The organism is Bradyrhizobium sp. F1.4.3 (genome assembly GCF_040548375.1).
Classification (GTDB): Bacteria; Pseudomonadota; Alphaproteobacteria; order Rhizobiales; family Xanthobacteraceae; genus Bradyrhizobium.
In genome coordinates this window covers 394,748-450,546 of record NZ_JBEPRN010000003.1, presented here as the reverse complement: position 1 = coordinate 450,546, position 55,799 = coordinate 394,748, and the positions used below count along the sequence as shown (strand labels likewise).

The 55,799-nt window shown below is 64.7% G+C and carries 53 protein-coding genes, 2 tRNA genes and 1 riboswitch (2 of these 56 running past the window's edge); of the genes, 31 read left to right on the top strand and 24 right to left on the bottom strand.

From position 1 onward, the window contains the following. The 5 genes from ABIB73_RS14165 to ABIB73_RS14145 form a co-directional block, all read right to left on the bottom strand. Positions 1-181, bottom strand: partial view of a hypothetical protein gene (locus ABIB73_RS14165; RefSeq protein ID WP_354224942.1) — the 5' portion only. Its footprint begins 185 nt before the window's first position; only the first 181 of its 366 coding nucleotides appear in the window; the start codon lies at positions 179-181; its stop codon lies beyond the left edge, outside the window. A 155-nt stretch (positions 182-336) separates the two neighbouring features. Continuing rightward, positions 337-412, bottom strand: a tRNA-Thr gene (locus tag ABIB73_RS14160). Between the two features lie 99 nt (positions 413-511). Then, positions 512-2,263 (bottom strand): heme biosynthesis HemY N-terminal domain-containing protein, encoded by a 1,752-nt coding sequence (locus ABIB73_RS14155; RefSeq protein ID WP_354224941.1) that lies wholly within the window; start codon positions 2,261-2,263, stop codon positions 512-514. 35 nt (positions 2,264-2,298) lie between these two features. Further along, a complete protein-coding gene (locus tag ABIB73_RS14150; protein ID WP_354224940.1) occupies positions 2,299-3,534 on the bottom strand; it encodes a COG4223 family protein in 1,236 nt (411 codons plus the stop codon). A gap of 92 nt (positions 3,535-3,626) precedes the next feature. Next, entirely contained in the window at positions 3,627-4,373 is a 747-nt protein-coding gene (locus ABIB73_RS14145; RefSeq protein WP_354224939.1) for a uroporphyrinogen-III synthase, read from the bottom strand. Between the two features lie 153 nt (positions 4,374-4,526). Between ABIB73_RS14145 and tsaD the strand changes: the two genes are divergently transcribed. The 4 genes from tsaD (at position 4,527) to ABIB73_RS14125 (ending at position 8,326) form a co-directional block, all read left to right on the top strand. Beyond that, positions 4,527-5,600: a tRNA (adenosine(37)-N6)-threonylcarbamoyltransferase complex transferase subunit TsaD gene (gene tsaD / locus ABIB73_RS14140; RefSeq protein ID WP_354224938.1), complete on the top strand. Its 1,074-nt coding sequence runs from the start codon at positions 4,527-4,529 to the stop codon at positions 5,598-5,600. A gap of 2 nt (positions 5,601-5,602) precedes the next feature. Next, entirely contained in the window at positions 5,603-6,583 is a 981-nt protein-coding gene (locus tag ABIB73_RS14135; RefSeq protein WP_354224937.1) for an NAD(P)H-dependent glycerol-3-phosphate dehydrogenase, read from the top strand. Between the two features lie 116 nt (positions 6,584-6,699). Beyond that, a complete protein-coding gene (locus ABIB73_RS14130) occupies positions 6,700-7,812 on the top strand; it encodes an alpha/beta hydrolase (protein WP_354224936.1) in 1,113 nt (370 codons plus the stop codon). 100 nt (positions 7,813-7,912) lie between these two features. Further along, positions 7,913-8,326, top strand: a complete 414-nt coding sequence (locus ABIB73_RS14125) for an EVE domain-containing protein (RefSeq protein ID WP_354224935.1) — start codon at positions 7,913-7,915, stop codon at positions 8,324-8,326. A gap of 21 nt (positions 8,327-8,347) precedes the next feature. Here the strand turns inward: ABIB73_RS14125 and ABIB73_RS14120 are convergent, their stop codons facing one another. Then, positions 8,348-9,436, bottom strand: coding sequence for an adenylate/guanylate cyclase domain-containing protein (locus ABIB73_RS14120; RefSeq protein WP_354224934.1), 1,089 nt, complete (start codon positions 9,434-9,436; stop codon positions 8,348-8,350). Positions 9,437-9,537: 101 nt separating this feature from the next. On the opposite strand from ABIB73_RS14120, the gene ABIB73_RS14115 reads away from it, so the two are divergent. Next, the gene (locus tag ABIB73_RS14115; protein WP_354224933.1) at positions 9,538-9,996 is read left to right on the top strand and encodes an SRPBCC family protein; all 459 of its coding nucleotides are present in this window, start codon (positions 9,538-9,540) and stop codon (positions 9,994-9,996) included. Positions 9,997-10,011: 15 nt separating this feature from the next. On the opposite strand, the gene ABIB73_RS14110 is transcribed toward ABIB73_RS14115, so the two are convergent. Beyond that, a complete protein-coding gene (locus ABIB73_RS14110) occupies positions 10,012-11,181 on the bottom strand; it encodes a DNA topoisomerase IB (protein WP_354224932.1) in 1,170 nt (389 codons plus the stop codon). Between the two features lie 377 nt (positions 11,182-11,558). Between ABIB73_RS14110 and acs the strand changes: the two genes are divergently transcribed. After that, positions 11,559-13,505, top strand: coding sequence for an acetate--CoA ligase (acs, locus tag ABIB73_RS14105; RefSeq protein WP_354224931.1), 1,947 nt, complete (start codon positions 11,559-11,561; stop codon positions 13,503-13,505). A gap of 436 nt (positions 13,506-13,941) precedes the next feature. Beyond that, on the top strand, positions 13,942-14,460 hold the full coding sequence (locus ABIB73_RS14100) for a L,D-transpeptidase (protein WP_354224930.1): 519 nt from the start codon (positions 13,942-13,944) through the stop codon (positions 14,458-14,460). Between the two features lie 55 nt (positions 14,461-14,515). On the opposite strand, the gene ABIB73_RS14095 is transcribed toward ABIB73_RS14100, so the two are convergent. Together ABIB73_RS14095 and ABIB73_RS14090 are read right to left on the bottom strand one after the other, a co-directional pair. Continuing rightward, positions 14,516-15,106 (bottom strand): thermonuclease family protein, encoded by a 591-nt coding sequence (locus ABIB73_RS14095; protein ID WP_354224929.1) that lies wholly within the window; start codon positions 15,104-15,106, stop codon positions 14,516-14,518. Positions 15,107-15,149: 43 nt separating this feature from the next. Further along, the gene (locus tag ABIB73_RS14090; RefSeq protein ID WP_354224928.1) at positions 15,150-15,347 is read right to left on the bottom strand and encodes a DUF1674 domain-containing protein; all 198 of its coding nucleotides are present in this window, start codon (positions 15,345-15,347) and stop codon (positions 15,150-15,152) included. A 188-nt stretch (positions 15,348-15,535) separates the two neighbouring features. Here ABIB73_RS14090 and ABIB73_RS14085 point away from each other — a divergent pair, with 188 nt between their 5' ends. The 3 genes from ABIB73_RS14085 (at position 15,536) to purH (ending at position 20,513) form a co-directional block, all read left to right on the top strand. After that, complete coding sequence (locus tag ABIB73_RS14085; protein WP_354224927.1) at positions 15,536-16,882, top strand: RsmB/NOP family class I SAM-dependent RNA methyltransferase; 1,347 nt, start codon at positions 15,536-15,538, stop codon at positions 16,880-16,882. 157 nt (positions 16,883-17,039) lie between these two features. Continuing rightward, the gene (locus tag ABIB73_RS14080; RefSeq protein WP_354224982.1) at positions 17,040-18,758 is read left to right on the top strand and encodes a heparinase II/III family protein; all 1,719 of its coding nucleotides are present in this window, start codon (positions 17,040-17,042) and stop codon (positions 18,756-18,758) included. A 55-nt stretch (positions 18,759-18,813) separates the two neighbouring features. Next, positions 18,814-18,895: riboswitch (ZMP/ZTP riboswitch) on the top strand. Between the two features lie 25 nt (positions 18,896-18,920). Beyond that, complete coding sequence (gene purH, locus ABIB73_RS14075; RefSeq protein WP_354224926.1) at positions 18,921-20,513, top strand: bifunctional phosphoribosylaminoimidazolecarboxamide formyltransferase/IMP cyclohydrolase; 1,593 nt, start codon at positions 18,921-18,923, stop codon at positions 20,511-20,513. A gap of 61 nt (positions 20,514-20,574) precedes the next feature. Here the strand turns inward: purH and ABIB73_RS14070 are convergent, their stop codons facing one another. After that, positions 20,575-21,963 (bottom strand): MFS transporter, encoded by a 1,389-nt coding sequence (locus ABIB73_RS14070; RefSeq protein ID WP_354224981.1) that lies wholly within the window; start codon positions 21,961-21,963, stop codon positions 20,575-20,577. A 100-nt stretch (positions 21,964-22,063) separates the two neighbouring features. Between ABIB73_RS14070 and ggt the strand changes: the two genes are divergently transcribed. Continuing rightward, positions 22,064-23,815, top strand: a complete 1,752-nt coding sequence (gene ggt / locus ABIB73_RS14065) for a gamma-glutamyltransferase (RefSeq protein WP_354224925.1) — start codon at positions 22,064-22,066, stop codon at positions 23,813-23,815. A gap of 106 nt (positions 23,816-23,921) precedes the next feature. After that, complete coding sequence (locus tag ABIB73_RS14060; RefSeq protein ID WP_354224924.1) at positions 23,922-25,208, top strand: MFS transporter; 1,287 nt, start codon at positions 23,922-23,924, stop codon at positions 25,206-25,208. Positions 25,209-25,240: 32 nt separating this feature from the next. On the opposite strand, the gene ABIB73_RS14055 is transcribed toward ABIB73_RS14060, so the two are convergent. Then, on the bottom strand, positions 25,241-25,906 hold the full coding sequence (locus ABIB73_RS14055; RefSeq protein ID WP_354224923.1) for a glutathione S-transferase family protein: 666 nt from the start codon (positions 25,904-25,906) through the stop codon (positions 25,241-25,243). A gap of 164 nt (positions 25,907-26,070) precedes the next feature. On the opposite strand from ABIB73_RS14055, the gene ABIB73_RS14050 reads away from it, so the two are divergent. The 3 genes from ABIB73_RS14050 to panE all read left to right on the top strand — a co-directional run bounded on the left by ABIB73_RS14050 (position 26,071) and on the right by panE (position 28,442). Beyond that, positions 26,071-26,652: a DUF2239 family protein gene (locus ABIB73_RS14050; protein ID WP_502918430.1), complete on the top strand. Its 582-nt coding sequence runs from the start codon at positions 26,071-26,073 to the stop codon at positions 26,650-26,652. Positions 26,653-26,797: 145 nt separating this feature from the next. Then, positions 26,798-27,406 carry a 2-hydroxychromene-2-carboxylate isomerase gene (locus ABIB73_RS14045; protein WP_354224921.1) on the top strand — a complete coding sequence of 203 codons (609 nt, stop codon included), beginning with the start codon at positions 26,798-26,800 and terminating at the stop codon, positions 27,404-27,406. A 112-nt stretch (positions 27,407-27,518) separates the two neighbouring features. Next, positions 27,519-28,442, top strand: a complete 924-nt coding sequence (panE, locus tag ABIB73_RS14040; RefSeq protein ID WP_354224920.1) for a 2-dehydropantoate 2-reductase — start codon at positions 27,519-27,521, stop codon at positions 28,440-28,442. A gap of 195 nt (positions 28,443-28,637) precedes the next feature. Here the strand turns inward: panE and ABIB73_RS14035 are convergent, their stop codons facing one another. From ABIB73_RS14035 to ABIB73_RS14020, 4 genes are all read right to left on the bottom strand, one after another. Next, positions 28,638-29,225: a c-type cytochrome gene (locus ABIB73_RS14035; protein WP_354224919.1), complete on the bottom strand. Its 588-nt coding sequence runs from the start codon at positions 29,223-29,225 to the stop codon at positions 28,638-28,640. A gap of 241 nt (positions 29,226-29,466) precedes the next feature. Further along, on the bottom strand, positions 29,467-30,750 hold the full coding sequence (locus ABIB73_RS14030) for a PQQ-dependent sugar dehydrogenase (protein WP_354224918.1): 1,284 nt from the start codon (positions 30,748-30,750) through the stop codon (positions 29,467-29,469). A gap of 381 nt (positions 30,751-31,131) precedes the next feature. Then, positions 31,132-32,118 (bottom strand): NAD-dependent epimerase/dehydratase family protein, encoded by a 987-nt coding sequence (locus ABIB73_RS14025; RefSeq protein WP_354224980.1) that lies wholly within the window; start codon positions 32,116-32,118, stop codon positions 31,132-31,134. Positions 32,119-32,194: 76 nt separating this feature from the next. Further along, positions 32,195-32,269 (bottom strand) — tRNA-Gly (locus ABIB73_RS14020). A gap of 274 nt (positions 32,270-32,543) precedes the next feature. Between ABIB73_RS14020 and trxA the strand changes: the two genes are divergently transcribed. Both trxA and ABIB73_RS14010 read left to right on the top strand, forming a co-directional pair. Continuing rightward, the gene (gene trxA / locus ABIB73_RS14015; RefSeq protein ID WP_354224917.1) at positions 32,544-33,467 is read left to right on the top strand and encodes a thioredoxin; all 924 of its coding nucleotides are present in this window, start codon (positions 32,544-32,546) and stop codon (positions 33,465-33,467) included. A 111-nt stretch (positions 33,468-33,578) separates the two neighbouring features. Continuing rightward, complete coding sequence (locus ABIB73_RS14010; RefSeq protein WP_354224916.1) at positions 33,579-34,256, top strand: LON peptidase substrate-binding domain-containing protein; 678 nt, start codon at positions 33,579-33,581, stop codon at positions 34,254-34,256. A gap of 26 nt (positions 34,257-34,282) precedes the next feature. Here ABIB73_RS14010 and ABIB73_RS14005 read toward each other — a convergent pair whose 3' ends face one another. From ABIB73_RS14005 to ABIB73_RS13975, 7 genes are all read right to left on the bottom strand, one after another. Further along, complete coding sequence (locus tag ABIB73_RS14005; RefSeq protein ID WP_354224915.1) at positions 34,283-36,784, bottom strand: EAL domain-containing protein; 2,502 nt, start codon at positions 36,782-36,784, stop codon at positions 34,283-34,285. A gap of 228 nt (positions 36,785-37,012) precedes the next feature. Continuing rightward, positions 37,013-37,597, bottom strand: a complete 585-nt coding sequence (locus ABIB73_RS14000; RefSeq protein WP_502918429.1) for a cytochrome b/b6 domain-containing protein — start codon at positions 37,595-37,597, stop codon at positions 37,013-37,015. A gap of 22 nt (positions 37,598-37,619) precedes the next feature. Then, positions 37,620-37,898, bottom strand: coding sequence for a PepSY domain-containing protein (locus ABIB73_RS13995; protein ID WP_354224914.1), 279 nt, complete (start codon positions 37,896-37,898; stop codon positions 37,620-37,622). Between the two features lie 223 nt (positions 37,899-38,121). Beyond that, positions 38,122-38,934, bottom strand: coding sequence for an SDR family oxidoreductase (locus ABIB73_RS13990; protein ID WP_354224913.1), 813 nt, complete (start codon positions 38,932-38,934; stop codon positions 38,122-38,124). A gap of 3 nt (positions 38,935-38,937) precedes the next feature. Beyond that, positions 38,938-39,375 (bottom strand): PaaI family thioesterase, encoded by a 438-nt coding sequence (locus ABIB73_RS13985; protein ID WP_354224912.1) that lies wholly within the window; start codon positions 39,373-39,375, stop codon positions 38,938-38,940. Beyond that, positions 39,372-40,175, bottom strand: a complete 804-nt coding sequence (locus tag ABIB73_RS13980) for a crotonase/enoyl-CoA hydratase family protein (protein WP_354224911.1) — start codon at positions 40,173-40,175, stop codon at positions 39,372-39,374. Before ABIB73_RS13980 ends, ABIB73_RS13985 begins: the two co-directional genes overlap by 4 nt. Before the next feature lie 41 nt (positions 40,176-40,216). After that, positions 40,217-40,567 carry a hypothetical protein gene (locus ABIB73_RS13975; RefSeq protein WP_354224910.1) on the bottom strand — a complete coding sequence of 117 codons (351 nt, stop codon included), beginning with the start codon at positions 40,565-40,567 and terminating at the stop codon, positions 40,217-40,219. Positions 40,568-40,673: 106 nt separating this feature from the next. On the opposite strand from ABIB73_RS13975, the gene ABIB73_RS13970 reads away from it, so the two are divergent. Both ABIB73_RS13970 and ABIB73_RS13965 read left to right on the top strand, forming a co-directional pair. Beyond that, on the top strand, positions 40,674-41,204 hold the full coding sequence (locus ABIB73_RS13970) for a TetR/AcrR family transcriptional regulator (protein ID WP_354224909.1): 531 nt from the start codon (positions 40,674-40,676) through the stop codon (positions 41,202-41,204). A gap of 61 nt (positions 41,205-41,265) precedes the next feature. Continuing rightward, the gene (locus tag ABIB73_RS13965; RefSeq protein ID WP_092232493.1) at positions 41,266-41,463 is read left to right on the top strand and encodes a Trm112 family protein; all 198 of its coding nucleotides are present in this window, start codon (positions 41,266-41,268) and stop codon (positions 41,461-41,463) included. Positions 41,464-41,530: 67 nt separating this feature from the next. On the opposite strand, the gene ABIB73_RS13960 is transcribed toward ABIB73_RS13965, so the two are convergent. Further along, on the bottom strand, positions 41,531-42,751 hold the full coding sequence (locus ABIB73_RS13960; RefSeq protein WP_354224908.1) for a ubiquinone biosynthesis hydroxylase: 1,221 nt from the start codon (positions 42,749-42,751) through the stop codon (positions 41,531-41,533). Between the two features lie 174 nt (positions 42,752-42,925). On the opposite strand from ABIB73_RS13960, the gene tesB reads away from it, so the two are divergent. Next, on the top strand, positions 42,926-43,786 hold the full coding sequence (gene tesB / locus ABIB73_RS13955) for an acyl-CoA thioesterase II (RefSeq protein ID WP_354224907.1): 861 nt from the start codon (positions 42,926-42,928) through the stop codon (positions 43,784-43,786). A gap of 4 nt (positions 43,787-43,790) precedes the next feature. Here tesB and ABIB73_RS13950 read toward each other — a convergent pair whose 3' ends face one another. Further along, positions 43,791-44,672, bottom strand: a complete 882-nt coding sequence (locus ABIB73_RS13950; protein WP_354224906.1) for a DUF4339 domain-containing protein — start codon at positions 44,670-44,672, stop codon at positions 43,791-43,793. Positions 44,673-44,907: 235 nt separating this feature from the next. Between ABIB73_RS13950 and ABIB73_RS13945 the strand changes: the two genes are divergently transcribed. The 11 genes from ABIB73_RS13945 to ABIB73_RS13895 all read left to right on the top strand — a co-directional run. Beyond that, positions 44,908-45,246: a P-II family nitrogen regulator gene (locus ABIB73_RS13945; RefSeq protein WP_027535359.1), complete on the top strand. Its 339-nt coding sequence runs from the start codon at positions 44,908-44,910 to the stop codon at positions 45,244-45,246. 134 nt (positions 45,247-45,380) lie between these two features. After that, on the top strand, positions 45,381-46,682 hold the full coding sequence (locus ABIB73_RS13940; protein WP_354224905.1) for an ammonium transporter: 1,302 nt from the start codon (positions 45,381-45,383) through the stop codon (positions 46,680-46,682). A gap of 85 nt (positions 46,683-46,767) precedes the next feature. After that, the gene (locus ABIB73_RS13935; RefSeq protein WP_354224904.1) at positions 46,768-47,082 is read left to right on the top strand and encodes an ArsR/SmtB family transcription factor; all 315 of its coding nucleotides are present in this window, start codon (positions 46,768-46,770) and stop codon (positions 47,080-47,082) included. 28 nt (positions 47,083-47,110) lie between these two features. After that, the gene (locus ABIB73_RS13930) at positions 47,111-47,485 is read left to right on the top strand and encodes an SRPBCC family protein (protein WP_354224903.1); all 375 of its coding nucleotides are present in this window, start codon (positions 47,111-47,113) and stop codon (positions 47,483-47,485) included. 41 nt (positions 47,486-47,526) lie between these two features. Then, positions 47,527-48,129 carry an ATP-dependent Clp protease proteolytic subunit gene (locus ABIB73_RS13925; protein WP_354224978.1) on the top strand — a complete coding sequence of 201 codons (603 nt, stop codon included), beginning with the start codon at positions 47,527-47,529 and terminating at the stop codon, positions 48,127-48,129. Between the two features lie 436 nt (positions 48,130-48,565). Next, positions 48,566-48,904 carry a P-II family nitrogen regulator gene (locus tag ABIB73_RS13920; RefSeq protein ID WP_027525082.1) on the top strand — a complete coding sequence of 113 codons (339 nt, stop codon included), beginning with the start codon at positions 48,566-48,568 and terminating at the stop codon, positions 48,902-48,904. 38 nt (positions 48,905-48,942) lie between these two features. After that, positions 48,943-50,391 carry an ammonium transporter gene (locus ABIB73_RS13915; protein WP_354224902.1) on the top strand — a complete coding sequence of 483 codons (1,449 nt, stop codon included), beginning with the start codon at positions 48,943-48,945 and terminating at the stop codon, positions 50,389-50,391. A gap of 210 nt (positions 50,392-50,601) precedes the next feature. Then, positions 50,602-52,200 (top strand): caspase family protein, encoded by a 1,599-nt coding sequence (locus tag ABIB73_RS13910; RefSeq protein ID WP_354224901.1) that lies wholly within the window; start codon positions 50,602-50,604, stop codon positions 52,198-52,200. Between the two features lie 123 nt (positions 52,201-52,323). After that, a complete protein-coding gene (locus ABIB73_RS13905) occupies positions 52,324-52,728 on the top strand; it encodes a GFA family protein (protein WP_354224900.1) in 405 nt (134 codons plus the stop codon). A 242-nt stretch (positions 52,729-52,970) separates the two neighbouring features. Then, complete coding sequence (locus ABIB73_RS13900) at positions 52,971-54,185, top strand: aminotransferase class I/II-fold pyridoxal phosphate-dependent enzyme (RefSeq protein WP_354224899.1); 1,215 nt, start codon at positions 52,971-52,973, stop codon at positions 54,183-54,185. Positions 54,186-54,194: 9 nt separating this feature from the next. After that, on the top strand, positions 54,195-55,799 hold the 5' portion of the coding sequence (locus tag ABIB73_RS13895) for a DNA translocase FtsK (RefSeq protein ID WP_354224898.1). Its footprint extends 873 nt past the window's final position; the window shows 1,605 of its 2,478 coding nt (coding positions 1-1,605); its start codon is at positions 54,195-54,197; its stop codon lies beyond the right edge, outside the window.

Genomic DNA, 55,799 nt, shown 5'->3' with positions numbered 1-55,799 from the left:
ATTTCGGAGCGTCGGTGGCTGGCGCTGCTTCGCTCAGCTGCGTCGTCGCATTGGTCGTTGCCGTCGTCGTCTGCGGAGCGGAGGCCTGCTCGTTGACCGTGGCGAGCGACAGGCTGCGGTCGCCTGCAAAGGCAGATGCGGAAGCCAGGACCATGGCGGCAACCAGAATGATCTTGCGCATGTGAAATCTCCCCGTGTTTGCGTGACCGGGACACTAGGGGAGACGCGTCCCGCGTTATGTGATGGAGATCACGCGCCCTGCCGTGGCGGGACCAGTCGCAAGCAGAAAAGCGCAGGCCAAATGTCGGATGATGATGATCGGATGAATCAAGGCGCTGGTGCCGCAAGAGGGACTCGAACCCCCGACCCCGTCATTACGAATGACGTGCTCTACCAGCTGAGCTATTGCGGCGGACCCTGGCGGGACCGGCGAAGCCGGGCCCCGATACGCGCGCTCCTGATATCGGGCATGGCCCGAATTGGCAAGGACAAGCCGGGTCTGAAATGTGCCTCACGCGCCCCAGCGCGACCAGAATCCGCGCCAGCCGCTGGCCTGGGCCTTTGCTTGGTCTCTGGGCGTGCCGATTTGTTCCGTAAATTCATCGCTTGGACCGTCCTCATCGATGCCGGGATCATCAGGGGCGCGGACGATCGGGATGACGGCGGGGATCGGGGCAGGAATCGGGGCAGGTGCGGGCTTGCCGAGGTCGGCGCGGGTCCGGAACACCGGTGTTGCCGCAGGTAGCGATGATTCGGCCGGCTCCGGGGCCGGTTTGACCGCCTCATCGGGCGTGACCGCCAGCTCGTCCTTGGCCGCCGGGGGTGCGTTGTCCTGTGCGGCCGGCGTCGGCGCCGCCACGCTCGGTTCCACCGGACTCTCGGAGACCACCGTCACCCGCTTCGGCGGCGGGGCCGCCAACATGGCTTCCTCGAAGGCGGAGGACTCGATCGTGGTGCCCCTGTCCGAGGGCAGGCTCGCGACCGGCGTCTGCCACTGGAAGGCGTCGAGGCGGCCGGTGACCGGGGAGACCGGGCGCCAGCGATCGCTGACATAACCGTCCGCGGTCCAGGCCGGATCGTGCCGGGCGCGCACCGCGCGCAAGGTCCAGGCACGGGCACGGCCGCCGTCGCCATGCTCGGTGCGCTCGATCTCGGCCATCAGCAGCGCCACGCGCTGGGTCGGATCATTGACGTAAGGCGCGAGCACCTCGCGCGCGCGGGCGAATTCCGAGGCATCGATCGCGGCGCGCGCGATCGCGAGCTGGCCTTCAACGTAGCCGGGCTTGTCGGCAGAGACCTTGGCTGCGAGCGTCTCGACCCGCTGCAAGCGCTGCCGCGCGGCATCGCCGAGCTTCACATGCGCATAGGCGTCCGCAAGATCGGGATGCGGATTGGCGAGCCAGGCAGCCTCGACCAACTTCATGGCGCGGCGCACCTGATGCGCCTCGCTCTCGAATTTCGCGGCGAGCACGGCGGCAGGCACCAGCGCCGGCGCGAGCTTGATAGCCTCCATCACGCTCTCACGCGCGACGTCGCGGTCCATGGTCTCCAATTCCAGCGCGCGCGCCGTCAGCAGCACGCCGCGCTGCCGGCGGTAGGCCGCCTTGTCGATCAGGCCCGCGGACAAATTCGAATCGAGAATTGCGACCGCGCCGCTCCAGTCGCCGCGCGCGCAGCGGAAGCCGAGCACCGCGTGCGAGGCCCAGGTCGAGGACGGCGACAGCTTGATCGCTTCCTCGGCGATCATCACGGCGCCAACCGCATCGTCGGCCCGCTGCGCCTCGATGAAGAGACCGCGCAGGCCAAGCAACCGCGTGTCCTCACGCTCGGCCATGGCGCGGAAGGCGCGCTGCGCTTCGTCGCGATTGCCTTCGAGCTGCGCCGACTGCGCGTGCAGCAGCAGCGCGAGCGGATCGTTCGGCGCATACCGCCGCGCCGCTTCGGCGTGACGGCGGGCAAGCGCGGTATCGCCATGGCCGATCGCGAGCAGGCCGTGGGTGATGGCGTGGCGACCGCGCGCGTGGCGCTTTTCGTGACGGCGGCGGCGCATCCGCCCCGGCGTGCGCCAGATCGTCGTCAAAATGCTCCAGGCCAACACGACCACCGCCGCAAAAAGGCCGAGCCCAAGCACGAACCTGGGAAACGTGGTTGTGGCGCGGAAGACGCCCCAAGTCAGGACGAAATCGCCGGGCTGGTCGGCAACCCAGGCCGCGCCGGCCGCCGCGAGCGCGATCAGAACGAGAAAGAGCACGATGCGAAGCATGGCGATCCCTATACGCGCAGATTGTTGCGCGAATCTTATTGAGCAGGCTTGGCGAGATCCGCCATCGCATCATCGGCGAATTTCCGGGACGCGGCCAGCGCGGCATCGCGGGCATCGGCCTTGTCGAGCCAGGCCTGTGCCGGCGCGCGATCGGCCTCGGGCAGCGTCTTCAGCTCGCGCCGCGCCTCGACGAAATCGTTGCGTAGCGCCGCCGACGTAACCCGCGCGACGATGGCGCCGCGATCGTTGCCGATCCCGTCGGTGCGCTCGATGCGGACGAGTTTTGACGCGCCCGCCTGGAGCCGTTCGACGATGCCGGCGCCGCTGCTCGGGGCTTCCGCCGGCGGCGACAGCTTCGGCACGATGTTGAGAAGCTCGCGGCTCAACGCGACCGGCGTCGGGATGCCCGCGGACGCGAACAGATCAAGCGGCTTCAGCATATCGGGCTTGGCCGCAAGCGCCCGAGCCGCGGAAAGCTGCGCCTGATAGGGATCGTTATGGCGAACGGCAACGTCGAGCAGGGAGGCGACAACCATATAACGCAACGGCCTGTCGTCCATCACCTTTGCATCTGCGATCTTCTCGCCCTGCTGCGCGAGTTCGGCGCGCGCATTCGTGCTGGCGCGCTCGAGTTGGGAGATGCGGTCGTTGAGGGCAGAGAGATCGGACGAGGCCGCCGCATCGCGCGGCGCTGATTTCGCATCATTCAATGCGCTCGCGGTCTTGTCGGACTGCGTGCGCAGATTGGCGATATCGCTGCGCAAGGTACCCACGGATTTTTCCAGCGCGTCGAGCCGCGCGACAATCGCCGGATCGGCCGCGGGCTTGGCCGCCCTGGCTTCGACCGCGGCAACGCGTCCGCTCAGCGCATCGATCGTCGCACTCGTCACCTGCGGCGCGGCCGGCGGCGCCTGCACCGCGGGCCAGCCCAGCATCCAGCCGACTGCGATCACGACTGCCGCTGCGACAGCGCCGGAGAACGGCGCAATGACCCAGGGCGACACCGGTGCGGACGCAACGGCGGCCCGCGCCTCGGCGCGCTGCGGCTCAGCCTGAGCCTCTGCGATCCTGGCCTCCTCGATCTTGGCTTCCTCGACGCTGGCCTGCTCGGACTTTGCCTGCTCGGGCGTCGGCTGAGCCTCCGGCTCGCCCGCCAAGTCCTGCGGCTGGGTGGAGACTTCGGTCGCATCGAGGTCGATGGTGGGCGGGGTGCGCTTGGCACGGCCGGACTCGGGAGCCAATCCTGCGTCTTCAGGCTTGTCGTCGGCCATCGTGACGGTTCCTCACACTTGCGTACCTTGCGCAGATCCCTTGGCGCAGATCCCTTGGACCGACCCGATCTCGTCGGATTCGGCCCGTCCTCTTACGCCAAACGGGTCCGCAAAGCACGCTCCAAGGTCTCAAATAGGGCATTTTCGTCCGGCGTGGCGGCAACCGCGACCTGCGCGGCACCGGCTTCGCGCAGCACGCCAGCAACCGTCTCAGACAGGCAGCATTGCGGGATCGCCAGTGCCGAAATCTCGACGCCTTCATCTCGCGCCGCCTCCAGAAAGGCCCGCGCACTGCGCCGGGAGTAATGCAGCACCGCTTGAATGCCATGGGCGGCAAAACCCTCGCAGACCTCGCGGGGCAGGTGCTTCACCGGCGCCATGCGATAGGTCGTCTGCGTCACCACGTTGAATCCTTGCGCACCGAGCTCGCCACCGAGGTCGCGGGACAGGTCCGCACCCGCAAGATAGAGCAGCGTGCTTTTCTTCTTCACGCGCTTGGCGCGCGCGCCCTGCATCACCTTGTCGCGCAAGGCCGCGGCATCGCCGCCGGCGACAATCACCTCGGCAAAGCCGGCGTCGCGGGCGGCAGTCGCAGTATGCTCGCCGACCGCAAACAGCGGCAGCTTCAACAGATCGAGGTCCGGCAACAGCGGCGCGACGGCGCGAATCGCATTGGCCGATGTGACGATGATGGCGCCGTAGCTGGCCTCGCTTTCGTCATGAAAGGCGACCGGCTCGAACTTGAGCAGCGGCGCCAACAGCACCACATGACCCCTTGCGCGCAACCCTTCCGCCGTCGCCTCATTGTCGGGATGCGGCCGTGTGACAAGAATGGTCATCGCTTGTGTTCCCAGGGCCGCACAGCGGCGACGCTTTCACGAGGACGACCTGCGCGCGGCAATTGCGCAAGGCGACCCCGGAATGCTACCGGACGTACCAGAACTCGGCTTTGTGGATGAGCGCAAGGGCGCAAATTGGATAACAATTCGCCAATGCTGGTACTGGGCATCGAAACCACCTGCGACGAGACCGCCGCGGCCGTGATCGAGCGCGCGCCTGACGGCAGCGGCAAGATCCTGTCCAATATCGTGCGGTCCCAGGTCGAGGAACATGCCCGTTTCGGCGGCGTCGTACCCGAGATCGCCGCGCGAGCCCATGTCGACCTGCTCGACGGCATCATCGACCGCGCCATGCACGAGGCCGGCATCGACTACGCCCAGCTCGACGGCGTCGCGGCCGCTGCGGGGCCGGGCCTGATCGGCGGCGTCATCGTCGGGCTTACCACCGCGAAGGCGATCGCGATGGTGCATGACACGCCGCTGGTCGCGGTGAACCATCTCGAAGCGCATGCGCTGACGCCGCGGCTGACCGACCAGCTCGAATTTCCCTATTGCCTGTTCCTCGCCTCCGGCGGCCACACCCAAATCGTCGCGGTTACCGGCGTCGGCCAGTATGTGCGGCTCGGCACCACCGTCGACGACGCGATCGGCGAGGCCTTCGACAAGGTCGCGAAGATGCTGGGCCTGCCCTATCCCGGCGGCCCGCAGGTGGAGCTCGCGGCGAAGAGAGGCGACGCCACGCGGTTTGCCTTCCCGCGGCCGATGCAGGGACGGCCCGATGCCAATTTCTCGCTGTCGGGATTGAAGACGGCGGTGCGCAACGAAGCCAGCCGGATCACGGAGATCACGCCGCAGGACATCAACGATCTCTGCGCGAGTTTCCAGGCCGCCGTGCTGGACTCGACGGCCGATCGGCTGAGCGTAGGCCTCAAGCTTTTCCGCGAGCAGTTTGGCGCGCCGCGTGCTCTGGTGGCGGCCGGCGGCGTCGCCGCCAATCAGGCGATCCGCGGCGCCCTGTATGACGTTGCCAAGCAGGCACAGACGCAACTGATCATGCCGCCACCGTCGCTCTGCACCGACAACGGAGCGATGATCGCATGGGCCGGCGCCGAACGCCTCGCGCTCGGCATGACGGATACGATGGAAGCCCAGCCCCGCGCGCGCTGGCTGCTCGATGCCGATGCGACGGCGCCTGTGGGCTACCGCAACACCCGCGCGGGGTTTTGACGATGACTGCATTGCAGTCCGTAGCGGTGATCGGCGCCGGTGCCTGGGGCACGGCGCTGGCGACTGTGGCGGCGCGCGCCGGGCGGAACGTGACGCTGTGGGCGCGCAACGCCGAGCACGCGACGCGGATCGCATCGACCCGCGTCAATCCGCGGCTGCCCGGCGTGCGCTTGGCGCCGGAGATCGTGGTGACGAGCGATCTCGCCCTGGCGTCGCGCGCGGAGATGCTGCTGATCGCAACGCCCGCGCAGCATCTGCGCGGCGCGGTCAACATGCTGGCCTCGCACATTGTAAAGCCGACGCCGGTCGTCGCCTGCGCTAAGGGCATCGAGCACGGCACCCGTAAATTCATGACCGACGTGATCGCCGAGGCCGCGCCCCACGCGCAGCCTGCGATCCTGTCGGGCCCGAGCTTTGCCGACGACGTTGCGCGCGGCTTGCCGACCGCGGTGACGCTGGCGGCGAAGGACGAGGCGCTGGCAAGCAGCCTGGTGCAGGCGCTGGGCTCGCCGACATTCCGCCCCTATCACTCCACCGATGTCCGCGGCGTCGAGATCGGCGGCGCAGCCAAGAACGTGCTGGCGATCGCCGCCGGTATCGTGGTTGGCCGCAACCTCGGTGCCTCAGCGCTCGCCGCGCTGACCACGCGCGGCTTCAGCGAGCTGGCACGGTTCGGCCGCGCCTGCGGCGCGCGCACGGAAACGCTCTCGGGTCTCTCCGGCCTTGGTGACCTGCTCCTGAGCTGTTCGACCGCGCAATCGCGTAATTTCGCGCTCGGCGTTGCGCTCGGTCGTGGGGAGGCAGCGCCGGCGGGCAAGCTTGCGGAAGGCGCATTCACTGCGCCGGTGCTGGTCGAGCTCGCGGCCGCACGGAACGTCGACATGCCGGTCTCGCAAGCGGTCGCTGCCATCCTCGACAACAGGTTGACGATTGAGGCCGCGATCGAAGGGCTCCTGACACGGCCGTTCAAGGCTGAGGAATAACGGTGGCCGTTGTGCCATAGGCGGCACTTCACGACCTTTGCACGCTGGTCTAGCGTAGCGGCGAACCGCAGGATCCCGGTCCAATAATCAAGAAACGGATCCCGAAGGAACCGCGCATGCGCAAACCGCATCACGCCATCTTTTCGATCGGAATCATCGCCCTCGCCGCCACACTACCTGCCGCGGCCCATGCCCAGGCCGCCGCATCATATGACGAGCTCGCTAAAAACGAGGCGGCCGCCAACGCCGAGAACGGCAAGCGGGTCGCACCCGTCAAGTCGATGGCCAGTCCCGCCAATGACGTCAGCTCAGATATGCAGGCCGTAATCGGCGCGTCCTATCCGCCGCATTTCAATGCCGACCCCAAGTCCCCTGCGGAATGGAAGGAGCTGATCGATCGCCGCGCCAAGCTGTCGATCGCGGGCATTCCGGCGATGAAGGAGAAGCTCGGCGTCAAGGTCGAGGAGACGAAGATCGCGGGCGTGCATTGCTTCATCGTCACGCCAAGCAAGACCCCGCCCGAGAACCGGCGACGCCTTCTGGTCCATGTCCATGGCGGTGGCTACGTGTTCGGGCCCGGAGAAGCCGCTTTGCCTGAAGCAATCATGATGGCGGGTTTTGGCGGCTTCAAGGTGATCTCGGTCGACTACCGCATGCCGCCCGATTTCCCCTACCCCGCCGCGATGGACGATGCGATGGCGGTCTGGAAGGAGACCGTGAAGACGCACGACGCACGCAGGATGGCGATCTTCGGCACCTCGACGGGGGGCGCCATGACGCTTGCGATGGTGCTGCGCGCGAAGGACGAGAAGCTGCCGAAGCCGGCGGCGATCGCACCGGGCACGCCATGGTCCGATATCGACAAGATCGGCGACACCTACGCCAGCAATGAGTGGGTCGACAACGTGCTCGTGACCTGGGACGGCTGGCTCGGCCGCGCCGCAAAGCTCTACGCCAACGGGACGGACCTGAAGAATCCCTACATCTCGCCGATCTACGGCGACTTCAAAGGCTTCCCGCCAACCATCCTGACATCGGGCACGCGCGATTTGTTCCTCAGCAATACAGTTCGCACCCATCGCAAATTGCGCCGCGCCGACGTGATTGCCGATCTCAACGTCTATGAAGGCCAGTCTCACGCGCAGTACCAGTTCAACGTCAATGCGCCGGAGACGAAGGAAGCTTTCACGGATATCGCAAGATTCTTCGATCGGTATCTGAAGGAATGAGTACTGCGATGGATATCGGATGCCCGCGCTTGTCGCGGGCATCCGCGTGCCCTAGACATCACGGCACGTGGATGGCGTATCCAGGAAGGGGTGAGTTGCGATGAACTACTGGCTGGTGAAATCCGAACCATCGGTGTGGTCCTGGGACCAACAGGTGGCCAAGGGCGCCAAAGGCGAGGCCTGGACCGGCGTGCGCAATTTCACCGCGCGCCAGAACCTCGTGAACATGAAGAAGGGCGACAAGGCCTTCTTCTATCATTCCAACGAGGGCAAGGAGATCGTCGGTATCGCCGAGATCATCAAGGAAGCCTACCCCGATCCGACCGACAAGACCGGCAAGTTCGTCTGCGTCGACATCAAGGCGGACAAGCCCCTGAAGACGCCGGTGACGATGGCCGCGGCCAAGGCCGAGAAGAGATTGGCGGACATGGCGCTAGTGAAATATTCGCGCCTATCGGTGCAGCCCGTGACGGCGGAGGAGTGGAAGCTCGTCTGCAAGATGGGCGGGATGTAGTCGTCTCGCTGGCGCCGGTGTTCACGCCTCCGGCAGCGCAAAGACTTCGCATGGCGAGGCAATTCCACGCAGAGAATGCGGTCCGAGCGCGTCGAACATCATATCCGTCTCGGCGGCGAGCACGCCCGAGACCAGCACGGTTCTGCCGAGCGGCTTGCACAATCCTTCGAGCCGGCTCACCAGATTGACGGCAGGGCCGATCGCCGTGAAGTCCAGCCGATTGGCGGCGCCGATATTGCCCCACAGCATTTCGCCGAGATGAAGCGCAGCACCGAATGACAGCGGCGGCAACGCCTGCCCGCGCCGCTCGTCATCCAGATGCATCATGCCGGCGCGCGCCGCAGTCACCGCGCGTAAGGCAGCGTCGCACGCACCGCGCGGCGAGGCGCCTGCGACCGGAAAGATCGCCAGCACGCCATCGCCGATGAATTTCAAGACCTCGCCGCCAAATGCGTGAACCGCGCCGGCGATACGATCGAACCAGGCATCGAGCGCCGCGATGACCGCGGCGGGCGGATTATTTTCCGACAGCGCCGTGAAGTCGCGCAGATCGGCATAGAGCAGCGCCGCCTGAATGGTTTCGCCGAGGTCGCGGCGCAACGGCGCCGCCAGCACCCGCGCGGCGCTGCGCCGGCCGAGATAGGCTTCGAGCGCCGCCGCTAGCGTGGCGCGCACGGCAAGCAGGGCCAGCGGAGTGGCGGCAAAGCGCGCGGCTTGACGCAGTTGCTCGATCTCGCCAGGGGTGAACGGACGCGGCCCGATCCATCCGAGCGACGGTCCGCCCTCGGCGGGCCCGATCACGTCTTGGCGCACCGTCCCGGCCGCGATCCCGCTCAGCCAGCGGCGGCCAGCATCGTCGCGCGCCCCGGACGCAAACGCAGCCGCGCCCGGCGCAAAGCCCAGGGCTTCAATGACCTCCTCGCCCTCGGCGCGCCAGAGCCAGGTCCGCCGGGCGATGAGTGGATGCGGAACGTCAAGCGTCAGGGCGCCGCCCGCCAGCGGCAATCCGTCTGCGACCAGATGCGCGCCGAGTTCCGCAAGCAGCCGGTCGGCGCCCGCGGTCTCCGCGGCGGCATCGACCAGCCAGGCAAGCGTTGAGGACAACGGCATGGCGCGATCATGGCTTTGGCGCGCCCTCTTTGTCACGGCCTATCCTTGACGAGGGTCCGGTGCGCCGCCATCTCCTAAACTCAGCCCAGGGATAATCGCCGATGACCGACCCGTTCATCCTGCGACGCGAGACGCATATTGCGGCGCCGCGCGCCACCGTTTTCGCCTTCCTGACAGATCCTGACAAGATCGTGAGCTGGATGGGGACCGAGGTCGCCACCGAACCGCAGGCGGGCGGCCTCTATCTCGTCAAGGGTGTCGGGGCGAGCGGCAACACGGTCCGGGGAACATTCCGTGAGGTCGTTCCGGTCCACCGCCTCGCCTACAGCTTCGGCTGGGACGAAGGCAAGGAAGTCCCGCCGGGGTCGAGCTTGATCGAGATCGACCTGATCGAGCAGGACGGCGGCACCTTGCTGCGCATGACCCATAGCGGCCTGCCGAACGCGGAGCAGGTCGCCAGCCACGACAAGGGCTGGGTGCATTATCTGGGACGGCTGACGATGGCGGCCGCGGGACGCGATCCCGGGCCGGATCCGCGCAGGCCGCAGGGCAAGATGTAGCCGCAGCTGAAGTCGTTACACCGCCGCCGTCGCCACCACCTGCGCCAGAAGCTGCTCGCGCCTGGCCTGCGAGCGCTGGCCCTTCATGGTCGCAGCAAAGCGTTCGAGGATGCCGTCCTCGAAGGCGGTGACGATGGTGTCGTGGACGTAGCTCTTTCGGCAGATCGCCGGCGTATTGGAGAGCTGGTCAGCCGCGGCACGGATCGCGGCGAGCACCTGCTTCTTGCGGCCGCGCTGGCTGGTCGCCGGAGTGATCCGCGATAGCGATTCCACCACGACGGCCGAGGCCATCAGCGTGCGGAAATCCTTCAGCGAAATCTTGATGCCGGCGATTTCGCGCAAGAATGCGTTCACCTGCGTGGTGTTGACCGCGCGCACGATGCCGTAGGCATCGCGATACTGGAACATGCGCTTGCCGGGGACGCCGCGCAGGATACCGATGGCGCGCGCCAGCTTGGCCGCGTCGCATTCCTTCCGCACCGCCTTGCCACCCTTCGCCTTGAAGGTCAGCACGAAGCAATCGTCTTCCAGCGTCACGTTGGACTTCAGCATCGTGGTGGCGCCGCGGGTCCCGTTGAGGCGGGCATAGGATTCGTTGCCCGGACGGATCGCGGTGCGCGCAATCAGCTCGATCACCGCCGAGAGCGCGAATTCGCGCGTCGGCTCGTCGCCCGACAGGAACGTCGAGACCTTGCGCCGGATCTTTGGCAGCGCACCGACGAGCTTTTCGAGGCGATGCGCCTTGCGGTGCTCGCGAACCTTCTCCCAATCGGCGTGATAGCGATATTGCAGCCGGCCCGCGGCATCGCGTCCCACCGCCTGGAGATGCGTGCTCGGATCGGCCGAGTAGCGCACCTCGCGATAGGCAGGCGGCACCGCCATGGCATGCAGCCGGCGGATGGTGCGGGCGTCGCGGATGTGTGCGCCGTTGGGACGGACGAAGGAGTAGCCCTTGCCGCGCTTGATGCGCCGGATGGTCAGCTCGTTCTGGTCGCCGAGCCGCAGGCCCAGCCCCCTGGCGAGCGCTTCGACCGTCGCCGCAGGCGCGGTATCGAAGACCTTTTTCGGGCTGGGACGCCCCGAAGCGGCCGATTTCGGCCATTGTCCGAGGGCTTTGGCCAGTGCGATAGCGGCAGGATCGGCTGAAGCGGGCCGTATCGTCCCGAGATTCTGCTGATCCATCATAGCCTTATGCCTTAGCCCGCCTGTTGTCGCTCAATGCAATTGTTCTGCTGTTTGTTCCAAGGGGTCTCTTTGGACCCGGGTTGGCCATTTAGGGTGTTCCGAACCGTATTGCGAGTCCCGAATCAGTGAAGAGCGGTTCCTGAATACCTTCGACCGGTGCATGGGGCTCTGCACGGGCCTGTTCCGGAGATTTGGGTAAAGAGCCGAAAGCCATCGCTCGGCCTGTTTCAGATTTGCGACAGCCGGCCCGCGCACCTTGATCCGCCGCATGGCCGGCCGATCACCGAAGGTCCAGCTTGTGCTCCTTGTCGGGCCCGGTTAGCCCGACGCATAATCAGTTCAACGAACAAGTCGGCTTGCCGTAGGTGGAGGGAAACATGTCCGAGAAGATCTACGACGTCCCCGCAGATTGGGCCAAGCGCGCCTGGGTCGACCAGGCCAAGTACAAGGACATGTACGCTCGCTCGATCTCGGACCCGAACGCTTTCTGGTCCGAGCAGGCCAAGCGCCTCGACTGGATGAAGGCGCCGACTAGAATCGAGAACACCTCATTCGCGCCGGGCAACATCTCGATCAAATGGTTCGAGGACGGCGTCCTCAACGTCGCCCATAACTGCATCGACCGGCATCTGCACAAGCGCGCCCACCAGACCGCGATCATCTGGGAAGGCGACGATCCTTCGCAGTCAAAACACATCACCTACAAGGAGCTGCACGACGAGGTCTGCCGGATGGCCAACATCCTGCGCACCCGCAACGTCAAGAAGGGCGACCGCGTCACCATCTACCTGCCGATGATTCCGGAAGCGGCCTATGCGATGCTGGCCTGCGCGCGGATCGGCGCGATCCACTCGGTGGTGTTCGCAGGCTTCTCGCCGGACAGCCTCGCCCAGCGCATCAACGACTGCCAATCCAAGGTGATCATCACCGCGGACGAAGGCCTGCGCGGCGGCAAGAGGGTGCCGCTGAAGGCCAATGTCGACGCAGCGCTCGCCAAGGCCGACGGCGTCGACTGGGTCGTCGTGGTCAAGCGCACCGGCGGCAAGATCGACATGAACCCGACCCGCGACCTCTGGTATCACGACGCAGCCGCGATGGTGACGACGGAATGCCCGGCCGAGCACATGCACGCCGAGGACCCGCTGTTCATCCTCTATACGTCGGGTTCGACCGGCCAGCCCAAGGGCGTGCTGCACACGTCAGCCGGATATCTCGTGTTCGCCGCGATGACGCATCAATACGTCTTCGACTATCACGACGGCGATATCTACTGGTGCACCGCCGACGTCGGCTGGGTCACCGGCCACAGCTACATTCTCTATGGGCCGCTGGCGAACGGCGCAACCACGCTGATGTTCGAGGGCGTGCCGAACTATCCGGATAATTCCAGGTTCTGGAACGTCATCGACAAGCACAAGGTCAACATCTTCTACACCGCGCCGACCGCGATCCGCGCGCTGATGCAGGCCGGCGATGAGCCGGTGAAGAGGGCCTCGCGCGCTTCGCTGCGCCTGCTCGGCTCGGTCGGCGAGCCCATCAATCCCGAAGCCTGGGAGTGGTATCACCGCGTCATCGGCGACGACCGCTGCCCGATCGTCGACACCTGGTGGCAGACCGAGACCGGCGGCATCCTGATCACGCCGCTGCCGGGCGCCACAAAACTCAAGCCGGGCTCGGCGACGCAGCCGTTCTTCGGCGTGGTGCCCGAGATCGTCGATGCCGACGGCAAGGTGCTGGACGGCGAGACATCGGGCAATCTGTGCCTGACGCGCTCCTGGCCGGGCCAGATGCGCACGGTCTATGGCGACCACGCCCGTTTCGAGCAGACCTATTTCTCGACCTACAAAGGCAAGTACTTCACCGGCGACGGCTGCCGGCGCGATGCCGATGGCTATTACTGGATCACCGGCCGCGTCGACGACGTCATCAACGTCTCCGGCCACCGCATGGGCACCGCGGAAGTCGAAAGCGCGCTGGTGGCGCATGAGAAGGTGTCGGAAGCCGCCGTGGTCGGTTTCCCGCACGACATCAAGGGCCAGGGCATCTACGCCTATGTCACCCTGATGGCCGGCGTTGAGCCGACAGAGGATCTGCGCAAGGAGCTCGTCACCTGGGTGCGCAAGGAGATCGGCCCGATCGCCTCGCCCGACCAGATTCAGTTCGCGCCCGGTCTGCCCAAGACCCGCTCCGGCAAGATCATGCGCCGCATCCTGCGCAAGATCGCCGAGGACGAGCCGGGCAGCCTGGGCGACACCTCGACATTGGCCGATCCCGCCGTGGTCGACGACCTCGTCAAGAACCGGCAGAACCGGAAGTCGGCTTAAGAGGGCTCTCGTGCCCCGGACGCAGCGCAGCGCTTCTTCAGCGGTGCGGCTGCCGAGCCGGAGCCCATTCCAACGTCATCAACCCTGGCGAGATGGGTCCCGGCTCTGTGTCGCGTCACTTGCGTGCCGCGCCGCGTCCGGGACGCGAAACCACCTGCATCCCGTCGCGCTGTCGCGCCCCGAATGACCGCCGTTCACATCCTCACGCACTTGTCAGGGCGCGTGCCGGCACGGCCGCATCTTTCCCGCCAGGTGTTGTTTTCAAGTCATTTACTTTGTTTCGAACATTTCCTTTCTTCCCCTGCTGGCTGGCCCTCGGCGGCCGCGCGTGGAAACCATCCGGTTAACAGGTGCGGTTAAGAATCTCCGGGCTAGCCGGCGATTGCCGGGTTTTGCGTAGATTTTGACGACCCGTCAGGGGCGAGGGGAAGCACAGATGTCGATGAGGATTGCTGTGGCGCTGGCCGCCACCACCATCGGGGCAGGTGTCTTGATGTCGACGGCAGCGCAGGCGCGGCCGGAAGTGGTGGGAACGCACCTGGCTGACTATTCGCCGGGCACCATCGTGGTCAAAACCAACGAGCGGCGGCTCTATCTCATTCTCGATGACGGCCACGCCGTGCGCTACCCAGTCGGCGTCGGCAAGTCAGGCAAGCAGTGGGCCGGCACCACCCGCATCGATGGCAAGTACCGCAACCCGGCCTGGTCGCCGCCCGCCGAGGTAAGGCACGACAAGCCGAACATGCCGGACGTCATTCCGGGCGGCTCGCCGCGCAACCCGATGGGTGTCGCCGCGATGACGCTGGCCGGCGGTGAATATGCCATCCACGGCACCAACGTGCCGGGCTCGGTCGGCGGTTTCGTCTCCTATGGCTGCATCCGCATGCTCAACGACGACATCACCGATCTCTACAGCCGCGTCTCTGTCGGCACGACGGTGGTCGTGACGCGCTGATCGAAGAGATCAAAGCAAGACAGCAAAAGCCGCGTCATTCGACGCGGCTTCTTTGTTACCAGAAGCGCCAGCCGCGTGCGCACCAGCCATCGCGATGGCCGCCATTGTAGCTGCGCGCGTAACCGCCCGCGAGCAGCATGGCCGAAACGTTGGCGGTGCGCTTGGTCGCGACGTCGGCGAGGACGCGCCCGTATTTTTCGGAGCCGAGATTGTAGATCGTGACGCCGCCCTGGCCGAGCAGGTTGCGCAGCGCGTCGGTGGCCGCTTCGGCCTTGTTCAATTCGTCCTGGCAGGACGCTTTCATCTCGGGCGCATCGATACCGCGCAGGCGCACGCGCGCGACGAGGTCGCGGCCGTCGCGCTGATGCACGCGAGCGAGAAAGGTATCGCCGTCGATGGTGCGGATGACGTCGACCGGCTGGTGAATGTCAGAATTGCCGGCCTGCTCGAGGATGATCTGGGCATCGCGCGATTGACCATCGGTCGCATGCGGGACGGGCCAGTTCGTCCCGTGCCTGAAGGTGAGCACGATCGCCACCACGACACCGACCACGAACATCCACGGCAACAGCCCCGAGAAGCGGCGGCCGAACGGCGAGCCGTTGTACGAAGACCGATATGGATGGCTGGGGTCGAAGCGCGACATCCGCGCACGCTATGGCTGAGTCGGCCGGGCCGGCAAGAGAGCGTCAAAAGTCCGATGCGATGCCCTTGCGCTCCCAGTCACCGTAGCGCGTGGGCTCGGGCCCCTTGGGCCCCTGCAATTCCTTCGGTGCGGCCTCGGCATGCGCCGCCGCAGCCTGCCGGCGCGCCTCGGCTTCGGCCAGCGCGCGCTGCGCGGCAGGCGACAGCGGCTTGCGATCGGGAACGGTGGGCTGGTCACTCATCGCCTGGTTTCCTAGCGCAGGATCAAAAGTCGCGCGACGTCCAATAACGCATTGCTGAAATGGCGGCGAAGGGCTGAAAACGCCAGGGGCCATTCTTACATTTGGCATATTCGCATGCCACAGCTACCGTACTTAAGGCATGCGCCCATATCGGCGGGACTGCCGCTCGCTCAGAACCTTGCTTCCGCATGCCATCTCAACGTTTTGCCCCTCCGTCCGAAGTGCCTGGTCTCACGGCGCGGCGGATCGCTGCCGACATCGTCGACGGCGTCCTACACAAGCACCGCACGCTTGACGACCAGCTCGACGGCGCCGGTGCCCATCCCGGACTGAAGACGCTCGCCGACCGCGACCGCGCGCTGATGCGGCGCCTCGTCGCGACCATCCTGCGCCGGCTCGGCACGCTCGGCCATGTGCTGTCGCGCCTGCTCGACAAGGGCATTCCATCCGATGCGCCGCGCGCGCAGAGCGCGCTGCTGATCGGCGCCGCCCAGATCCTCTGGATGGACGTGCCCGATCACGCCGCCGTCGATCTCTCCGTCCGCCTCGTGCAGTCCGACCGGCGTGCCGCGCGCTATGCCGGCCTCGTCAACGCCGTGCTGCGCCGCTGCGCGCGCGAGGGCAAGGCGCTGGTGGAGGAAGTCACCGCCCAATCGCTGGACCTGCCGCCCTGGCTGCTGGCGCGCTGGAGCGCGCATTACGGCGAGACAGTCGCACGGGACATGGCGCTTGCGCTCGGCCACGAACCTTCGCTCGATCTCACCGTGAAGTCCGACGCCACGCAATGGGCGAGCCGGCTGCACGGCGAAGTGCTGCCGACCGGATCGGTGCGCACGATGCTGCACGGCGCGGTGACCATGCTGCCCGGCTTCGCCGAAGGGCAATGGTGGGTGCAGGACGCCGCTGCCGCATTGCCAGCCCGGTTGTTCGGCGACATCGCCGGCAAGTCCATTGCCGATCTCTGCGCCGCGCCCGGCGGCAAGACCGCGCAACTGGCCCAGGCCGGCGCGCGGGTCACGGCGATCGACCGCTCGCCCGCCCGGGTGGCGCGCCTGCGCGAGAATCTGACACGGCTGTCGCTCCAGGCCGAGACTGTGGTCGCTGACGCCGTGGAGTGGGCGGGTCCGGCGGATGGCTTCGACGGTATCCTGATCGACGCGCCCTGCACCTCGACCGGGACGATCCGCCGCCACCCCGACGTGTCCTGGCTGCGGCAGGAAGCCGACATCGCCACGATGACCGCGCTCCAGCAGCGGCTGCTGCAAAAATCGGTCTCGCTGCTCAAGCCCGGCGGGACGCTGGTCTACTGCACCTGTTCGCTGGAACCCGAAGAGGGCGAGCAGGCCATCGCCGCGCTGCTCGCCGCGGAGCCTGCGCTTCGCCGCGTGCCGATCGAGGCTGCCGAGGTCTCCGGCCTCAACGAGATCATCACCGCCGACGGCGACCTGCGTACCTTGCCGAGTCACCTGCCGCATGCTGACCCGAAGCTCGGCGGGCTCGACGGGTTTTTCGCGGCCCGACTCGTTAAATCCTGATTTTGCACCGGTTTTTGCTGCCGCGGCGCTGATTCGGAGCCTTTCAAGGTGGTGTCAGCCGACCGATTTTGGGATTAATAAGGATTCGTCGGAATCCTCTCCCCCTTCAAGGCAAGGCGTGTCAGTCGCTCATCGCAGACGTATCTCGACGCTGGTGATGAACCGCTTCGCGCGGAACATGCTCGCGCGCGCGAGCGGCGGTTCCGTTGCGCTGTCGCGGGTCTGGCCGGGCCGTACCGACCGGCTGATCATCGCGCCACATGATTTGCGTACGGCGGATGCGACACGCGCCGCCGAGATCTATGCCGGGCGCTTCGTCTTCGCCGGCAAGATCGTCAACTGCCACGGCCGCTCGATCTTCGATCTCGATCCGCCCTCGGAGGATTGGGAGGTTGCGCTGCTCGGCTTCGGCTGGCTGCGGCATTTGCGTGCCGCCGACACCGCGCTGACGCGGGCGAATGCGCGCGCGCTGGTCGAGGACTGGATCTCCAACCCCGCCAACAAGCGCCGTCCCGTCGCGCGCCGCGCCGACGTGCTGGCCCGGCGCGTGATCTCGCTGTTGTCACAGGCGCCGCTGGTGCTCAACGACACCGACAACAAATTCTACCGCCGCTATCTGCGCGCGCTGGCGCGCGAGATCCGCTTCCTGCGCTTCACCATGGTCAACATTCCCGACGGGGTGCCGAAGCTCCAGGTGCTGATCGCGCTGTGCTACACGACGCTCTGCCTCGCCAACCAGGCGCGTCATATCCGCAGCGCGTCGAAAAAGCTCTCCGACGAATTGCAGCGGCAGATTCTCCCCGACGGCGGGCACATCTCCCGCAATCCCGGCGCGCTGATCGAACTGCTGATCGACCTGTTGCCGCTGCGGCAGACCTTTGCTGCGCGCAACATCGCGCCGCCGCCGGCGCTGCTCAATGCGATCGACCGCATGATGCCGATGCTGCGCTTCTTCCGGCACGGCGACGGCAATTTCGCGCTGTTCAACGGCATGAGCGCGACGTCCTCGGACCTGCTCGCCACGCTGCTCGCCTATGACGACACACATGGCACGCCGATGGCGAACATGCCGCACACCGGCTTCCAGCGCCTCGATGCCGGCCAGACCACGCTGATCATCGACACCGGCCCGCCGCCGCCGGCCGGCGTGAGCCATGACGCCCATGCCGGCTGCCTGTCGTTCGAATTGTCCTCGGGCATCAGCCGCATCGTCACCAATTGCGGCATGCCGACCACGGGCCGCGACAATTGGCGACCGTTCGCACGCGGCACGGCGGCGCATTCGACGCTGACCTATCACGACACCTCGTCCTGTCAGTTCGTCGAGATGTCGGCGATGAAGCGGCTGTTGCACGGCGCGCCCGTCACCAACGGGCCGGCCGAGGTCGAAAGTTATCGCGAGGTCGTGCAGGACGGCACACTGCTGACGACCTCGCATGACGGCTATCTCGCTAAGTTCGGCGTGATCCATCGCCGGGCGCTGATGATCGCCAATGACGGCGGACGGATCGACGGCGAGGACACGCTGTCGCCGCCGCAAGGCGCGCGCCTCAAGGGTGCCGATGCCGATTTCGCGCTGCGTTTCCACCTGCATCCGGCGGTGAAAGCGAGCCGGCTGTCGGACGCCCGCGGCGTCATGCTGGTGCTGCCCAACCGCGACGTCTGGACCTTCGAGGCGCTCGACGACAAGGTCGAACTCGAGGACAGCGTGTTCCTGGCCGGCAATGACGGCCCCCGCCGCACCGCGCAGATCGTGATCCGGCAGGATGCGCGGCAGGCGCCCTCGCTCCGCTGGAGCTTTGTGCGCTCGAGCGCCTCGCCGGCGGTCACCAATGCCCGCCGCAACGCCCGGCGCGAGCCGGAACTTCCGCTGTAAACACCCGCGATTCGGCCCCATCTGATCGTTGTGAAAGGCGTCGAAAACTGCTATCGAGCCCTCGCGCGACTGGCGACCTTGGATGGAGCACCATCGGGAAGCGCGGGACATATCTGCCGCGCGCCTGGGCATAGACACTCCTTAAGACAGAGGATCTTGCTCATGACCGACCATCCCCGCCGCATCACCCGCGCCCTGCTTTCCGTTTCCGATAAAACCGGCCTGATCGAATTCGCAAAGGCGCTTGCCGCGCATGGCGTCGAACTGGTTTCGACCGGCGGCACCGCCAAGGCGATCGCTGCGGCCGGGCTGAAGGTGAAAGACGTCTCCGAGCTGACCGGCTTTCCCGAGATGATGGATGGCCGCGTCAAGACGCTGCATCCGAAGGTGCATGGCGGCCTGCTCGCGATCCGCGACAACAAGGAACATGCGGACGCGATGAAGGCGCATGGCATCGCGCCGATCGACCTTCTGGTCGTCAATCTCTATCCGTTCGAAGCAACCGTCGACAAAGGCGCGGGCTTCGAAGATTGCATCGAGAACATCGACATCGGCGGCCCCGCGATGATCCGAGCCGCAGCGAAGAACCATGACGACGTCGCCGTCGTGGTCGAGGCGCAGGATTATCAGACCGTGCTCGACGAGCTCGCCGCCAACAAGGGCGCGACCACGCTGAAGCTGCGCCGGCGGCTCGCCGCGAAGGCCTATGCCCGTACCGCTGCCTATGACGCCGCGATCTCGAACTGGTTCAACCGGCAGCTCGAGATCGACGCGCCCGACTTCCGCGCCTTCGGCGGCAGGCTGATCCAGTCGCTGCGCTATGGCGAGAACCCGCACCAGACCGCGGCGTTCTATGCGACGCCGGACAAGCGGCCGGGCGTCTCGACCGCGCGGCAGTTGCAGGGCAAGGAGCTCTCCTACAACAACATCAACGACACTGATGCGGCCTATGAATGCATCGGTGAGTTCGACGCCAAGCGCACCGCGGCCTGCGTCATCGTCAAGCATGCCAATCCTTGCGGCGTTGCGGAAGGCTCCGACCTCGTCAGCGCCTATCGCAAAGCACTGGCCTGCGATTCCACCTCGGCCTTCGGCGGCATCATCGCAATGAACCGCGCGCTCGATGCCGACACCGCGCGCGAGATCACAAAAATCTTCACCGAGGTGATCATCGCGCCCGATGCGAGCGAGGAAGCGATCGCCATCATCGGCGCACGCAAGAATCTGCGCCTGCTGCTCGCCGGCAGCCTGCCCGACTCGCGCGCGCCGGGCCTGACCGCCAAGACGGTCGCCGGCGGCCTCCTCGTGCAGAGCCGCGACAACGCCGTGGTCGATGACATGACATTCAAGGTCATGACCAAGCGCGCGCCGACCGACGCCGAAATGCGCGACCTGAAATTCGCGTTCCGTGTGGCAAAACACGTCAAGTCCAACACCATCATCTACGCCAAGGATCTCGCCACCGTCGGCATCGGCGCGGGCCAGATGAGCCGGGTCGATTCAGCGCGGATCGCGGCGCGCAAGGCGCAGGACGCAGCGAACGAACTCAAGCTCGCCGAGCCGCTCACCAAAGGCTCGGTCGTGGCCTCCGACGCCTTCTTCCCGTTCGCCGACGGCATGCTCGCCTGCATCGAGGCCGGCGCCACCGCCGTGGTGCAGCCCGGCGGCTCCATGCGCGACGACGAAGTAATCAAGGCCGCCGACGAGCACGGCATCGCGATGGTGTTCACGGGGACGCGGCACTTCAGGCACTAAAATTTCGGTGCACTAAACTCTCAGCGGGTCGTCCCGGCGATGGCCGGGACGACGCCGGAAGTTAGGATTCCCGCACCCGCATCAGCAGCGCGAGCCCTGCGACGAAGAACACCACCAGCACGGCCATGCCGGCCTTCTGGCTCGCAGTTGCCGCAGTGATCACGCCGATCAGGAGCGGCCCGATGAAGGACGTCACCTTTCCGGTCAGCGCGAACAGGCCGAAATACTGCGCGATGCGATCTTTCGGCGCGAGACGGATCAGGAGCGTACGGGAGGCGGCCTGGAGCGGGCCGCCGGCGGCACCGATCAGGCAGCCCAGGATCAGGTAGGCGCGCTCGGCAGCGCTCGAGAACAGCGCGGCGCCCGGCTCGGGCGGCGCGACCTTGACGAACAGGACACTATCCTTGTCGACGAGGAGAATCGCTGCCACCGAGAGCAGCAGGATCAGCATGCTGCCCGCGATGACGCGCTTCGGTCCCAGGAAATCGTCGAGCTTGCCGCCGAACCATGCACCAAAGGTGCCGGCGATGGCGAGGATGATTCCGAACGTGCCGATCTGGATCGTGTGCCAGCCGAAGGTGCCCGCGGCATAGATGCCGCCAAAGGCAAACAGCGACACCAGACCGTCAGTATAGATCATGTTGGCGAGCAGAAACGCCGCGAGCGACTTCTGCTCTGGCAAACTCTTCAACGATTGCTTCAGCTCGGAGAGGCCCGCGCGCAGAGCCGCACGCACCGGGCGGCGCGCCGGGTAATCCGGCGTGAGCAGGAACATCGGCGTGACGAAGATGATGAACCACAGCCCGGTCAACGGCCCCGCGGCGCGATCGCCCTGGTGAGTGGCGGGATCGAGCCCGAACAGCGGCGTGAAGCCCAGCAGCGTGCGGCCGGTTTCGGGATTGGCGGCGAGGAAGCCGAGCACGATGATGAGGCTGACGATGCCGCCGATATAACCGGTGGCCCAGCCGGTGCCGGAGAGGCGGCCGATGCGCTCAGGCGGCACCAGGGTTGGCATCATTGCATTGTTGAAGACAGTAGCGAACTCTGCACCGACGCTTGCGAGCGCAACCGCGGTGAGCAGTGGCGGAATGATGGCCTGATCGCCGGGCTTGCCGATCCACAGCGCGCAGGACGCCACCACCAGGAGCGCGCCGAACGCGGCGATCCACGGCTTTCGACGGCCCGAGGCATCCGCGATGGCCCCTAACACCGGCGACATCAGTGCGATCGCCAGACCCGCAGCTGCCATCGCAAAACCCCACAGCGATTGTCCGGTGGCCGGATCTGGCGCGATGCTGGTGGCGAAATAGGGCGCGAACACGAAGGTGGTGATTAGCGTGAAATAGGGCTGCGCGGCCCAATCGAAGAAGATCCAACTGACGACGGCCGCGCGCGGCGGGTAAGTCCGTTCAGCGCCGCCCGCGCGCACATCCGAGACAATCGTCGTCATCATGCAGTCCTCTTCACAAACAGTTTTGCCTCTCGTGGCGCAAACCGTATAGCATTATAGCGACGCGTGTGAATTGGCCCGAAGCCACGGCGGAAATTTGATGATGTCGTCATTGTCGACACGGCGGACATTTTTCGCATTCATCGCCACTCTGGCGTTTGGTCTTGCATCTGCGACCGCACAGGATGCGCGACGGGCTTATTTTCCGCCCGCGCTCGACACGGTGCACGCCGTTCCGGCCGAGCACGGCATGGTGGTGGCGCAGGAGAAGATATCGGCGCAAGTCGGCGCCGAGATCCTGCGGCGCGGCGGCAATGCGATCGACGCCGCGGTCGCAACCGGCTTTGCGATGGCGGTGACCTATCCGCGCGCCGGCAATATCGGCGGCGGCGGCTTCATGGTGATCCATTCCACTGAGCGCAACGAGGACATCGCGATCGACTACCGCGAGACCGCGCCAGCGGCAACCACGACGCAGATCTTCCTCGGGCCCGAGGGCAAGCCGGATGCCGCGAAGTCGCGTGATTCCGCGCTTGGCATCGGTGTGCCCGGTACGGTCGCAGGACTTGCGCTGGCGCTGGAGAAATACGGCTCGGGCCAGTTCACGCTGGCGCAACTGCTCCAGCCTGCGATCGCACTCGCGCGCGACGGCTTTGTCGTCAGCGACGACATCGCCGATACCCTGCCGGGCTGGTACCCGCGGCTGGCACGCTGGCCGTCCTCGGCAAAAATCTTCGCGAAGCCCGATGGCACTCCGCTCGGCGAAGGCGACAAGCTGGTGCAGAGCGATCTCGCCGACACGCTGGCGAGCGTGGCCGCGCAAGGCCCGCGCGGCTTCTATGAAGGTCCGGTCGCGGACAAGCTCGCCAAGGCCATATCCGACGCCGGCGGCATCATGACGTCGGCCGATCTGAAAGCCTATCAAGCCGTGATCCGTTCGCCGGTGCGCGGCACCTATCGCGGCTACGACATCGTCTCGATGCCGCTACCCTCGTCCGGCGGCGTGGTGCTGGTGGAGACGCTCAACATTCTCGAAGGCTTTCAGCTTGCGGAGCTGAAGCAAGGTTCGCCGGCCTCGCTGCATCTTCTCATCGAAGCCATGAAGCGCGCCTATGCGGACCGCGCGCGCTATCTCGGCGATCCGGCCTTCGTCAACGCACCGATCGAGACCCTCACTGCGAAGGACTATGCCGCGAAGCTGCGGGCAGGCATCTCCACCGATCGCGCCACGCCGGCCAGGGAACTCGTTGCCACCGCGACCTCGCCGCGCGAGGGCAGCAACACCACGCATTTCTCGGTCGTCGATAGCCGCGGCAACGCGGTTAGCAACACCTACACGCTGAACTTCAGCTATGGCGTCGGCCTCGTCGCAGACGGCACCGGCGTGCTGCTCAACAACGAACTCGACGATTTCACCGCCGCGGTCGGCGCCTCCAATGCTTATGGCCTCGTCGGCTACGAGGCCAATCTGCCCGGGGCGGGCAAGCGGCCGCTGTCCTCGATGTCGCCGACCATCGTGCTGAAGGACGGCAAGCCGGTGCTGGTGACGGGTTCGCCCGGCGGCAGCCGCATCATCTCGACAGTGCTCCAGGTGATCGTGGACGTCCTCGACTACAAGATGGACGTCGCTGCCGCCGTTGCCGCGCCGCGGCTGCATCATCAGTGGCTGCCGGACGAGGTCCGCGTCGAGCGCGGCTTTCCCGACGACGTGCTGTTCGAGCTGAAGGCGATGGACCATCTCATCGTCGAGCCGATGGGACAGACCTCGGCCAACTCGATCGCGGTGACGCCGAACGGACCGCTCGGCGCGCCCGATCCGCGCTCACGCGGTGCCGAAGCGGTGGGACAGTAACTTGGCCGCTGCATAGCACGACGGCCTGCGCCGGCTTGCGCCGGCTTGCGCCGGCTGCCGTGCGTGCTACCACCGCCGGATTCAAGAAAATTGCCGGGGAACGCATATGAGCACAGCCGATCCGATCGAGCGCGCCGAGATCGAGGACACCAGCCTTCTCGCCTTCTATCGCGACATGAATGCGCCGGAGCGGCGGACGTTCTGGGCCTGCGCGGCGGGCTGGGCGCTCGACGGCATGGACTTCATGATCTACCCGCTGGTGATCGGCACCATCATCGCGCTGTGGAAGGTCGATGCCGCCTCCGCGGGTCTCGCCGGCACCGTGACGCTGTTGGCCTCCGCCATCGGCGGATGGCTTGGCGGCTATCTCTCCGATCATATCGGCCGGGTCCGGACGCTCCAGATCACCATCATCTGGTTCTCGGTCTTCTCGCTGGTCTGCGCGGTCGTGCAGAATTTCGAGCAGCTTTTGATCGCGCGCGCTGTGCTGGGCCTGGGTTTCGGCGGCGAATGGGCGGCCGGTGCGGTACTGATGGGCGAGGCGATCCGGCCGCAATATCGCGGGCGCGCAGTCGGCTCGGTACAATCGGGCTGGGCCGTCGGCTGGGGCCTCGCAGTGCTGTCGCAGGCGATCCTGTTCTCGGCTTTGCCGGCCGAAACAGCGTGGCGCTGGATGTTCGTGATCGGCGCGCTGCCGGCGCTGCTGGTGTTCTATATCCGCCGCTCCGTCACCGAACCGGAGATCGCGGCTGCAGCGCGCGCCAAGCAGGCTGCGAGCGGCGACCGTCCCGCGCTCTGGGAAATCTTCTCCGGTCCGATCCTGAAGACCACGATTTTGGCATCGCTGGCGGCGACGGGCTGCCAAGGCGGCTATTACGCCATCACCTTCTGGGTGCCGCAGTTCCTGACCAAGGAGCGGCATCTGTCGATCGTCGGCTCGACCGGCTATCTCTCGACGCTGATCATCGGCTCCTTCATCGGCTATCTCGTCGGCGCCTGGCTTGCCGACCGGATCGGACGGCGCAACCTATTCCTGACCTTCTCTCTTGGCGCCATCGCGGTGGTGCTGCTCTACACGCAGCTGCCGCTGACCAACGAGATCCTGTGGGTTCTCGGCCTCCCGCTCGGCTTCTTCGCCTCCGGTTATTTCTCCGGCATCGGCGCGTTCCTGACCGAGCTCTATCCGACCCGGCTGCGCGGCTCCGGCCAGGGTTTTTGCTACAATTTCGGCCGCGGCATCGGCGCGCTGTTTCCGTATCTGGTCGGTGCGCTATCGGCCACGACAACGCTTGCGAATGCGATCGCGATCTTCGCGGTGGTGGCTTACGCGGTGTTTTTCATCGCCGCGTTCGCGCTGCCGGAGACACGCGGGCGCGTGCTGCACGCGGATTAGTGGAGTCCGTCATCCCGGGGCGGTGAGGAAACTTACCGTCCCACCTGATACGGCCCACCCTTCTCAAGCGCGCGGCTGTAGGCGGGACGCGCGTGGATGCGTTCGAGGAACGCCATCGCCTTGGGATGGCCCTGTTCGAGACCACCGCGCGCCTGGGCGGCTTCGAGCGGAAAGCTCATCTGGATGTCGGCCGCAGAGAACTCGTTGCCGGCGAACCATTCGCTTTTGCCGAGCTCGCCCTCCCAATAGTCCATGTGTTGCTTGAGTTGCGGATTGACCAGCGCCGTCAGCGCCTGGTTCGAGACCTTGCGCACCAGCGGGCGCAGCAAAGCCGGCGCGCGCTTCGGCATCAGCGTGAACAACAGCTTCAACAGCAGCGGCGACATCGCGGATCCTTCCGCATAATGCAGCCAATAGGTGAAGCGTAGCCGCTCCGGCGTGTTCGGCGGCGGGATCAGCCGGCCGTTGCCATAGGTCGCGATGAGATATTCGATGATCGCGCCGGATTCGGCGACGGTGTTGCCGTTGTCGGTGATGACCGGCGATTTTCCGAGCGGGTGGATGGCGCGCAGCTCTTTCGGGGCGCGCATGTCGGGCTGGCGCTGATAGCGCACGATCTCGTAGGGCACGCCCAACTCTTCGAGCAGCCACAGCACCCGCTGCGAGCGGGAATTGTTGAGATGGTGGACGGTCAGCATCGGCGGGGTCCCCAGACTAGGCGTGGTCGATCGGCCGCGCCGTTCGTGCCAGCCCGGAACGGCAATGTCGAGCCATCCGGACGGATATTTATATCCGGGTATATTGACGTCGCCAATTTACCCGGATATTAAGTCCCCACATCACCAATATGGCAATGATTCCAATGCAAGCAATGTTTACCGCCTTCATCGGCCAGCGTCGGCTGGCCTCCGGCCCGGCCGGCGAGGTGGCGCTGACCGTCAAGCGGACAGCGCCGCGGCCGGACGAGCCGATCATCATCTTTGACAACGGGACGGGGCGCTCAATCGACTTCGACCTGCGCGGCAGGGATGAAGAGGTGCTGGCCCGGCTGGCGAAGCTTGCCCAGCCTCCGAGCGAGGAAACGGCGCCACCGAACGAACCGCGCGGCCGCGGCCGGCCGAAGCTCGGCGTGGTCGCGCGCGAGGTGACGCTGCTGCCGCGCCACTGGGAATGGCTCAGTGCCCAGCCCGGCGGCGCCTCGGTGGCGCTGCGAAAGCTCGTCGACGAGGCGCGGCGCGCGAGTGGCGACAAGGACCGCGAGCGGCAGGCGCGCGATGCGGCCTATCATTTCATGTCGACGATGGCAGGCAACTTGCCGCAATTCGAGGAAGCCTCCCGCGCACTGTTCGCAGATGACCGGCGCCGCTTCACCGGATTGATCGCCGACTGGCCCGCCGACATCCGCGACCACATCGTCAAGCTCGCCTGCAGCGACCGCGCTTAAGTTCGAGGCGTTCATCCGTGAAAACTGCGAGCAAGCTCGCGCTCAATGGGTTCGCGCGCTCACAGTATTATGACCATCATTAAACGGTGGACCTGTGGCGCGCCCTGCGCCACAATACCAAAAAGCGACGTCAGGGAGGACAATTTTGACCCGCACAGCTCCGCAGTTCCTGTTCGATTTCGGCAGCCCGAACGCCTATCTCAGCCATCTGGCGATCCCGGCGATCGAGCAGCGGATCGGCGTCAAGTTCGAATATGTGCCGATCCTGCTCGGCGGCATCTTCAAATCGACCAACAACAAGTCGCCGGCCGAGACGCTCGCCGGCGTCAAGAACAAGCGCGAATTCCAGGCGGTCGAGACCGAGCGCTTCATCAAGCGCTTCCAGGTCCCGCCCTACGTCATGAATCCGTTTTTCCCGGTCAACACGCTGAACCTGATGCGCACCGCGATCGCGGCGCAGGCCGAAGGCGTGTTCGAGAAATATGTCGAGGCCGCGTTCCACCACATGTGGCGCGAGCCGAAGAAGATGGACGATCCCGAGGTCGCCGCGAAGGCGCTCGCATCCTCCGGCCTCGATGCCCAAAAGCTGTTCACCCGCGCCCAGGAGCCCGAGGTGAAAGCAAAACTGATCAAGAACACCGAAGAGGCGGTCGCGCGCGGCGCGTTCGGCTCGCCGACCTTCTTCGTCGGCAACGAGATGTTCTTCGGCAAGGAGCAATTGCGCGAGGTCGAGGAGATGGTGTCGGGAAAGTAGCCCCTTACTCTCCAACGACAGAATGTGATCGCGGTAACATTCTGGATTGCTTCGCTTCGCTCGCAATGACGACTATAGATAAACCGCCAAGAGCAACAACAAGGAAGATCCTATGCGTATCCTCGTGGTCGGCGCCGGCGCCATCGGCGGCTATTTTGGTGGCAGGCTGCTGCAAGCCGGCCGCGACGTCACCTTCCTGGTCCGGCCGCGGCGCGCCAGCGAGCTTGCCAGCGCCGGCTTGGTGATCAAGAGCCCGAATGGCGACGTGACGCTGAAGGATCCGCCGCGGGTCGAGGCGGACAAGATCAAGGACAAGTTCGACGTCGTGCTGCTGAGCTGCAAGGCGTTCGACCTCGACGACGCCATCAAGTCGTTTGCGGAGGCGGTCGGGCCGAACACCGCGATCATTCCGATGCTCAACGGCATGAAGCATCTCGATACGTTAGATACCAAGTTCGGCAAGGAGCGCGTGCTCGGCGGCCTCTGCGCCATCGCGGCAACGCTGAACGAGAAGCGCGAGGTGGTGCAGCTGCAGCCGATGCAGTCGATCAGTTACGGCGAGCGCGACGGCAAGCTGTCGGATCGCGTCAAGGCAATCGATGAGGCCTTCAAGAGCGGCATCAATGGCGCCACCGCCAGCCAGAACATTATGCAGGACATGTGGGAGAAGTGGGTGTTCCTGTCTTCGCTCGCGGCTTCCACCAGCCTGATGCGCACCTCCGTCGGCAATATCCTCGCTGCTCCCGGCGGCAGGGATTTCCTGCTCGGCATGCTCGATGAAACCAGCGCGATCGCGACCGCGTCAGGCTACACGCCGGGCGGCCCGTTCTTCGAGCGGGTGAAGGGCAATTTGACGACCGAGGGCTCGCCGATGACAGCGTCAATGTTCCGCGACATCAAGGCGGGTCTTCCGGTCGAGGCCGATCATGTGATCGGCGACCTCATCGCGCGCGGTGATGCGGCGAAGGTGCCGGTGCCGAAGCTGCGCATCGCCTATACGCATTTGAAGGCGTATGAGAAGCAAAGGGCGGGGTAGGGCCTCGCGCCCACTCGTCGTCATGGGGCGCGCGTTGCGCGGGCCCGGGACCCATAACCACAGGGCAGAGTCGTCGCGCGCGCTGATAACCACCAGCCTTCGCCAAACCACTCCGTGTGATTATGGGTCGCGGATCTGCGCGCGCTTGAGGCGCGCTTGTCCGGGACGACGGCGGAGTCTGGTGATTGCCTACCGCTACTGCAAATGCGCCAGATAATGCGCGAGCGCGGTGATCTCTTCCTCGCTGAGCGAATAGGCGACGTCGGCCATGGCGGCGCCGCCACCGCCGACCCGCTGGCTGGTTTTGTAGTCGTGCAGCGCCTTCACCAGATATTCCTCGCGCTGGCCAGCAAGGCGCGCCACGGCCTTGGTGCCGGCGTAAGTATCCGTGTGGCATGAGGCGCAGCGGCGGCCGGCGGCGGCCTGGGCGCCTTTCTTCGACAGATCAGGGTCCTTGTCCTCCGGACCCTTCGGCGGCGTCAGCGAGGCGAAGTAGGCGCCGAGATTGCGGATGTCCTCGTTATTGATCTCTTCGACGATCGGCTGCATTTGCTCGTTCTTGCGCGAGCCGGCGCGGAAGAACACGAGCTGCCACTGGGTGTACTGGTCCGGCTGGCCGGCAATCGAGGGGATGTTCTCGGTCTGCGAGATGCCGTTGTCGCCGTGGCAGCCGGCGCAGATTTCGGCCCTGGCCTTGCCGGCGGCGACATCGGCCTGGGCCAAGGGTGTGGCGAGCGAGAGTGCAAGAGCCGTGAATGCGAGGAACGCGAACTGCCGGCGCATGGTGGGAATTCCGATCTGTCGATTGCGTCAGTCCACATTGCGCAATTGCGCAATGGAGGCGGGCGGCCGCGCGAGCTACGATGCGCAATTGCGCATCTGAGACTCCATAACCCCCGTTCGTGGCTATGGGTTCCGGACTTGCGCGCAATCGGCGCGCAATCCAGAACGACGGCGTGTGAATTTGAAATGAGAGAGGCTGCGGCCGCCGCGCGGGCCACCGCAGCCTCCATGTCGTCGTGTGCTACTTCTTGCTGTAGCTGATGCGATAGATCGCGCCGGCCCAGTCGTCGGCGACGAGGATCGATCCGTCCTTGGCGAGGATGATGTCGTCGGGACGACCGAGATAGCCCTGGTCACCCTCGATCCAACCGGAGGCGAACACCTCCTGCTTGGCGTTCTTGCCGTCGGGACCGACGATCACGCGCATGATGCGGCCGCCCTGGTACTTGTGACGATTCCAGGAACCGTGCTCGGCGATCAGGATATTGTTCTTGTAGTCGGCGGGGAACTGGTCGCCGGTGTAGAACTTCATGCCGAGCGGAGCGACGTGGGCGCCGAGGTTCAGCACGGGCGGCGTGAACTCGGAGCATTTGTGGCCCATCGCGAACTTCGGATCGGGCAGGTCGCCCTGGTGGCAGTAGGGATAGCCGAAATGCTCGCCGAGCTTGGAGATCATGTTCAGCTTGTCGCTCGGCAGGTCGTCGCTGACCCAGTCACGCGCATTCTCCGTGAACCAGTATTTGCCGGTACGCGGATCGACATCGCCGCCGACCGAGTTGCGAACACCAAGCGCATAGGTTTCGGCGTTGCCGGTCTTGGGATCGACGCGCCGGATCTGCGAGACGCTGGTCGGGGGAATGCCGACGTTGAAGGGAGGTCCGAACGGAATGTAGAACCAGCCGTCCTTGTCGACCGCAATGTACTTCCAGCCATGCGCGGCATAGGACGGCATGTCGTCATAGACGACCTTGCCCTCGCCGAGCTTGTCCAGATTGGCTTCCGCGTTGTCGTAACGGATCAGCTTGTCGACGGCGATGACGTAGAGCGCGCCGTCCTTGAAGGCGAGACCGGTGGGCATGTTGAGGCCCTTGAGGATGGTCTTGACCTCCTTCTTCCCGCCATTGTCGGTGATGGCATAGACGTTGCCGAGGCCGAACGAGCCGACGAACAGCGTGCCCTTGTCACCCCAGGCCATCTGCCGCGCGGCGAGCACGCCCGAGGCATAGACATCGATCTTGAAGCCCGCCGGCAGCTTGATCTTCTTGACGATGTTGGCGAGCTCGGCGTCGGAAGCGCCGGTCGGCGGCCCCGAGGGCGGCGCCAGGCCCTTCTGAGCCTCGGTCTCGTCGCCCAGGAACCAGTCATCCGGCGGATGGGTCCAGAATTCCTTGGTGCCGGATTCGTATTTCTTCAGCTGTCGGTTCTTGTCCTGCTGCTGTTGCGCACTGGCGACGCTTGTCCCTGCAAGAAGGGCAACCGCTGCAAGCGCCAGGACGGATTGAAAGACGGATTGATGGAATTTCATCGCGTCACTCCCCTAAGGCAGCCGTCAGGGCTGCACATTATTTTGTTTTGGCTAGTCGAGAGGCGAAGTTCGGAGTCTGTCGAGAGGCAGACGCAAAAAGGTTAGCACATCTGCGAGCGGTGAGAAGCGCGTCACGTGCACTGCGGTTGTGCTCAATCAAAATTGAGACGGATTTTCTCTCGGCACGAGGCCGGCAACAACAACGCTCTCGCTGCAACGCGGAATCATAAGGACGCGCGCCTCATTTGCAGGCAGCAAATTGGGCGACCAATACAAAACAGCGAAAACAACCCCATGCACAGTAGAACAGTCGAGACCGGATGGTGCGCAGTGACACCGGCCACACACCTGAAACATCGTGCGAATTGACAAAAGCGGCGACTATTTGGCGACAGGGTACGGCCCATCGTCAAACAGCGTGTCGTGATAGCCCTTCGATCCCACCTCGCGGGCCAGGGCGCTGCGAAAGTCGCGCCCCTCACGCAGGCTGCTCAGCACATGGGCGAAGTCGAATTCGGGCCGCCAGCCCAGTTCGCGCCGCGCCCGATCGTTGACGTAGACGCGGTCGATCTGCGGGAAGAGACGCCAGCCGCGATCCGCATAGAGCTGCTCGCAATCAGGGTAGAGCGTCTGCACCACGTCCGCGGCATCAAGAGCCAGCGTCGCGAGATGGCGCGGCTCGAACGGGGTTGTAGCCGAGACGATATAGCGGGCGAAACCAATCTCCGGCCCGCGCTCGACGGCGAGCAGATGGGCGCTCACGGCGTCCGCTATATCCAGCCGGCGATAGAGCAATTCGTTGGCCTGCGCGTTGTCCGGCGCGTAGGCCGCGCGCATCGCGGGGTCGTCATCGTCCTCCGGAAAGAACCGCGAGGTGCGCAAGATGACGACGGGTAGACCGCGCTCGCGAAAGAACAGCTCGCACAGATTCTCCGCCATCAGCTTCGTCGTGCCGTAGATGTTCCTGGGCACCGGCGGCAGGTCCTCGGTGACCCACACCGCGGCCTGTCCCGCCTCCGGCCTAAGCTGCGAGCCGAAGGCGCTGGTGGTACTGGTGAAGACGAAGCTCTTCACACCGGCGGCCACGGCCGCCTCGAGCAGGTTTAACGTGCCGGTGACGTTGGTGTCGATGAAGTCTTGCCTGGAATGGGTCGCCACATGCGGCTTGTGCAAGGTCGCGGTGTGAATGACGGCCGTGACGCCGTCCATCTGCGCCCGGACGAAGCCCGGCTCGATGATCGAGCCGACGGCATCGGTCCAGGCTGATGTTTTCAGATCAACCCCATGCACAGGTGAACCGCGCCCCCGGAGCGTGCGGAGAATGGCCTCCCCGAGGTGGCCGGCGCTGCCTGTCACCAGAATTGTCATTGCAGACCCAACACAGCCGCCGGCGGCGTGGCGAACCACGATATGTGCCGATTTCGCTGGATGCTTTGGGAAAAATTGGAGCGGGCGAAGGGGCTCGAACCCTCGACCCCGACCTTGGCAAGGTCGTGCTCTACCACTGAGCTACACCCGCATCCTGTGTCGGTCGCATGACGCGCCGGCAACGGCTGTCGTATGCCAAAAGCGGGCGGCGAATGCAACAGCTACCGGCAGCATAGATTCGGTTTCGGGACCCCATTTGGGCCCAATCCTGGCAAAATCGATCCAAAATGCCTCTGAACCACCGAATCGGTTCCCATGGATTGAAAATCGGCCGCCCCGGCCCAATTTTAGGAGCCGACAGCGAAGCATATGAATTGGCGGCGTGCTAAAGACCCGCCATTCCAGATATCAGACGAGGGGATCCCGTGACGATCATCGACCAGGGTAACGGAGCGGCGGGCCCGGCTGCGGCCGATCTGATCAAGGACACCACCACCCAGACCTTCGTGAAGGACGTCATCGAGGAATCGAAGCGCCAGCCGGTGCTGATCGACTTCTGGGCGGAGTGGTGCGGCCCCTGCAAGCAGCTCACCCCCGTGCTGGAAAAGGCGGTCAAGGCGGCCAAGGGCAAGGTCAAGCTGGTCAAGATGAACATCGACCAGCATCCGGCCATTCCGGGCCAGATGGGCATCCAGTCGATTCCGGCCGTGATCGCTTTCGTCAACGGCCAGCCGGCCGACGGCTTCATGGGCGCGGTGCCCGAGAGCCAGATCAACGCCTTCATCGAAAAGCTGACCAAGGGCGTGACGGCGCCGGGCGAGCCGAATGTCGCCGAAATCCTGCAAGAGGCCGAGGCCGTGCTCGCCGAGGGCGATGCCGCCGCCGCGGCGCAGATCTATGCCGAGGTGCTTCAGTACGATTCGACCAACATCGCGGCGCTTGCGGGGCTCGCAAAATGCTACGCGACCTCCGGCGCGATGGAGCAGGCCAAGCAGACGCTCGCCATGGTGCCGGAATCCAAGCGCAACGACGCCGCGGTGAAGGCGGTGCAGACCGCGATCGATCTCGCCGAACAGGCGGAGTCGCTCGGGCCGGTCGCCGAGCTGGAACAGAAGGTCGCCGCAGACCCGCTCGATCATCAGGCACGATTCGACCTTGCGATCGCGCTCAATGCGCAGGGCAACCGGGCGGCCGCCACCGAGCAGCTGCTCGCGATCATCAAGCGCGATCGCAAATGGAACGATGACGGCGCCCGCAAGCAGCTCGTGCAGTTCTTCGAAGCGTGGGGTGGCACCGATGATGCAACCGTCGAGGGACGCAAGCGCTTGTCGATCATCCTGTTTTCATAGGCGTAGTTATTGTTTGAGCATGATCTTGCCGGAAAACCGCCGCACACTTTGCGCTAACGCGGCCCTCCGGGTCCGGATCATGCTCTAGCGAGTCCAGCGGGAACCGGGCAGATGCCGATCAACATCGAATATCGCGGGCCCGCCGACCTTCCGGAAATCATTCCGGTGTTTCCGCTGCCGGGCGCGCTGCTCTTGCCGCGCGGCCAGATGCCGCTCAACATCTTCGAGCCGCGCTACCTTGAGATGGTCGACGATTCCTTGCGCGACGGCCATCGCCTGATCGGCATGATCCAGCCGGACATCGCGCACACGCCGAAAAATTCCGACAAGCCGTCGCTGTTCCGCGTCGGCTGCGTCGGCCGCATCACCCAGCTCGCCGAATCCGGCGACGGCCGCTACATCCTCGAGCTCACCGGGGTCACGCGGTTCAAGGTGGTCGAGGAGCTCGAGGTGCTGACCGCCTACCGGCAGTGCAAGGTCGACTTCTTCGCCTTCGTCGACGATTTCACCGCCCGCGTGGGTGAGGACGAGGTCAATCGCGAGGCGCTGCTGGTGGCGCTCGCGGATTTTTTGAAGGCCAACAATCTCAAGGTCGACTGGGAAGGCGTCGAGACCGCGCCCAATGAAGCGCTCGTCAACGCGCTGGCGATGATGTCGCCGTATGGTCCCGCCGAGAAGCAGGCCATGCTGGAGGCGCCGGACCTCAAGACCCGTGCCGAGATACTGATCGCGGTGACCGAGATGGATCTCGCCAAGAAGCGCACCAGCGGCGATCCGCCGTTACAGTGACGGCCTGGCAGTGACGGCCTGAATGCTCACGCAGCGCGGACGGCTGCTCCGGCACCTCGCCGTAGCATTTTGGTGATGCTGGATGCAGGCATCGGCCGGCTGAAATAGTAGCCTTGCGTTTCGACGCACCCCTCTTCACGGAGGATGTCCAGCTGCGCCTTCGTTTCGACGCCTTCGGCAGTCGTCGTCTTGCCGAGGCTGACTGCGAAACGAACCACTGCTCGCGCGAGATGGTGCGCCTCTGCCCTCTCGCTGGACAGTTCGTTGACGAAACTGCGATCGATCTTGATCTTGTCGAATGGGAATCTTTGCAGAAAGCTCAGCGATGAATAGCCGGTGCCGAAATCGTCCAGGGCGATTCGCACACCGAGCTCGCGCAGTTGACCGAGGACTGCGAACACCGCCTCGCTGTCATGCATGATCACCGTCTCGGTAACCTCGAGCTCGAGCCTGTGCGGCGCAACTCCCGAACTTGCCAGCGCGCCGATAACGACCGGGACGAGCTCCTTGCTCCTGAATTGAGCGGGAGACAGGTTGATCGCAATCCTGAGATGGGCGGGCCATTTGGCGGCTTCCGCACAGGCGGCCCTCAAGACCCATTCGCCCAACGGCACGATCAAGCCGGTCTCCTCCGCAAGAGGGATGAATTCGCCGGGCATGACCAGACCTCGCTGCGGGTGATGCCAGCGTAGCAAGGCTTCGAAGCCGCTGGTCTTGCCGGTCGCGGCATTGACGAATGGCTGGTAGTGGAGCTCGAATTGGCGGCCGGCAAGCGCATCCCGCATGTCGCGCTCCAGGTTGCGTCGGGCATGCATGAGCTTGTCGAGTTCCGGCTCGAAGAAGCGGAATGCACCACGTCCGCCACTCTTGGCCGAGTAGAGGGCAAGGTCCGCGCTCTTCATGATCACGTCGGAATCGTTGCCGTCGCGCGGGGCGATGGCAATGCCGATGCTGGTGCCCACCGTGACCTGGTGATCGCCGAGATCGAAGGGTTCGCAAAGCGCCTTTCTGATGTTCTCGGCGAGGGTCGCGGCCTCCACGGCTGGGTTGGACACGTAGTCGATCACCGCGAACTCGTCACCGCCCAGCCGAGCGATCAACGCGGTTTCCGTGGTGCATTTGAGCAAACGCGCAGCGACGGCGCGCAGCAGGGAATCGCCTGCCGGATGTCCAAGCGTGTCGTTGACTTCCTTGAAGCGATCGAGGTCAAGCATGAGCACGGCCAGATCAAGGCCGCCATTGCGCGTAATTGCAATGGCATGCTCCATGCGCTCTCTGAGCAGCACGCGATTTGGCAGATCGGTCAGCGCATCGTGTTGCGCCATATGAGTGATCTTGGCTTCGGACCGGCGTTGCTCGGTGACGTCGAGATGCGTGGCCACCCACCCGCCGCCGGCCATTGGCTGTCGCGTCACGCAGATCAAACGACCATCCGCAAGCTCGTCGATCCTGCTCGAGACTGCATCGAACGGCAACGCGGCCAATTTCGAGATGAATTGCTCGGCAGCGCCTTCACTGGGGTCGCCCTTGAGGATGCCATTCACAATACGATGCCTGATGATGGCCGTGTGCGATGTTCCCGTTCTCAGCAGTTCCGGCGGCAGCCGATAGAGCTGGGCATAACGCTCGTTGCAAACGACAAGTCGCTTCTCTGCATCGAACATGCACAGGGCCTCGACCATGTTGTTGATGGCCGTATCCAGCCTGATTTTCTGGTCCTGGATTTCCTTCTGCGAATCTTCCACCTGTTGCCTGGCGAGCGAAAGCTCACTGATGATTTCCTCGAACCTGCTGGTTCTGGTCGCAAGCCGGCGATCCGCCAGCACGCCGACGAAGCTCATCCCGAGCACTGACAGAGCCACACCCGCAATTGCCACGGCGAGGAAGGCCGGAGAAAGCGACAAGGTATCGCTGTTCAGCGTCGGGTCTGGAACGATCTGCACGGCCCCCATAGCCGTGAAATGATGCGACACGATTGCAAGCGTCAGCAGCAGCGCAGCGACGAAGGTCCCCCACTTGTCCTTGCGGCCCAGGGCGACCGCGAGTGCAGCGTAGCCCAGAACCATGCCGAGGGTGATCGAGACGAACACCAGCCCCGGCGACCAGGTCACGTGACCAGGCACTTCAAGGGCCCACATGCCGAGATAGTGCATGCTCGCAATACCAGCGCCGATGATGCCGCCGCCGGCAGCCGCGCGCCACCGGCCGGAGTTGTTGACGGCGACGCCAAACCCACCTGACGTCAGGATCATCGCCGCGGCGAGCGAAAGAGCTGTCAGAACGATGCCGTAACCAGTTGAGACGCCGGGCTCGTAGGCGAGCATTGCGACAAAATGCGTTGCCCAGATTCCATAGCCGATGGCGGCGCCGGCGATCGCAATCCAGATCAGCCGCGTCGAGGCTCGCGACGCGATCGCGCGATGAAAGATGCTGACGGCTACAATGCTTGCAGCGAAGCAAACCAGACCCGCGAGCGTGACAAGCCGCCAATCATGTTCTGCCGTGAGACAGGTAAAAACGCGGAACATCGGAAGCGCTCCCTCGTCAATGCCTTCGAACATCGATCCGATCGGGCTTTCTCCGCGTTAATTTTACCGCTATGCCCGCTTGCATGCCTATCGGGAGGTAAACGTTACGTCGGCAACCACGCTATTTGCGCAGTAGATTGTACGGGCCGGGTCGGGGAGGCAATTCCCATCAAACCACGCGGTTGAGCGAGCCCGCGGCTCGATCGGTTCGAACCACAGCAGTCCCGCTTAAGTGTAACTGCGGATGCGCTTGCGTCCGGTGATCATCGCGCGGATCAGGTTCGCGCGCTGGAGAACTCCCATCAGCACCACGCCCGCGACGTGCAGCACGACCAGCACGATGACGGCGTCCGATGCGTAGAGGTGGGTGTCCTCGACCCACCACACACCGAAGAAGGTGACGGTCACCGACATCACGCCTGTGATCCCCGAGACCGCCAGCGACAGCAGCACCGCCACCAGCATCAAGGTGCCGGCGGGATTGAGCCCGATGTATCGTCCGGTGATGCCGCGGCGCAAATTCAGGAGATAGCGCGGCGCGGCGCGAAGCCTGACCGCGACCATCCGAAAGCGAGAGTAGCGGCTTCCCAGAAAACCCCAGATCAGGCGAAACGCCAAAAGCCCGATCACGGAATAGCCGACGACGCGGTGAAGCCCGTCATGGACGTTGGGCGTGAACCACGCGATCAAAACACAGACGGCGAGAGTCCAGTGCCAGAGGCGCAGCGGGAGGTCCCAGACCTCGACCATCCGGGAAGCGGTTCGATCGGCCGCTATGGACGCCACACGTGCTTCTGGCACCGCTTTTTCCATCAGGCCAGGGTCACTTCAAAACCTACTTTGCGATCGTCTGCTTCAGGCTGAGATCTTCAGGGCTGTAGAACAGCTCGTAAAGCTTGCCTTCCTTGACGCCATAGACCTCATAGCACGAGCCTTCGACCTTGGAGCGCCGCACCTCGTAGCCGGCCGCCTTGGCCTTGGCTTCGGCATCGCTCGCCGGCTTCCACGACGCCTTGTCGAGCTTGGTGCAATTCTTGAAGCCGTCGGCCATGGCCGTCGACCCCATGCCGATCCCGACCGTCAGTGCAATGGCAACAACACGAATGACCTTCACGAACGTCTCCTCCTCTGTCGTGCGCGCAATGGTTTGCGCGAAGCGCGACCGAAGGAAGCAAAGGAGATCGCCAAGTCAACTCGGCGCTGGGGCTAATCAGCTTTAGAGATATTCTAACGGTCGTGAAAAGATCAGCGCTCTCCGCATGCAGCGCGCGTTTGAGCGGCCGCTGCGGCCTTACGCCTCACGGGTTGGAGGCGGCCGCTATCTTGGCGAGTTGCCTCTAGGCCGCGCTTCGCGCGCCGGAATAGTTGCGCTGCAGCCAATCCGTCCAGGAGAGCTGCCCGCGCGCGCCGTGGCTGACGACGAAACCCATGCCCCGCGCCCTCGCGTCTGAAAGGTTGATCGGCAGGATTTTTCGATGCAGTCCGCGGGCGTCCTGATACTGGCGGGCAAGGTCGACGAGATCGAGATCTTCGGGGCCGCCAATCTCTTCACGCTCACCACGCATCCCGTCGAAGGCAGATTTTACCACGTGGTCGGCAACATCAGACGTATCGACGGGGTTGAACAGCACCGTCGGCACCGGCCACACCGGAAGCCAGGCCAGGCCCGAGAGCAGCCGGTCGAGCAGATAGTAAAACGGCATCGCGCGAACCACGGACCATGACAGTGCCGAAGCACGAACCAGCCGTTCGCCGGCGAGCTTGACCCGTGCATAGGGCAAGGTTGCCTCATCGAGACCGACGATCGAGACGTGCAGGAAGTGCCGTACCGACGCCTCCCGGCAGAGCGACAGCAACCGGTCCGTTCCCTCGACGTCTACGGCGGAGGGCGACCTGAAGAGGTCCACGGGCCGGACGCCGCCCCGCCGCGCGATCGGCGAATAGGTCGCCGCATTGATGACCGTGTCGACGTCGTGCAAGGCTTCCCGCAACCCGGCGCCCGTGGCGAGATCGCCCGCGGCCCATTCGACGTCCGGCCGGGCCCCCGGCGATCGCGCGAAAACCCGGACACGATGTCCGTCGCGAACCAGGCGATCGACGATATCCCGGCCGAGATGACCTGTGCCTCCGGTGACGAGTGTCAGCGCCATGCTTCAGCCCTTACGCGCCGGCTCGCTCGCGGGAACGAGGACGGTCTCACCGGTTGCGACGAGCGACAGCTTGCCTCGCGCGTCGGCAGCGAAAAGCTCGGCCCGGGCGAACACCTGCCTGCGACCGGCGCGCACCGTCGTTCCCGTGGCGACGAAGTGGCTGCCGATGGCCGGCTTCAGACAATTCATCGAAAAGTGCGATGCCGTGACTGCGCCCACAAGCGTGGCCGCGGCAAAGCCACAGGCGGTGTCGAGCAGCGCTGCGATCAGTCCGGCATGGAGATGCCCGGAATATTGAGCGAATTCGTCGCGCCAACTCATGCGGATGGTGGCAGCACCATTGCCGGCCTCAACGACTTCGAACTCTGCCATGCGGTTGAACGCGGCGGACGAATTGACTGCCTTGAGAGCGGGCAGATCGAAGCCATCTGTCGTGCTCATGCACAACTCCATTGCGGCGGACGTTTCTCGAGATTGCTTCTGACAGCCTCCACATGGTTGGGCGCGCCGAGCAGCGCGGCTTGCTCGGCGGTTTCGGCAGCAAGACCGGAGGCTGCGGCACAAGTCGCGGAAAGATTAAGGAGCCGCTTGACGGCACGAACCGCATCGGGGCTGCGGCTCGCGATCTCCCGCGCAGTCGACAGCGCGGCCGCCAGCGGATCGTCGGCGAGTCCTGTCGCAAAGCCATAGGCAATAGCTTGCTGGGCTGAGAACACACGGCCCGTGTAGGTCAGTTCACGCACGACATCCTCACGCGCGAGGTGGCGCATCAGTTGCGTGCCTGCCATGTCAGGCACCAGACCCCATTTGGTCTCGATGACAGCGAGCCGGGTCGCCGGCGCGACGTAGCGGAGGTCGGCACCGAGCGCGAGCTGGAAGCCGCCGCCGAAGGCGACGCCGTGGACGGCTGCGATCACCGGCACCGGCAGCTCGCGCCAGAGCCAAACCAGATGCTGCGCATAGTTAGCGATCCCGTGGGTTCGCTGAGTAAGGTCAATCGACGGGATCAGCGGTTCGCCGTTTGCGGTGGCGAGCAGCCGGTCCAGGTCGAGGCCGGCGCAAAACGCGCGGCCTTCGCCGGACAGAACGACAGCGCGGACGTCCTTGCGTGCGCCAAGCTCAGTGCCGGCCGCGATGATCGCCTCGAACATCGCCGGGTCGAGCGCATTCATCTTGTCCGGACGGTTCAGCCGGACGTGGGCCACACCGTCGTCGATGGTCAGGCGAACACGATTTTCCATTGCGCCACTCCGCAGGAACGCATGACTTTTCGTTTCAACGCTCAGTAGCCGGCAACGGCCATGGCTACGACGGCGCTGAGCGCCATCCAGCCAAAGTGTCGGCCGCGTGTGGCAAAGGCATTGGCGAACGCCGCGAAGCCGAACACGCAGGCCATGGTGATGACGATCCAGTGGCGCGCCGGCTCCGAGGCCATCCACGGCGCCGCGAACAGGAGCACGCCGCCGCCGATCCAGGCCATGGTCGAGGTCTGCCAGACCAGACGGATCAGGGTGCGCAGCCGTTCCGGCTCGATGCGGGCGCGCGCGAACACCTTGGTCTCGCCGAGAATGCCGTGGATCAGCGCCACGGCGATGGTCGCCAGTCCGGCGCACTGGAGCAGGAGATCACGCATCGCAAGGCTCCCTGGGAGTTCAGACCATACAGTGATGTATGGTCTGATAGGCGCTGGCCTGCCGCTTGTCAATACAGTAGTGTATGGCCGGATCCTGGAACCCGACATGACCGAACAGCTCTCTGCCGACGACTGGATCAAAGAGGGACTCAAGGCGCTCGCCAAGAGCGGTTTCACCGCGCTGAAGGCCGATCCGCTGGCAAAGGCCATCGGTGTCTCGCGCGGCAGCTTTTACTGGCATTTTGCCGATCTCGGTGCGTTCCATGGCGCCGTGCTGAAGCGCTGGCGCGAGATCGCTGCCGAGCAGATCATCGCGGCCGTCGAGGCCGAGCGCAATGAGCCGGTGAAAGCGCTGCTGCGCAGGACCTTTGGCGCGCGGCTCGATCTGGAGCGCGCGGTGCGCAACTGGGCTGCGTTCGATCCGGCCGCGCAAGGCGCGGTCCGCGCGATCGACCGCCGCCGGCTCGACTATATCGAGACGCTGCTGGAGCGGCGCGGGATGAACGCGGCGACGGCAGAGGCTCGCGCGCAGATCCTGTACTGGACGTTTCTCGGCTTCGCGCTATCCGGCGCCCCGGGTCCGGCGGCACGGTTCCAGCCGCTGCTCGACGAGCTCCTGCGGATGGTATCGGCCTAGCGGAGCGCGATGGGCGACGGCAACTTTCTGTGCTACAGGCACCCGATCGCCGGAGACCATGATGAACGCGCCCACCGAACGCCCCGAAAACAGCGTCGATCCCAAACTGCTGGAGATCCTGGTCTGTCCACTGACCAAGGGCCCGCTGGAGTTCGATTCCGCCAAGCAGGAGTTGATCTCGCGCTCCGCCAAACTCGCCTATCCGATCCGCGACGGCATCCCTATCATGCTGCCAGAAGAGGCGCGAAAGATCGATTGAGGCCGGCGAATAGGGAATGGCAAGTAGCGAATGGATCCACTCGCTATTCGCTACTCACCATTCGCCCTCACAACGCCTCGCCCTTCAGCAACTTCGGCACCTCTCCCGTAAGCCCCGCAGCCTCGCGAATGAAAAGATTCTTCAGTGGCGGGGCGCGGTCGACGATGCCGAGGCCAATGTCGCGCACGGTGCGCAGCAGCGTCGACTGGTTGGAGAACAGGAAGTTCAGCGAGTTGGTGGCAACGCCCATCGCCATGGTGTCGAAGCGGCGCCAGCGCTGGTAGCGCTCGAGCACGTCGACGCCGCCGATATCCATGCCGAGCCGCGCGGCGTCGACGACGACTTCGGCCAGTGCGGCGACATCCTTCAGGCCCATGTTGAGGCCCTGGCCCGCGATCGGATGAATGACATGGGCGGAATCGCCGACCAGCGCGAGGCGCTCGGCGATGAAGGAGCGCGCCACGAAATAGGACAGCGGAAACGCGCGCGGCTTATCGAGCGCCTTGACCTCGCCGAGATGGAGCCCGAAACGCTGCTCGAGCTCGCTGTGAAATTCTTCCTCGTTCAGGCCAACGATGCGCGCGGCTTCCGCACGGCGCTCGGTCCACACCAGCGAAGAGCGTTTTCCCGTGAGCGGCAGGATCGCGAACGGGCCGGCCGGCAAGAAGTGCTCCTCGGCGCGGCCTTCGTGATCGCGCTCATGGCCGACGGTGACGACGATGCCGGATTGATCGTATTCCCAGCCATGGGTGGCGATGCCGGCGCGCTCGCGCAGCTTTGACTTCGCACCATCAGCCGCGATCAGGAGACGCGCGGCGACAACGCCGCCATCGCCGAGCGTGACGTCGATGCCATCGGCGGACGCGTCGTAGGACGTCACGGTGGTCGCGCGGAGCTCGACCCCTGCCGCTTCGGCACGGACAATTAGCGCGTCGATCAGCCGGCGGTTCTCGACCATATGCGCGAAGGATTCGCCGGGTGCGACATCGCCGGCAAAATTCAGGAATACCGGACGTGTGGCGTCTTCGAGCTTGGAATCCGTGACCACCATGTCGAGGATCGGCTGCGCCTCGCCCTTGACGTCGTCCCAGGCACCGAGCGCCTCGAACAGCCGGCGGCAGGCGGCCACGATCGCGGTCGCGCGCGGGTCGCGGCTCGGCCGGATGCTGAGCGCCGGATCGGCGACGATGACGGGAATCTCGGGCCCGAGGCCTTGCCGCAGCGCCAGGGCCAGGGCCAGGCCCGCAAATGCGCCGCCGCCAATGACAATGCTACCCTGTCCCGACATATCGAAATTCCCGGCCAACTCTTGGTCTTGCTAGCAGACTTGAGGTGGGCGAAACAGTGCGGTGAAACAAGGGCGGAACGGCCCTAAGAACTGCGCACGTGTCATTCCGGGGCGATGCGCGCGAGACGCGGTCCGGAGCATCGACCCCGGAATGACGGCAAGAAAGTTCAATCCATGTCCAAAAGCCTGATCGACCTGATCTCGATCCTCGACCTCGAGCAGCTCGAGGTGAATTTGTTCCGCGGCAACAGCCCGAAGACGAGCTGGCAGCGGGTGTTCGGCGGGCAGGTGATCGGGCAGGCGATGGTTGCGGCCTGCCGCACGGTCGAGGGCCGGCTGCCGCATTCGCTGCACTGTTATTTCATCCTGCCGGGCGACCCGCAGATCCCAATCATCTACCAGGTCGAGCGGCTGCGCGACGGCAAGAGCTATTCGACCCGCCGCGTCACCGCGATCCAGCACGGCAATGCGATCTTCTCGATCATGGTGTCGTTCCACGCCGAGGAAGAAAGCGCCTTCGACCATCAGGAGAAGATGCCCGACGTGCCGCCGCCGGAAAAACTCACGGCGGAGGAGGTGGCGAAGCAGCCGATGTTCCGCGAGATGCCAGAGTTCATCCGCCGCTATTACGAATCCGACCGACCGATCGAGCTGCGCCCGGTCGAGCTCGGCCGCTATTTCGGCCAGAAGATCGAGGACGGCCGGATCCACGTCTGGATCAAGACGGCGGCGACGCTGCCGGATGATCCGGCGCTGCACATGTGCGCGCTCGCCTACGCGTCGGACTTCTCGCTGCTCGACGCGATCATGGCGCGCTACGGCCGCACGCTGTTCGACAAGCGGATGATGCCGGCAAGCCTCGACCACGCGATGTGGTTTCACCGCCCGTTCCGCGCCGACGAATGGCTGCTCTACGCGCAGGATTCGCCGAGTGCGCAAGGCGGCCGCGGCTTGACCCGCGGCCTGATCTTCAAGCCGGACGGTACGCTGGTCGCCTCCGTCGCGCAGGAAGGCTCCGTGCGCGAGCGGAGGTAGCGGCCTAGAACGCAGCGCCTCTCGGCACGAGCTCGGTCTGCGACGCGAACCAGTTCATGATCCAGCGATACACCCACGGGATCGGGATGATGAAGCCAGACAGGATTGCAGCCACGATTCCGCGCCAGAGAATCCCGAGGCCGCTGCCGTTGAAGACGATCTCCCGTCGCGTACCCTCGATGTTGCGGCACATCCAGCGGATCTGGGCTGCGGCGACCCAGGCCCAGCCGACGATCGTAATGATCGAGATCGCGAACAGCAGATTCCAGCCGATATAGGCCCACACCGAACCCGTGAAGCTGAGGCCGAGCGACTGCCCGTTGGAGGCGAGGTTCGCGACCATCCATTTGAGCAGCAGCCAGTAGAGCACGACCTGGGCGATGAAGAGCAAATTGTTCAGCGACTGGATACCGGTGAAGGCGATCGCGATCGCCAGAACGATGAAGCCGAAATACCAGGGCACCAGCGTCATCGCATTGCCGGTGAAGCTGAGGTTGGGCCGCTCCGGAACCTTGACGCAGGACACGATCCATTTCGTGTACCAGACGAACACCCACGGAACCGGAATGATGAAGCACATGCCGATCAGCATCACGATGCTGCGCCAGGTGAACTCCAGGATGCCGAAATCGATCGACAGCGATCCGCCGGCGCCACCATAGCCGCCAGCGCGCATCATGGGCGGGCCGCCGGCCGGCATCATCGGTGGCGCTCCGCCACCGCCGATCAGGCCGGGGATTTCGGCGGCCTTCTGCCAGCCCGCCATGCCCTCGGACCAAACCAGCGTATCGGGACGGACGACACCTTGGGCTATCAGATCGCGGAATTGCCCCTCTGGATAGGGCCCCTGCTGCTTGCCCTCGGATGCGTAGAACCAACTCGCCATGAAGCACCCCTCAAAATACTTATGTACCGCTCGGCAGGCGCGGGTTCACCGCATCCATGCCAAAAATGCATTGTGAAGTATCAACGGCTGCCCTGTACAGAGGCGGCGGGTTGTGGCCCCACGCGTTTTTCCGCTTCAATCTGCAACTTTTTTATGCCATTTGCCCGGAAAGATGCCAGATTGACGCGGCGCCGGGGATATACGGCGCGGCGCATCCCGGGGAATAGGCCTGACCATGAAACTCGTCGTCGCGATCATCAAACCCTTCAAGCTCGATGAGGTCCGCCAGGCGCTGACGGCGATCGGTGTCCACGGCATGACCGTGACCGAGGTGAAGGGCTACGGCCGTCAGAAGGGCCACACCGAGATTTATCGTGGCGCCGAATACGTCGTGAATTTCCTGCCGAAGCTGCGGATCGAGATCGCGGTCGCCTCCGACATCGCCGACAAGGCCGTCGGCGTGATCACGGCATCTGCGCGGACGGGACAGATCGGCGACGGCAAGATCTTCGTCACGCCGATCGATCACGCGCTGCGCATCCGGACCGGCGAAACCGACAGCGACGCGCTCTAGATTTTAGTTTTGACGCGTTTTCTTTACGCAAACCGGTATCCACTTCGCTCGAAAACGCTCTGTTGATCTTCTTCGATCGCGCCGGGCAACGACGCCATCGCGTGCGACGCAATTTCTATGCTGGGGGAAATGACATGGCGGGGTTTTTGCGCCGCGCAGCTGCTATGGCTGCGCCGATCGGATGTGTGTTGATCATGGCCGCGCCGGCGCAAGCCGCGACGACCGAGATCAACACCGCCGACACCGCCTGGATGATCGTCGCCACCGCGCTGGTGCTGATGATGACGATCCCGGGGCTGGCGCTGTTCTATTCCGGCATGGTGCGGAAGAAGAACGTGCTCGCGACCATGGCGCAGAGCCTTGCCGCGGTGACGATGATCTCCATCCTCTGGGTCGCATTCGGCTATTCGCTGTGCTTCGTTGGCGATGGCCCGTGGCTCGGCACGCTCGACCGCTGGTTCCTCGCCGGCATGACCATGGACAGCGTCAACCCGGCAGCGAAGACGATCCCGGAATCGCTGTTCATGCTGTACCAGATGACCTTTGCGATCATCACGGTGGCGCTGGTCGCGGGCTCGGTTGCCGACCGGATGCGGTTCTCCGCCTATCTGCTGTTCTCGGTCGCCTGGTTCATCTTCGTCTACATTCCGCTGGCGCATTGGGTGTGGGGCGGCGGCTTCCTCGCCAGCATGGGCGTGCTGGATTTCGCCGGCGGTCTCGTCGTGCATCTGTCGGCCGGCACCGGCGGCCTGGTCGCGGCAAAGGTGATGGGACGCCGTCACGGTTACGGCACTGAAAATCTTTCGCCGTTCGATCTCTCGCTCGCCGTCATGGGCACGGGCCTGTTGTGGGTCGGCTGGTTCGGCTTCAATGGCGGCTCGGCGGGGGCGGCCAATTCGCGCGCGGTGATGGCGATCATCGCGACCCATCTCGCGGCCTGTTCCGGCGCGCTGACCTGGGGGGCGATCGAATGGTCGACGCGGCGCAAGCCTTCCGTGCTCGGCATGATCTCGGGCGCGGTGGCAGGCCTCGGCACCATCACGCCGGCCTCGGGCTTCGTCGCGCCGTGGCACGGCATCGTCATCGGGGTGATCGCGGGCCTGGTCTGCTACTGGGCCTGCACCTGGCTGAAGCACCGCTTCGACTATGACGATTCGCTCGACGTGTTCGGCGTCCACGGCATCGGCGGCCTGACCGGCACCTTGCTCGCAGGCGTGTTCGCGACCAGCGCGATCGGCGGCACGGCCGGCCTGATCGAGGGCCATCCGCAGCAGCTGCTGATCCAGCTCTACGGGGTCGCCGTCACCTTCGTCTGGTCGGCGGGCGTGAGCTTCGTCCTGCTCAAGCTGGTCGGCCTGTTCATCCCCTTGCGCGTCTCCCGTGAGCACGAACTCGAGGGACTCGACATTTCGCAGCACGGCGAAGCGTTGCAGTAAGCTTCCCGGCGGCTGTTCGGAGCACAGAACCGCCGGAGATCACTCGGGGCTTGCGCAATACATAAGCCCATGCTTATGTATTGCCATGATCGAAGCCAACATCTTCAAGGCGCTGGCTGACCCGACGCGCCGAAAGGTCTTTGAGAAGCTCGCTGGCGGAAGCCTGAATGCCAGCGCTTTGCGCAACGGATTGGAGATCAGCCAACCGGCGATGTCGCAGCATCTCGCGGTGCTGCGCTCGGCAGGCCTCGTGCGTGAACAGCGGCAGGGCCGCTTTGTGAACTACGAAGTCGACCCGGACGGGATCGTCGCCATCGGAGCATGGCTTGCGCGCTACCGCGCCTATTGGCCGAAGCGCATGGAAGCGCTCGCCGATCTCTTGAAGGACATGGACCAATAAGGACTTGGACCAATAAGGACCTGGATCAATGAGCGACGCAGTGAAGCCTGATCGCCCCGACGCAGCCCTGGTGCTCGAAAGAGACTTGGTGCTCGAATATGACCTCGATGCTCCGCCGGGAAAGGTCTGGCGCGCCGTGATGATTCCGGCCCTGCGCGAGCGCTGGCTGCCGGATTGCGACCTTGCGGGCGCCGAACCGGAATCATCGATCGCGGGTGAAGAGGTGCGGTACCGGCTTCGCGATTCCGAACCGCCGTTTCGTGAAAGCCACGTCATCTTCCGGATCGAACCGAACGCAGTCGGCGGCACCCGCTTTCGCATCATCCAGCAAGCCTGCGACGATCGAGCGAAGCTGCCGCAGGCGGCCAACACCAATTGCTGCCTGATGCGCGCGGCGGCCTAACAACAAAGAGACTTCATCACCTGCAGAAATGGAGGTCGCCGATGCGCGACATGCTTCAGCTCGTCCCTATGGTCGTCGAACAATCCGCCCGCGGCGAACGATCCTTCGACATCTACTCGCGGCTCCTGCGCGAGCGCATCATCTTCCTCAACGGCGAGGTCAATGATGCGATGTCCGGACTGGTCTGCGCGCAGCTGCTGTTCCTGGAGGCGGAGAATCCGAACAGGCCGATCAATCTTTACATCAATTCCTATGGCGGCGTGGTCACCAGTGGTCTCGCGATGTACGACACCATGCAGTTCATCAAGGCGCCGGTCCATACGCTGTGCATGGGCACCGCGCGCTCCATGGGCTCGTTCCTGCTGATGGCCGGCGAACCCGGGCACCGCGCCGCCCTGCCCAATGCAAGCCTTCACGTGCATCAGCCACTCGGCGGCTTTCAAGGCCAGGCGTCCGACATCCTGATCCATGCCACCGAAATGCAGGAAACCAAGCGGCGCATCATCCGGCTCTATGCGCAACATTGCGGACGCCCCGAGCAGGAGGTGGAACGGACCCTGGACCGCGACCACTTCATGACTGCGCAGCAAGGGGTCGAATGGGGATTGATCGATCGGGTTTTTTCTGAGCGCAGCACCGCCTGATGGTCCGACACGGATCTTCAGCCGGATACCGTCCGGCAAGCTTCGTCCCGCCCAAGTCGGCCGGTCTGTTGCGCGCATCCCATGAGCACAAGTTTGAGGGACTCCATATTTCGCAGCACGGCGAAGCCCTCTTCTGTAATTAGATACCATTCGGCTGCCCGACACATGAGCAACATTGTGTCGGCCCCTTGTCGTGCCTACGTTTTGATCAGGCATGGTCACGCTTTGAGCGCGACGTAATAGCGCACTGCAGCGCAATACCCGCCAAACGCGAAAACCTCCGTGTTCATAGTCCGTTAGGCAACGCGCCCGATCTGGCACGGCATTTGATTCTAGGGGGCGTGGCTGTGCCCGCGTAGTGAACTTCTCCCTCGTGGCGAACCAGTCGAGAAACGCCCGGCCACGTCCGGACCGGGCCCAAGCGGGGATAGGACCCATGAAAATTGTTATGGCGATTATCAAGCCATTCAAGCTGGAAGAAGTCCGTGACGCCCTGACCGCCATTGGCGTTCACGGTCTCACGGTGACGGAAGTCAAGGGATATGGCCGTCAGAAAGGCCATACGGAAATCTACCGCGGCGCCGAATATGCCGTGAGCTTCCTGCCCAAGATCAAGATCGAGGTCGCTGTCGCCTCCGACCAGGTCGACAAGACCATCGACGCCATCACGTCCGCCGCGAAAACCGGACAGATCGGCGACGGCAAGATCTTCGTCATCAGCCTCGACCATGCGGTTCGCATCCGCACCGGCGAGGCCGACGCCGCGGCCCTTTGATTTCGCGCTCAACCAAAATTCAATCAGGAGTAAATGAAATGACGTTTAAGCGTCCCTATGGCGCGGGATTGGCGGCTCTCGCAGTCGGCCTGTTCGCTGCGACCGCAGCCTATGCCGAGCCAACGGTCAACAAGGGAGACAACGCCTGGATGCTGACATCGACAGTGCTGGTGCTGTTGATGACGATCCCGGGTCTCGCGCTGTTCTACGGCGGCCTCGTCCGCTCCAAGAACATGCTCTCGGTGCTGATGCAGGTGTTCTACACCGTCTGCGTCGTCACCGTGATCTGGGCCGTGTACGGCTACAGCCTCGCCTTCACCGGCGGCTCCGACTTCATCGGTGGCTTCTCCAAGGCCTTCATGATGGGCGTCACCACCGACTCGAAGGCTGCGACCTTCAGCGTCGACGCCAACATCTCGGAGCTCGTCTATGTGTGCTTCCAGATGACCTTCGCGGCGATCACGCCCGCCCTCATCGTCGGCGCCTTCGCCGAGCGCATGAAGTTCTCGGCGATCGCCCTGTTCATCCCGCTCTGGGTCACGCTGATCTATTTCCCGATCGCGCACATGGTCTGGTACTGGCCCGGCCCGGACGCGATCCAGGATGCGGCCAAGGCGCTTGCTGCTGCGGGTGACGCGGCGGCGAAGACCGCGGCTCAGGCCAAGCTCGACGAGATCAACGCCGACGCCGGCTGGATCTTCAAGAAGGGCGCGATCGACTTCGCTGGCGGCACCGTGGTGCATATCAACGCCGGCATTGCAGGTCTCGTCGGCGCTCTCTTGATCGGCAAGCGCACCGGCTACGGCAAGGAGCTGATGGCTCCGCACTCGCTGACCATGTCGATGATCGGCGCCTCGCTGCTCTGGGTCGGCTGGTTCGGCTTCAACGCCGGCTCCAACCTCGAAGCCAACGGCGGCGCAGCCCTCGCCATGACCAACTCCTTCGTCGCCACCGCAGCCGCCGCGCTGTCGTGGATGTTCGCGGAGTGGATCGTGAAGGGTCATCCGTCGGTGCTCGGCGTCATCTCCGGCGCTGTCGCAGGCCTCGTGGCGGTGACGCCTGCGGCCGGCTTCTCCGGCGTGATGGGTGCGATCGTCCTCGGTCTCGTGGTCGGCGTGGTCTGCCTGTTCTTCTGCACCGTGGTGAAGAACGCGCTCGGCTACGATGACTCCCTCGACGTGTTTGGCGTGCACTGCATCGGCGGCATCGTCGGCGCTCTCGGCACCGGCATCCTGGTCAACCCGGCCCTCGGCGGCGCGGGCATCATCGACTACACCGCGATCCCGCCCAAGGTTGCCGATTACGACTTCACGGCGCAGATGATCTCCCAGATCGAGGCCGTCTGCACCACGCTGGTGTGGTCGGGCGTCGGTTCGGCGATCCTCTACAAGGTCGTCGATGTGATCGTTGGCCTCCGCGCCAATGTCGAGACCGAGCGTGAAGGCCTCGACATCACCGAGCACACCGAGCGCGCCTACAACATGTAACTCTCCTCCCGGGGCGCGATCTCCTCGGGGATCGCGTCCACAACTACGGTTTGGGCACATACCCGGCAATGCCCCGACCGTTGAGGGGCTCCAGCGCAAGTTGGAGCCCCTTTCTTTTTTGCCCCGAGGGCAGCGCCCGGTGGCCATAAGTTAAATTGCATTGCCGCGAGCTTGTTGAATATCATGCTCTCCGTTTGGAGCAGGATTTTCATGCGTCTGCTGCATTGCCTCGCTTGGTGTTTCTTGTTGCTTGCCCTGTCGGGCCTTGACGCCCGGGCTGACAAGCGCGTCGCGCTGGTGATCGGCAACGGCGCCTATCGAAACGTTCCCACGCTCGCCAATCCTACCAATGATGCGGCCGACGTCGGCGCGGCCCTCAAGCGATCGGGTTTCGATCCTCTGGTCGCGACCGACCTCGATCAGTCCGCCATGCAGGACACCATTCTTCGCTTCGCGCGCGAAGCCCGCGGCGCAGATGTGGCCCTGTTCTATTACAGCGGGCACGCGCTCCAGTTTGCAGGCGTCAACTATCTGGTGCCTGTCGATGCCGTCGTCCGCGACGAGGTCGATCTGCGGCGCCTTGTGCGCGCCGACGAGATTCTCGCCGACCTGCAGCAGGCAAAGAACCTGCGGATTCTCGTGCTCGATGCCTGCCGCGACAACCCGTTTGCCGACGAGCTGCGGCGGAACGTTGGACAGGGTCGCGGCGTCACCGTTGCACGCGGCCTTGCGAAGATGGAAAGTCCGGAGGGCACCATCATCTCCTATGCGACACAGGCCGGCCGGACCGCCGACGACGGCATTGGCCGCAACAGCCCCTATACCAGCGCGTTCCTGGAGCACATCCGCGACAGGGACAGCATCAACACGGTCTTTCAGACGATCAGTGCCGGCGTCTATCAACGCTCCAAAGGCTCGCAAGTGCCGGAGCTGTCGCTGTCGTTTTTCGGCGAGTTCTACCTGAACGGCAAGCCCGAGACGGCGGCGTTGTCGCCTGCGACGCCTCAGGCCGATCCCTGTGCGGAGGCCGGAGATCATTGGCGCAGCGCGGAAGCGATCGGAACGGCGGCGGCTCTCAAGGATCATCTCCTTCGGTTTCCAAATTGTGCGTTCGCTGACTTGGCGAAATCGCGCATCGAGGCCTTGGTGAAACCAGCGGACGCCGCCAAGCGCGTGACCGCATTCGATGGAACGTGGATCGCGAAGGAAACTTGCGAGAACAAGCCTCCATTTCCAGAGGCCTATTTCCAGTATGCCCTGCGCATCAAGGACGGCGTGCTGCACACTCTCTTCGGGGAAGAGGGCAAGCCCGGTGCGACACTCTATGACGGGAAGATCGAGGCCGACGGCAGTGCGACCGTCACTGTCAACGGGCTGTTTGGCGAGAATGATCCGATGCGCCGCACTGCTGGCGCGCCCTATCAGTACAAGATCGCACTCGAGCTGAGAGAAACCACCGGCGCCGGCGTCCGTACCGAGACCAGTCGACCGTGCCGGATGGAGCTGTCCAAATTGTCAGCAAAGAGCCCCGCCGCAAGTCCGGCTCAGCCTGATTCGAAGCGGGCGACCAAGCGCGACGACAAGACGGCGGTGCTGCCGCCAGACCAGGGCGGCGCAGCGCAATCCCGGCAGACCGGCAGCGGGATGAGCTGTTCGTTCATGCGAAGCAGGTGCGCCACGGCCTGCGTCAGTCGCGGCGGCCGCCCGGATTGCGCTTCGACCGCTTGCCCGCGGCTGGAAGCCGAGTGCATGAGCAGCGGGTGCTGGCGCGGACGAGGATTCAACGGCTGCGGGCTTGCAAAGAGATAGTTGCCGCAGGACCGGTCGCCGGGCGATTTCTTTTTATCCGCTCAGGCAAAAGAAAAAGATTGCCATTCCAGGTGGTCGGCGCAGAAATATCGACCACAACGAACAACAAACCGGGAGGTCGTCATGCGTTTGGAAGGCGGATGCTATTGCGGCGAAGTGCGCTACGTGGCGGAGGGCGATCCGATGATGCAGGCCCAATGTCACTGCCGCGAGTGCCAGTACATCTCGGGCGGCGCGCCCAACACGTTCATCGCGATGCCGGCGGCGGGCTTCTCCTACGTCACCGGACAGCCCAGGCAGTTCACGCGCAAGGACCTCGCCCGTGCCGTCACCCGAGAATTCTGCGCCGAATGCGGCACCCATCTGGTGACAAAGGTTCCGGGACTGCCGGCGACGATCGTGAAGGTCGGCACGCTGGACGAACCCAAGCAGTTTCATCCGCAGATGGCGATCTACACCTGCGACAAGCAGGAGTTCCACACGATCCCCGCGGGGATGACGACGTTCGAGAAGCTGCCGGCGCACTAGCCGCGTCGCTCGCCAGCGGATCAAGGGTCAGACGGCAGCGATCGCGTCGGCGATGCGATCGTGCCGTAACGACGCGAATAAGCCCCGCATCCCGTTGTTATCCGGCCTAATTATTCAGCTCTGGACGGGCCGGCCGACCGATGGTTAATCGCGTCTTAACCTCGCCCTATCTATGGTGAACTGAACCGCTTCCCGCCGGCGCTTTCGCGCGACCGGCTGTTCCAAGAGTGCTGGCGTCCAGAATGGCTATGACCGCTTCATCCCGTGCGCCGCTGGAAGGCGGAAGCTCCGATAGCGAACGCTCGCCTTTCGTCCGGCTGAACGAGCTATTGGCGCCGCATCAACCCGGTAAGCCCTTGATTACGCTTGCGGTCGGAGAACCCCAGCATCCGGTGCCCGATTTCGTCGGACCGGTGCTCGCCAAGCACATCGCCGATTTCGGCCGCTACCCGATGAACAAGGGCACCGACCCGTTCCGCAAAGCAGCGAGCGCCTGGCTGTCGTCGCGCTTCAGGCTGCCGCGTTCGCTCGACCCCGAGAACGAGATTCTCGTCCTCAATGGCAGCCGCGAGGGGCTGTTCCTCGCAGCGATCGCAGCCGCGCGCTATGTCGGCCCGCGTCCCGGCAAGCCCGCGATCCTGATGCCGAACCCGTTCTATCCGGTCTATGGCGCCGGCGCCCGCGCCGCGGCCTGCGAGCCGGTCTATCTGCCGACCACCGTCGAAAACGGTTTCCTGCCCGATCTCGATGCCATCGACGAGGCGACACTGGCACGCACGGTCGCGTTCTATCTGGCCTCGCCCGCCAATCCGCAAGGCTCGGTCGCCTCGCCGGGCTATTTCAGACGGCTGAAGCAGCTCGCCGACCGCTACGGCTTCGTGATCCTCAGCGACGAGTGCTACTCGGAAATCTACACCCGCGAAGCACCGGGCAGTGCGCTCGAATGCGCCGGCCCCGACTTCACCCGCGTGGTTGCGTTCCAGTCGCTGTCGAAGCGCTCCAACCTGCCGGGCCTGCGCGTCGGCTTCGCCGCCGGCGACAAGAAATTCATCGGCATGTTCCTCGAGCTGCGCAACATCGCGGCGCCCCAGGTGCCGGTGCCGCTCCAGCATGTCGCGACCGTTGCCTATGGCGACGAGGCGCATGTCGAGGAGAACCGCAGGCTGTACCGGATCAAGTTCGATCTCGCCGACCAGATCATCGGCAATCGTTACGGCTATCGCCGGCCCGACGCCGGCTTCTGCGTCTGGCTCAACACGTCAGAGCTTGGCGACGACGTATCGGTGTGTCTGAAACTCTTCAAGGAAGCAGGCGTGCGCGTGGTGCCCGGCAGCTATCTGGCGCGGCTCCAGCCCGACGGCTTCAATCCCGGCGCGGGCTTCATTCGCCTGGCGCTGGTGCAGGATGGCGAGACCACGGCGGCGGCATTGCACCGCCTGGTCGAGACTCTGGGTTAGGCGGGGCCCGTGAGCATGTCGGCAATCGAACGTGTCATTCCCCTGGTCGGCCACCTGCCGCCATCGATCCGCGAGGCGCTGAGCCGGCGCGTGCGCGAGCTCACCGGCTTCGGCCTGATCACGCTGTCAGGAATCGCCTCCGCGGCGCTGATGACCTGGTCGGTGCAGGATCCGAGCCTCAGCCACGCAACCTCGCGGCCGATCCGCAACATTCTCGGCTATGCCGGCGCGATCGGCGCCGACCTTGCGATGCAGATCCTCGGGCTCGGCGCGATCATGCTGATCCTGACGGTCGCGGTGTGGGGCTGGCGCATGATGACCCATCGGCCGTTCGATCGCGAGGCGTTGCGTCTCGGCTGCTGGATTCTGTGCACGGTGATTGCGGCGGGCTTTGCAAGCTGCTGGCCGCATGGCGGCGCCTGGCCGCTGCCGACCGGGCTCGGCGGCGTGGTCGGCGATGCGCTGGTGCGGGCACCCGCGGTGATCTTTGGGCCGGCCGGCGCGATCTATCGCATGGTGCTCGGAACCATCCTGTTCGTTGCACTGGCCGCGACCTTCCTGATCGCCTGCGGTCTCGGTGCGCGCGAGCATGACGACGAGCTCGCGGAGATCGAGGACGACGACAAGCCGCTCGACGAAGACGAGGACAGCGATCGCGGCTCAGTGTCGCTCGGCTGGCTGTTCCACGCGCTGATGAGCACCAAGGCGCGCCTAATCTGGCTGTTCGGCACGGCCTATCGTTCGCTGGTCTCGAGCGGACCGAAGGCCAAGGCGGTTTCTTTCAGCCGCCAGGAGCCGAATCTCGGCGGCGGCCGCGCCGCCCCCTCGATCTCGCCGCAGTCCGAGGACGAAGAGTACGAGGACGAGCACGACGAGGAAGAAGACGAGGAGGAGGAAGAGGAGGCGCCGGCCGCGCGCGCACCGCGCAAGAAGGCCGCGCCCAAGGCGGCTTCCAAGAAATCCTCCGACAAGTTCGAGCTTCCGTCCGTGTCCGTGCTGGCCGCGCCGAAGGCCGGCGATCGCCAGCCGCTCAGCAAGGCCGAGCTGGAAGCCAATTCGCGCGCGCTCGAAGGCGTGCTGCAGGATTTCGGCGTGCGCGGCGAGATCGTGAAGGCCAATCCCGGCCCCGTTGTCACGCTGTACGAGCTGGAGCCAGCGCCCGGCATCAAATCGTCACGTGTGATCGGGTTGGCCGACGACATCGCCCGTTCGATGAGCGCGCTGTCGGCGCGCGTCGCGGTCGTGCCCGGCCGCAACGCCATCGGCATCGAGCTGCCGAACGCGCATCGCGAGAAGGTCTATCTGCGCGAGCTGCTGGTCGCCAAGGAGACTGTGGAGACAGTCGCCAAACTGCCGCTCTGCCTCGGCAAGACCATCGGCGGCGATCCCGTCATCATCGATCTCGCGCGCACGCCGCACATGCTGATCGCCGGTACCACCGGCTCCGGCAAGTCGGTCGCGATCAACACCATGATCCTCAGCCTGGTCTACCGGCTGCGCCCCGATCAGTGCCGTCTGATCATGGTCGATCCGAAGATGCTCGAGCTTTCCGTCTATGACGGCATTCCCCATCTCCTCACACCGGTCGTGACCGATCCGAAGAAGGCGGTGGTC

Coding starts and splice junctions, on each gene's coding strand:
- ABIB73_RS14110 (WP_354224932.1), bottom strand. CDS start 11,181: ATGATGGATCAGCAGAATCTCGGGACGATACGGCCCGCTTCAGCCGAT.
- ABIB73_RS13970 (WP_354224909.1), top strand. CDS start 40,674: ATGACCGAACAGCTCTCTGCCGACGACTGGATCAAAGAGGGACTCAAG.
- ABIB73_RS14125 (WP_354224935.1), top strand. CDS start 7,913: ATGAACTACTGGCTGGTGAAATCCGAACCATCGGTGTGGTCCTGGGAC.
- ABIB73_RS13900 (WP_354224899.1), top strand. CDS start 52,971: ATGGCTATGACCGCTTCATCCCGTGCGCCGCTGGAAGGCGGAAGCTCC.
- ABIB73_RS13960 (WP_354224908.1), bottom strand. CDS start 42,751: ATGTCGGGACAGGGTAGCATTGTCATTGGCGGCGGCGCATTTGCGGGC.
- ABIB73_RS14055 (WP_354224923.1), bottom strand. CDS start 25,906: ATGCTGACCGTCCACCATCTCAACAATTCCCGCTCGCAGCGGGTGCTG.
- ABIB73_RS13945 (WP_027535359.1), top strand. CDS start 44,908: ATGAAACTCGTCGTCGCGATCATCAAACCCTTCAAGCTCGATGAGGTC.
- ABIB73_RS13940 (WP_354224905.1), top strand. CDS start 45,381: ATGGCGGGGTTTTTGCGCCGCGCAGCTGCTATGGCTGCGCCGATCGGA.
- ggt (WP_354224925.1), top strand. CDS start 22,064: ATGATGTCGTCATTGTCGACACGGCGGACATTTTTCGCATTCATCGCC.
- ABIB73_RS14010 (WP_354224916.1), top strand. CDS start 33,579: ATGCCGATCAACATCGAATATCGCGGGCCCGCCGACCTTCCGGAAATC.
- ABIB73_RS14130 (WP_354224936.1), top strand. CDS start 6,700: ATGCGCAAACCGCATCACGCCATCTTTTCGATCGGAATCATCGCCCTC.
- ABIB73_RS14120 (WP_354224934.1), bottom strand. CDS start 9,436: ATGCCGTTGTCCTCAACGCTTGCCTGGCTGGTCGATGCCGCCGCGGAG.
- ABIB73_RS14070 (WP_354224981.1), bottom strand. CDS start 21,963: ATGACGACGATTGTCTCGGATGTGCGCGCGGGCGGCGCTGAACGGACT.
- ABIB73_RS14005 (WP_354224915.1), bottom strand. CDS start 36,784: ATGTTCCGCGTTTTTACCTGTCTCACGGCAGAACATGATTGGCGGCTT.
- ABIB73_RS14115 (WP_354224933.1), top strand. CDS start 9,538: ATGACCGACCCGTTCATCCTGCGACGCGAGACGCATATTGCGGCGCCG.
- ABIB73_RS13930 (WP_354224903.1), top strand. CDS start 47,111: ATGAGCGACGCAGTGAAGCCTGATCGCCCCGACGCAGCCCTGGTGCTC.
- ABIB73_RS13910 (WP_354224901.1), top strand. CDS start 50,602: ATGCGTCTGCTGCATTGCCTCGCTTGGTGTTTCTTGTTGCTTGCCCTG.
- ABIB73_RS14060 (WP_354224924.1), top strand. CDS start 23,922: ATGAGCACAGCCGATCCGATCGAGCGCGCCGAGATCGAGGACACCAGC.
- ABIB73_RS14095 (WP_354224929.1), bottom strand. CDS start 15,106: ATGTCGCGCTTCGACCCCAGCCATCCATATCGGTCTTCGTACAACGGC.
- ABIB73_RS13990 (WP_354224913.1), bottom strand. CDS start 38,934: ATGGCGCTGACACTCGTCACCGGAGGCACAGGTCATCTCGGCCGGGAT.
- ABIB73_RS13905 (WP_354224900.1), top strand. CDS start 52,324: ATGCGTTTGGAAGGCGGATGCTATTGCGGCGAAGTGCGCTACGTGGCG.
- ABIB73_RS13950 (WP_354224906.1), bottom strand. CDS start 44,672: ATGGCGAGTTGGTTCTACGCATCCGAGGGCAAGCAGCAGGGGCCCTAT.
- ABIB73_RS13980 (WP_354224911.1), bottom strand. CDS start 40,175: ATGGAAAATCGTGTTCGCCTGACCATCGACGACGGTGTGGCCCACGTC.
- ABIB73_RS13915 (WP_354224902.1), top strand. CDS start 48,943: ATGACGTTTAAGCGTCCCTATGGCGCGGGATTGGCGGCTCTCGCAGTC.
- ABIB73_RS14000 (WP_502918429.1), bottom strand. CDS start 37,597: ATGGAAAAAGCGGTGCCAGAAGCACGTGTGGCGTCCATAGCGGCCGAT.
- tsaD (WP_354224938.1), top strand. CDS start 4,527: ATGCTGGTACTGGGCATCGAAACCACCTGCGACGAGACCGCCGCGGCC.
- ABIB73_RS14035 (WP_354224919.1), bottom strand. CDS start 29,225: ATGCGCCGGCAGTTCGCGTTCCTCGCATTCACGGCTCTTGCACTCTCG.
- ABIB73_RS13975 (WP_354224910.1), bottom strand. CDS start 40,567: ATGCGTGATCTCCTGCTCCAGTGCGCCGGACTGGCGACCATCGCCGTG.
- acs (WP_354224931.1), top strand. CDS start 11,559: ATGTCCGAGAAGATCTACGACGTCCCCGCAGATTGGGCCAAGCGCGCC.
- ABIB73_RS14050 (WP_502918430.1), top strand. CDS start 26,071: ATGCAAGCAATGTTTACCGCCTTCATCGGCCAGCGTCGGCTGGCCTCC.
- ABIB73_RS13965 (WP_092232493.1), top strand. CDS start 41,266: ATGAACGCGCCCACCGAACGCCCCGAAAACAGCGTCGATCCCAAACTG.
- ABIB73_RS14030 (WP_354224918.1), bottom strand. CDS start 30,750: ATGAAATTCCATCAATCCGTCTTTCAATCCGTCCTGGCGCTTGCAGCG.
- ABIB73_RS14080 (WP_354224982.1), top strand. CDS start 17,040: ATGAACCGCTTCGCGCGGAACATGCTCGCGCGCGCGAGCGGCGGTTCC.
- ABIB73_RS13985 (WP_354224912.1), bottom strand. CDS start 39,375: ATGAGCACGACAGATGGCTTCGATCTGCCCGCTCTCAAGGCAGTCAAT.
- ABIB73_RS14090 (WP_354224928.1), bottom strand. CDS start 15,347: ATGAGTGACCAGCCCACCGTTCCCGATCGCAAGCCGCTGTCGCCTGCC.
- purH (WP_354224926.1), top strand. CDS start 18,921: ATGACCGACCATCCCCGCCGCATCACCCGCGCCCTGCTTTCCGTTTCC.
- tesB (WP_354224907.1), top strand. CDS start 42,926: ATGTCCAAAAGCCTGATCGACCTGATCTCGATCCTCGACCTCGAGCAG.
- ABIB73_RS14100 (WP_354224930.1), top strand. CDS start 13,942: ATGTCGATGAGGATTGCTGTGGCGCTGGCCGCCACCACCATCGGGGCA.
- ABIB73_RS13935 (WP_354224904.1), top strand. CDS start 46,768: ATGATCGAAGCCAACATCTTCAAGGCGCTGGCTGACCCGACGCGCCGA.
- ABIB73_RS14025 (WP_354224980.1), bottom strand. CDS start 32,118: ATGACAATTCTGGTGACAGGCAGCGCCGGCCACCTCGGGGAGGCCATT.
- ABIB73_RS13920 (WP_027525082.1), top strand. CDS start 48,566: ATGAAAATTGTTATGGCGATTATCAAGCCATTCAAGCTGGAAGAAGTC.
- ABIB73_RS14145 (WP_354224939.1), bottom strand. CDS start 4,373: ATGACCATTCTTGTCACACGGCCGCATCCCGACAATGAGGCGACGGCG.
- ABIB73_RS13925 (WP_354224978.1), top strand. CDS start 47,527: ATGCGCGACATGCTTCAGCTCGTCCCTATGGTCGTCGAACAATCCGCC.
- panE (WP_354224920.1), top strand. CDS start 27,519: ATGCGTATCCTCGTGGTCGGCGCCGGCGCCATCGGCGGCTATTTTGGT.
- ABIB73_RS14150 (WP_354224940.1), bottom strand. CDS start 3,534: ATGGCCGACGACAAGCCTGAAGACGCAGGATTGGCTCCCGAGTCCGGC.
- ABIB73_RS14135 (WP_354224937.1), top strand. CDS start 5,603: ATGACTGCATTGCAGTCCGTAGCGGTGATCGGCGCCGGTGCCTGGGGC.
- ABIB73_RS14155 (WP_354224941.1), bottom strand. CDS start 2,263: ATGCTTCGCATCGTGCTCTTTCTCGTTCTGATCGCGCTCGCGGCGGCC.
- ABIB73_RS14085 (WP_354224927.1), top strand. CDS start 15,536: ATGCCATCTCAACGTTTTGCCCCTCCGTCCGAAGTGCCTGGTCTCACG.